The following is a 54,826-nucleotide window of genomic DNA, read 5'->3' as shown; positions in this document are numbered from 1 at the left end:
GACGCTGCTGGACCGCGAGTTACGCCGGCACCGCGCCTCCTCGCTGCCGAAGTACCTCGGCGGCGCGCCGCTGTGCGTGCTGGATCCGCTGGTGCTGGACCGGCACCTCGACCGCTACCGCAAGGGCAGCCGCACACTCACGGCGCTGTGCGAGCACTACGGCGTGGAGCTGGCCGGCGCCCACGAGGCGGGCGCGGACGCGACGGCGGCGCTGCGCCTCGTACGGGCCATCGGGCAGCGCTACGCGGACCGGCTGGGCGAGTTGACCGCGCCGGAGCTGCACGCGCGGCAGGCGGCCTGGCACGGCGCGCAGGCGCGCGGGCTGACGGCGTGGTTCGCGCGTACGGGCTCGGACGAACGCTGCGACCCGGCCTGGCCGTTGCGCGCGAGCGGCCTGGCGACGGTGGTGTGAGGGGTGCGCGGGGAACAGCGAGGGCCGTCCCGCATGATGCGGAACGGCCCTCTCCGGGTGGGCGATACTGGGATCGAACCAGTGACCTCTTCGGTGTGAACGAAGCGCTCTCCCCCTGAGCTAATCGCCCCGGAGCGCCTTGGTGGCGCGGTCAGAACCATACAGGGCGGCGGGGCCGCCGTTCAAACCCGTTGCCGCGGCGGGGCCGGAGAGATCCCGTCGGCGCGACGCGGCCGCGCGGTGACGGCGACGGCGACGTCACCCGGCGTGAGCATCCCCGTGTGCCCCTTACCGGCCATCACCGACGCACCCTCCGCGCGCCTCCGTCACACTGCGCCCGATTCTCGTTACTCTCCGCATCCAGAGAGCCCAAACTATGCGTGCCGGAGAGTTCACCGGAACGGCCCTGCTCCGTGAACCCTCACTAGGCCGTACGAACTACGAAAAACATCGCAAAACAGTCAGAGGGGTTTACAACGCCCCGGTAGGTGGCATGTCGACTTCGCCGACGTGCGAATCCCCGAGCGCACACTGAGCGAAAGGCCCTGGCGCTTATGAACCACACGGTCAGCTGCGAGCTGCACCTGCGCCTCGTTGTGTCGAGCGAGTCTTCCCTGCCTGTCCCCGCAGGTCTGCGGTACGACACCGCGGATCCTTACGCCGTGCACGCCACCTTCCACACGGGCGCAGAAGAGACGGTCGAATGGGTGTTCGCCCGCGATCTGCTCGCCGAAGGGCTCCACCGCCCGACCGGCACCGGCGACGTCCGCGTCTGGCCATCCAGAAGCCACGGCCAGGGCGTCGTCTGCATCGCCCTCAGCTCGCCCGAGGGCGAGGCACTGCTCGAAGCACCCGCGAGGGCGCTGGAGTCCTTCCTGAAGCGCACGGACGCCGCCGTGCCGCCCGGGACGGAGCCACGCCACTTCGACCTCGACACCGAGCTCTCGCACATCCTCGCGGAGAGCTGAGCCCCTACGACCTCACCGTCCGTAGCCGTCAGCCTCGGGGAGACGGCCGGACCCCCCACCGGACAACCGCATCACGGCACCGCCGTCGTTCTACTGTGGGCGACGGCGGTGTCACGTTTTGGCTAGAGTCGGCGTCAGACCGACCAGGGGAACGCGCGGCCCGACCAGGGGAGCGGAACGGTGCTCATCAATCACGACACCCGGTGCGCGCTCGACATCGTCGTGGCGCTTCTGAACACCGACGCCGGGGACGGGGGACAGGAAACGGACGTACTCGTGGACGTGGGGGCGCTCCAGGTGTTCGTCGACGAGCAAGAGATCAGCGGCCTGGAAGCGCTCTGCCGCTCCGATCTGAACGCGGTCCGGGCGGTACGGAGCGACCTCTCGGCCGTCTTCGCCGCCCCGGACGACCGGGCGGCGGCGGAGCGGCTCAACGCGATCGTGGCCGCCGCCGGCACCACGCCGCAGCTCACGGACCACGACGGCTACGAGTGGCACGTGCACTACTTCGCGCCCGGCGCCTCCGTCGCCGAGCACCTGGCCGCGGACGGCGGGATGGCGCTGGCGTTCCTCGTCGTCGCCGGCGAGCGCGAGCGGCTGCGCCGCTGCGAGGCGCCGGACTGCGGCCGGGCCTTCGTCGACTACTCGCGCAACCGCTCCCGCCGCTACTGCTCCAGCCGCACCTGCGGCAACCGGCTGCACGTGGCGGCGTACCGCGCCCGGCAGCGCGAGGCGGCGGCGGGGAACGGGACGGGGAACGGGAACAGCAGGGGGAGCGGGAGCGGCGCGGGGGGCGGGACGGCCGACGCGGCCGGAACCGGGACCGGAACCGGGACCGGGGACGGGAATGCGGCGGCCGGGGCCGCCGGCGGGGCGGCGCTCACCAGCCGATGAGGTCGTAGACCGAAGTGCCGAAGATCAGCACGCCCACAACGGTGAGGAAAAGCATCAACGGCGGCTGGGACAGGGCGAAGAGGCAGCCGCGGGGCTCGGCGGGAGCGGGAGGCCGCGGTGCGGGCGTGTGGTCGTTCATCTCGCGCAGATAATTGCGCAGGCACGCATGCCCAAGTGGGCAACACGCCAGGAAAACCCGGCCTGTTCACGAAGATCGGCCGCGCATGATCAGTTCTTGTCGACAGAGATCGACTTCGCGGCTGCGCAGGGTAGTTCGGCGGGCCCGTAGCGTCAGATTCCGTGCTTCTTCAGGATCGCCTCGATGTCCGAGAAGTCCTCGTCCCCGGAGCCGGCACCCCGCCGCCCCGTCGTCGCCGACGCGGAGCCGCGCGACTTGCCGGCCCGGCCGGCGCCGAGCGCCGGCTGCGACGCCGCGGGCGCTGCCGCCGGGGCGGCCGCGGCGCCCCCGCCGGCCTTGCGCTTGGCGCGCTCGCCGGCGAAGCGCTGGGCGACCCAGAGCACGACGGCGACGGCTAGCACGCCGAAGCCGCCCCAGACGGAGGGCTTGAGGACGAGATCCGTGGCCCAGTCCCCGGTGGCCTTGCCTACCTTGCCGCCGAGCTTGACCAGCCCCGCCATGGCCAGGCCGACGGGCACCAGCGACAGGGCAGCGATCTTCGTCGCCCGCCGGAACCTTCGCCGGTATGCGGTCAACAGCGCGATCGCGAGCCCCGCCGCGGAGAGCGCGGCGCAGACCGTGGTGGTGAACATGCATCCATCGTGCACCGGAACGCGCCGCGATTGCCATGGTGCGGCACGGCATGGGGGACATCTCCGGGTCCGGGTCGTCCGCAGGACCGAGGCGGCGCCACCCCTCGGGGCCTGGAAGACTGACGTCCATGGAGAACGATGTGAACGGTGTGCCCGTCCTGGACGTCTGGTGCGAGCTGCAGTGCCCGGACTGCCGGACGGCGCTCGCCGACCTGCGCACGCTGCGGGAGCGCTACGGGGACCGGCTCGACATCCGGCTGCGCCACTTCCCGCTGGACAAGCACCAGCACGCGATGGCGGGCGCCCAGGCCGCCGAGGAGGCGTTCGCGCAGGAGAAGGGCTGGGAGTACGTCGAGGCCGTGCTGGCGCAGGCGGAGAAGTTCGGCAAGCGGGGCGAGCCGCTGCTGGTCGAGACGGCGCGCGAGCTGGAGCTGAACGCGGCGGAGGTGGAGACCGCCCTCGTGGACGGGCGGCACTTCCTGATCGTGGACACGGATGTCGCGGAGGGCAAGGCGATCGGGGTGACGGGGACGCCGACGTACGTCATCGGGGGCGAGCGCCTGGACGGCGGCAAGAGCCAGGAGGGGCTGCGCGAGCGGATCGAGGAGATCGCGGACCGGCTGCTGGCCGCGGCGGACTGAGGCAGGGCCGGGAGGCGGGGCCAGGGGCCGGGGACGAGGGCCTACGGGCCGGGGGCGCCCCGGGCGCGCGGCCGCGCCGCCGGCCGCGCCGCCGCGGGCCGGCGCCCGGTTCAGATCAGCGGCTTGCGCAGGTGGTACGCCGTGGGCGCGTAGCCCAGGGACTCGTACAGCCGCCGCGCCACCTCGTTCCAGGCGAAGACGTGCAGCCCCAGCGTGGGCAGCCCCGCCGCCAGGCACTCGCGCTCCGCGGCGAGCATCAGCGTCCGGCCGTGTCCCCTCCCCCGGTGCTCGGGAGAGACGGTCACGGCGTAGACGTACCCCCCGGTGGCGATCTGCGGCTTCAGCGCGATCCAGATCGTGCCCACCCCCGCCCCGTCGTGCTCCAGGACGCGCAGCGCCACGTCGGAGGTGGCGGCGCCCGCCGGCAGCAGCGCGTCGTGGGCGGCACCGGCCCGGCTCCGCGCCTCGTCGGGCGGCGTCCCCTGGTCCAGCCAGCGGCGCGCATACGCCTCCACCTCCGCCGTCCGCCAGCCCGGGTACTCCCCCGCCGCCATCGGCCGCACCACGGAGCCGGGCGGCAGCCCGGGCACCACGGCCAGTTCCTTGGCCATCGTCCGGCCCGTCTCGGTGTAGCCGAGCGCCGCGGCCAGCCGCAGGCCGACGGCCGCGCGCGGGTCCAGGCTGAGCAGGATCTCCCGGCAGCCCCAGCCGCGCAGCACCTCCTCGGCCGCCAGCGCCGCCACCGTGCCCCGGCCGCGGCCGCGCTCGGGCTGCTGGATCCGCAGCGTGCGCACCCGCCCGGTGGCGGGGCCGAGGCGCGGGTCGGTGGCCAGCTCGACCTCGCCGACCGGGCGGCCGTTGACGCACACGTCGAACGCGCGCGTACGGCCGCCGCCCGGCTCACGCCGCTCGGCTCCGGCCGGGCGCAGATGGGTCGTCATCGCTTCCCCCTCCTCCTCGGACGCGCGGAGTCTGCCGGTGGCCCGGTGCTGCTACGGGTCGACGTCCGCCGCCGACCGCTCCGCGAACACCTGCATGGCCTTCGCCGTGACCGGACCGAGGGCGCCCGGCAGTTCGCGGCCGTCGAGGTGCCGTACGGCCTGGACGTCGCGCAGCGAGGAGGTCAGGAAGACCTCCTCCACCTCGCTGCCCTCGGCGAGCACCGAGAACGGCAGGTCCGTCTCCCGGGCGCCGGTCCAGTCCAGCACCAACTGCCGGGTGATCCCGGCCAGGCAGCCGGAGGCGAGCGGCGGGGTGTGCAGCTCGCCGCCGAGGACGACGAAGACGTTGGAGCCGGTGCCCTCGCAGAGCAGGTCGCGGGTGTTGGCGAAGAGCGCTTCGCTGGCGCCGCCGTCGTGCGCGCGGGCGAGCGCGACGACGTTCTCCGCGTACGAGGTGGTCTTCAGCCCCGCGACGGCCCCGCGCTCGTTGCGCGTCCAGGGCACGGTGACGGCGTCCGTCTCGTCCGGCCGCGGCTCGGCGGCGGCGAGGGCGACGACCAGGGTGGGACGGCTGTCGTCCGGGTCGCTGCGGTGGGAGGACAGCGGCGCGGCGCCGCCGGTGTACGTGATGCGCAGCCGGCCGTGCGGCACGGGCTCCGCGGCCAGCACCTCGGCACAGGCCCGGCGCACCTCGTCGAGGTCGGGCCCGGGCAGGCCGAGGCCGCGGGCGGAGCGGGCCAGCCGCTCCAGGTGCCGGGTGAGGGCGAAGGCGGTGCCGCCGGTGGCCTTCAGCGTCTCGAAGACGCCGTCCCCCACGGTGATGCCGTGGTCGAACACGGAGACCCGTGCGTCGGCCACCTCGCGCAGCCCGCCGTCGAGCCAGACCTTCATGGGCGTACGGTCCCTTCACTCGTGACTTCCGCTTCCGACGCTACCGCGAGCAGCCGGGCTGCCTTCAATTCGGTCTCCCGCCACTCGCGCTCCGGGTCGGAGCCCCAGGTGATGCCCGCGCCGGTGCCGAAGCGCAGCGCGGGGCCGCAGGACGCGGCCCGGTCGATCCAGAACGTGCGGATGCCGACGGCCAGTTCGCCGGTGCCGCGGTCGGCGTCGACCCAGCCGACGCCGCCGCAGTACGGGCCGCGCGGGGCGGTCTCCAGCTCGTCGATGATCCGCAGCGCGCTGCTCTTCGGCGCGCCGGTGATGGATCCGGCCGGGAAGGTGGCGCCGATCAGCTCCGCCCAGCCGGTGCCCGGGGCCGGCTCGCCGCGGACGGTGGAGACGAGGTGGACGAGGCCGGGGTGCTCCTCGACGGCGCAGAGGGCGGGCACGGTGACGGAGCCGGTGGTGCAGACGCGGCCGAGGTCGTTGCGGACGAGGTCGACGATCATGACGTTCTCGGCGCGGTCCTTGGCGGTCAGGTCGGCGGCGGTGCGGCCGGTGCCCTTGATGGGGCCGGACTCGACGGTGCGGCCGGCCCGGCGCAGGTACAGCTCGGGCGAGGCGGTGGCGACCTCGACGCCGTGCGCGGGCAGCCGGACGACGCCGGCGTACGGGGCGGGGTTGCCGCGGGCGAGGACGGCGGCGAGGGCGTCGACGTCGGCGGCGTCCGGGTCCGGTCCGGGGAGCGGGGCGGTGAGGACGCGGCACAGGTTGACCTGGTAGACGTCGCCGGCGGCGATGCGCTCCCTTATCCGGTGCACCCCGGCCACGTAGCCGGCGCGGTCGAGGGAGGTCGTCCAGCGGGCGGCGCCGGGGCCGCGCCAGCGGTGCGCCCGGGCGGCGGGCGGGTGCGGATCGGGGCGTACGTCGCCGAAGCGCGCGCACACCGTCCGGCCCTCGTACCCGGCGACGACGGCCCACCAGCCCGCGGAGTCGAGCGCGGCCGGGTCGTCGGTCACGTCACGCAGGTCGGCGGCGACGAGACCGCCGAAGCGGGCGAGCGGGGCGAGGCGGGGCACGCCGCGAGTCTATGGCGGCCGGCGGACACCGGGCCCGGGGCGGGTGCGGCCCCGGTACGGGCGCGTCCGCGGCCCGGGACGCGGGCCGGGGCGCGGGCCGGGCGGCGGTCCGGGCGCCCGCGCGAAACCGAATTTGAGCTGGCCCCGGAATCCGCTAAGGTTCATGACTACCGGAAGCGCCTCACCGGCGCCTGCGGAGCACGACCGGCGGACGTAGCTCAGTTGGTAGAGCATCACCTTGCCAAGGTGAGGGTCGCGAGTTCGAATCTCGTCGTCCGCTCGATGGGGGTCTCACGGACCCTCGCTGGTGGAGTGGCCGAGAGGCGAGGCAACGGCCTGCAAAGCCGTCTACACGGGTTCAAATCCCGTCTCCACCTCGGACGATTAGCTCAGCGGGAGAGCGCTTCCCTGACACGGAAGAGGTCACTGGTTCAATCCCAGTATCGTCCACCACCCGACGGCGACCCATGCCCGCGCCCGCCGCGCGCATGGGTCGCCTTCGTCATTGGCGCCCGGCGGCGGCGCACCCGCCCAGGACCTGGCACGAAAGCGATGTGCAGGGATCGGTCATGACAGATAGTGTCAGAATATGAACGACCGTGCTGCCATTGTGTTCCGTGAAATACCCGAAAGTGACATTGACCGGGCTCAGGAGCTGGCCTATCTGGTCTTCCATGAAAAGCCCGAGGACGAACTTCGCAAACGCCATCACGAACTCCTGGCGGGCTGCCTGCGCATCGGCGCGTACGACGCGGACACGCTGGTCGGCATGGTCGCCGCGCTGCCGTTCACGATGGCCGTCCCCGGCGCCGAACTCCCCTGCCCCAGCCTGACGTTCGTCTCCGTCGCGCCGACGCACCGGCGCCGCGGGGTGCTCTCCGGGATGATCGCCGAACTGTTCGCGCGCTGCCCGGCCGAGGGCTGGCCGATGGCGGCGCTGTGGGCCTCGGAGACCGCGATCTACGGGCGCTTCGGCTTCGGCCCCGGCACCTACGGCGCGACCGTCGAGATCGACTCCCGGGAGCCGCTGCGGCTGCGGATCGCCCCCGACGAGCGGCCCCTGCGGCTGGTCGACCCGGCCGTGGCGCCCGCGCTGCTCGGCCCGTACTACGACCGCACCCGCGCCGCGCGCGCCGGCCGGCCCGAGCGCAGCGAGGAGTGGTGGGCCAAGGAGTGGATGGCCGAACAGGACCCGGACGACGAGGACTTCTCCCGGCCGCGCGTCGTCGCCCTCGGTGAGCCCCTCGCCGGCTACGCCGTCTACCGCACGAAGGACGGCGACAGCGACCGCCCGGAGACCTCGGGCCTCGTGCGGCTGGACGAGCTGGAGGCCGACACCCCGGCCGTGGCCGCCGCCCTGTGGCGCTATCTCGCCTCCCTGGACCTGACCGGCACCGTACGCGCCTGGGGCCGCGCGCTCGACGACCCGCTGCTGCTCTTCGCCGCCGACCGCGACCAGGTGCGGGTCACGAGCACCTTCCCCGCGCTGTGGGTGCGGCTCCTCGACGTCGGCGCGGCCCTGCGGCGCCGCTCCTGGGCGACCGCGGCGGACGTCGTGCTGGCGGTGACCGACGGAGCGGTGCCGGCCAACGAGGGCACGTACCGGCTCACCGTCGCGCCCGGCGCCCCGGCCGCGTACGAGAGCACCGACGCGGCGCCGGACCTGACCGTCGACATCCGCGACCTGTCCGCCGCCTACCTCGGCGGCACCACCCTCGCCGCCGCCGTGCGCGCGGGCCTGGCGACCGAGCACACCGCGGGCGCCACCGACGCGCTCGACGCCGCGCTGCGCACGCCGCTGCTGCCGCACACGGTCGAGGAGTTCTAGCCCGGCGCGCCCGAAGAGGCGTACGTCCGGAGGCGGTTGCACGACGGCCGCCCGGGTCCCCCGCGGGACCGGGCGGCCGCTTTTCGTGCCTGCGAAAGGTCTGGACAAACATGCGGGCCCGTGCTGTGGTGTCAGCGCACCGACTGAGAGCGCTCTCAACCATCTGTGTTCCACCCCCACTCGACAGAGGGAACTGCAGAAAGGTCACCAACGTGAGACGCACCTTCGGATTAAGGCTCGGCCTGTCCGCACTCCTGCTCCTCAGCACCTGGGGCGGCGCCGCCGCCCTCGCCCCCGCCGCCGGCGCGGACTCCGCGCAGGAGCTCTCGCCCGGCCTGGCCCGCGCGCTGCAGCGGGACCTGGGCCTCACGGCCGACGAGGCCCGGGAGCGGCTGGCCGACGAACGCCGGGCGGGCGAGACCGAGAAGAAGGCCGAGCGCGCGGCCGGCGCCGCGTACGCCGGCTCCTGGTTCGACGCGGACAGCGGCCGGCTCACCGTCGCCGTCACCGGCGCCCAGCGCGTGGACGCGGTCCGGGCGACGGGCGCCGACGTGCGCGTCGTCGAGCACAGCGCCGCGCGGCTGGACGCGGCGATGAAGCGCCTGGACGCGCTGTCCGCCCCCGCCGGGGTGGCCAGTTGGCGCGTGGACGCGCGCGCCAACAGCGTCCGGGTCGACGTCGTCTCCGGCCACCGCGGGGACGCCGCGGTCCGCACCTTCCTCGAACGTGCCCGCGCCGCCGGCCCCGTCGAGGTCGGGACGGTCGCCCAGGCGCCGAGCACCTTCGCCGCCGGCACCGTCGGCGGGGACCCGTACTACACGGGCAACGTCCGCTGCTCCATCGGCTTCTCGGTGCACGGCGGCTTCGTCACCGCGGGCCACTGCGGCGGCGCGGGCCAGGGAGTCAGCGGCTGGGACCGCTCGTACATCGGCAACTTCCAGGGCTCGTCCTTCCCCGACAACGACTACGCCTGGGTCAGCGTCGGCAGCGGCTGGTGGACCGTCCCCGTGGTCCTCGGCTGGGGCACCGTGCCCGACCAGCTCGTCCGCGGCTCCGCGGAGGCCCCGGTGGGCGCCTCCATCTGCCGCTCCGGCTCCACCACGCGCTGGCACTGCGGCACGCTGCTGGCCAAGAACGAGACGGTCAACTACAGCGGCGGCGCCGTCGTGCACCAGCTCACCAAGACGAGCGTCTGCGCGGAACCCGGCGACTCGGGCGGCTCGTTCATCAGCGGCGACCAGGCGCAGGGCGTCACGTCCGGCGGCTGGGGCAACTGCAGCGGCGGCGGCGAGACCTGGTACCAGCCGGTCAACGAGATCCTCGGCCGCTACGGGCTGAGGCTGCACACCGCGTAGGGCCCGTCGGCGATCCCGCGGCGCCGGCCCGGGAGACCGACGGCGGGTCCGCGCGCGACCACCGCACCCCCGTGGCACCGGCCCCTCGCCGGTGACCGCAGGCCCGTGCCATCCGCCCGCCGGCGGGTGGTACGGGCCGTACGGCAACGCGATGATCATGGACTTGCGATGGCGGTCGGCGCGTGGAAGTATCTAGCCGCAGAAAGCCCGCGCGGTTAGCTCAGCGGGAGAGCGCTTCCCTGACACGGAAGAGGTCACTGGTTCAATCCCAGTACCGCGCACAGCAGAAGGGCCGGAGCGGAAGCTCCGGCCCTTCGCCGTGTGGTCGCGCGTACGGCCCCTGCGGGCGGGGGCCGTACGGCCGCGGTCAGACCGTGGGTCAGGACGAGAACAGCATGCGGGAGAAGCCGCCCTTACGGTGGCCGTAGTGACCGTGGCCGCCGCCGTGGTGGCCACCGCCCCAGCCCGGGGCCTGCTGCGGGTAGCCGCCCTGGGCGGGCGGCGGCGGGGGCGGCGGGGCCTGCTGTGCCCACTGGGCCTCGAGCCGGGTCAGGGTCTCCAGCTCGCCGTAGTCGAGGAAGATCCCCCGGCACCCGCTGCACTGCTCGATCTGCACGCCATTGCGGTTGTACGTCTGCATCGGCGCACGGCACTTGGGACACTGCATGGTCGCCCTCAACTCCTCGAACTCTTCCGCCGCCACGGATGACGGACGGCGGCCATGGCTGCACAGCCTACGATGCGCCGCCCGGCTCCGTCCCGTCCCCCATCGCGGCGATACGCGCGCAGGCGGCGAGCAGGTCGTGGTCGGTGTCGTCCAGGGTCCTTACGCCCGTCGCGGCGTCCACGAGGGCGCGGGCGGCGAGCTGGACGGTGAGGGTACGGGCCGGCACGTCGACCTCGGGCGGCCAGAGGTCGTCGCCGGGGGCGACGGCGGGGCCGCGGGCGGCGCGGTAGCCGGCGAGGAAGGCGGCCCAGTCGGCGGCGGGGATGAGGCCGGTGGCGTAGCCGGCGGCGGGGCGGGCGAGGTCCCAGGCGGGCTCGCCGAGGCCGAGGTCGTCGACGTCGATGAGGTGCCAGGGGCCGTCGGGGGCGGGGTGGCGCACGAGTTGGCCGAGGTGGAGGTCGCCGTGGCAGAGGAGCGAGCGGGGCTGGGCGAGGGGCTCGTCGTCCCGGGCCCAGGCGGGCAGCCGCGCCCAGGCCCGGAGCACGACCGCGGCGGCGGTACGGTCCGGCGCGAGGGCGGGGTGGGGGCCGGCGGCTTGGCCGGCGGGAGCGGGGTCCGGCGCGGGGACGCGCTCCGGTGCGGGCGGTGGCGGCGCGGTCGCCCGGGCACGGTCCCGTGGCGGGCCGGAGTCCGCGGGTGTGCGGGGGGCGGGGGTGGTCAGCGTCGCGCGCAGGGCCGCTGTGGCGCGGGCCGCGTTCGCCGGTCCCGACATCGGCGGCAGGGGGCCCGGCAGCCGGTCCGCCGGTACCGCGTGCAGCCGGGCGATCAGGTGCCCCGCCTCCCGCCACGGCGCGGCCTCCGGGGCGCCGGGCGCCACCGTGACCCCGTACGGCCAGCGGCTCACGTACCGGCCGTCGACGGGTCCTACCAGCCCGCCGAGCGGCGCCAGCAGGATGCCCGCGAGCAGCGGGTGGGCCGCCACCCGCAGCCGGACGGCGAGGGCGGCGGGGTCGAGCCGCGGGGCGTGCGCCTTGAGTACGGTGCCGCCGCTGCGTAGGACGGTCACGTCCGCGCGGTCGACGATCACCGCGGGCTCGCCGGCCCCCCGGCTCAGCTCCGCCAGCCGGTCGACGAGTCGTGCGCGCACCGCCACATCCTAGGCCCCGTACGGCGACGGCCTGCATGAACGTGACAGAACCGGTACCGGCGACCGCGGCGGCGAGGTGCCCGACCGCGGGCTGCGCCGCAGGCGGGCCCCGTCGCGTACGTCCCCGGAAAACGCGTAGCCCGGGCGTCTCCCCAGACGCCCGGGCGTACACGTCCGTCCGCCGCACCCCCGTCCCCACGGGGCTGAGCCGGCTGTCCCCGGCCCGGGCCGCTCTCCCGGGCCTGACGGGGCTAGTGCCCCATCATTCCGGCCACGGACGACGCATGTGTGATGACCGCTTCCCACCCGCCGAAGAGGACGGTGAGCACGATCGCCAGGGGCAGCACCATCGCGAGAGCGACCAGCGGGTGCCTGCGCTCCGACGGCTGTGCGCCGAACGCGGCGAGCGCCCCTGCGACGGCCTTGGGCCGTGCGGTGTGCTCCGCTGTTCTCTCCATGGCTGCCACTCCTGTGTTGGGGCGGCGGGCGTCCGACCTCGGGGGACGAGTGCTGCGCCCGCCGCTTGACGACAACATTAGGGAAATGATCGGCACGGGTCGTCATGCCCGCGTATCGATTGCCTGGCCTCCCGGAGGATGACTGCGGCGCGAAGTCGCTACTCCCATGGGTGGAGACCGCGTACTACGTCCCAGGGTCTTCCCCGAGAGGGACCTCGCCGTCCGTACGCGGCACGGGATGCTCCACCAGGGCGAGCACCCTGGTGGCCATGAACCGCGCCGTGCGCACCACCGAGCCGCTGCGCGTCACCTCGCTCACCTCGACCACGCCCCGGCGCACCGACGTCTCGACCCTCCGGCCGGCGCGCGAGGCCACCACCTGGTACGTCCGCGTCGTGTCCCCGGCGTCCACGACTATCTCCACTCGATCGCCCTTCACCTGTCCCGCATCCCCCTTCGTAGGGGCCGCACTTGGGCCCGGCCATACCTCCAGGATCCCACCTGGGACTGACAATTCGGCCCGCCGCACGGCGCCCTGCCAGCGCGAGCGGCGGTCAAGTCCGTAAGCTGTGCACGGCAGACAGACCGGGCAGCGGGGATGGTTACGGCATGGCGATGATGCGGCTCCGCCGGGAGGATCCGCGTGTCGTCGGCTCGTTCCGGATCCACCGGCGGCTCGGCGCGGGCGGCATGGGCGTGGTCTACCTGGGCTCCGACCGGCGCGGCCAGCGGGTCGCGCTCAAGGTGATCCGGCCGGATCTGGCGGAGGATCAGGAGTTCCGGTCGCGGTTCGCCCGCGAGGTCTCCGCCGCCCGGCGGATCCGCGGCGGCTGTACGGCGCGGCTGGTGGCGGCCGATCTGGACGCGGACCGGCCGTGGTTCGCGACGCAGTACGTACCGGGGCCGTCCCTGCACGACAAGGTCGGCGACGAGGGGCCGCTGATCGCGGCGCGGGTCGCGGCGATCGGCGCGGCGCTCTCCGAGGGCCTGGTCGCCGTGCACGAGGCGGGCGTGGTGCACCGTGACCTGAAGCCGTCGAACATCCTGCTCTCCCCCAAGGGCCCGCGGATCATCGACTTCGGCATCGCCTGGGCGACCGGGGCCTCCACGCTGACGCACGTCGGCACGGCGGTCGGCTCGCCCGGGTTCCTGGCGCCCGAGCAGGTGCGCGGACAGCCGGTGACGCCGGCGAGCGACGTGTTCTCGCTGGGCGCCACGCTCGCGTACGCGACGACGGGCGACTCGCCGTTCGGGCAGGGCAGTTCCGAGGTGATGCTGTACCGGGTGGTGCACGAGGAGCCGCTGCTCGACGGGGTGCCGGACGCGCTGGCGCCGCTGCTGCGCACGTGTCTGGCGAAGACCCCGGACGACCGTCCCTCGACGCTCCAGTTGTCGCTGCGGCTGAAGGAGATCGCGGCCCGCGAGGCGCACGGCGCGGGGCCGGAGACGGCCCCGCCGCGCAGGACCGCCGCGGAGCGTGCCACCCCGGGTCCGACGGCCGCGCACCGGCCGCCGGGGGCGACGGGCGCGGGCCGTCCGGGTCCCGGTACGGGCGCCGCGCAGCGCCCGGGACCGCACGGCGCCGGCCGGCCGGGTGCGCCGCAGCGGCCGGGACCCGCGCAGCGGCCCGGGGCGGCACAGCGGCCGGGGCAGCGCACGGGCGGCGTCGGTGCGCCGCGCAAGCAGGCACCGGCTTCGGAGCGCGGCCGGCAGGGCGCGGACCGCGGCCGGCCGGCGGAGCAGCGTACGCAGGGGTCGCGGAGCGGGCCGCGCGAGGGTGCCGCGTCGGCGCCGCGCAAGCCCGCGCCGCAGCGGAGGCCCGCGCCGGACCGGGCGCGGCTGATGCGGCAGCGGCTGATCGTGTTCGTGACGGTGACGCTGCTGGTCGCGCTCGGTATCGCGGCGGCCCAGGGCTGCCAGGGCCCGCTCTAGTACAACCAGTGGATCACTCGGGGCGCGCCGCCCCGGGGTGATCCACCGCGCCCGCGGCGGCCCCGCGGCGGTTTTCGGCCACGGCCCCGCGGGGGCCGGGTCCGGGCCGGGTTCAGTTCCCGGCGGGGGCCGTCGCCACGGCGTAGAACGCGACCGCCGCGGCGGCGCCGACGTTGAGCGAGTCGACGCCGTTCGACATCGGGATGCGTACCCACCGGTCCGCCGCCCGCAGCGCCCGCGCCGACAACCCCGCGCCCTCCGTGCCCAGCATCAGCGCGGCCCGCGGCAGCCGCCCCGGCGCCGCCTCGGTGATCGGCACCGCCCGCGGGTCCGGGGTGAGGGCGACGAGCGTGAAGCCCGCCTCGCGGACCGTCTCCAGGTCGCGCGGCCAGGAGGCCAGCCGCGCGTACGGGACGTGGAAGACGGCGCCCATGGAGACCTTCACCGACCGCCGGTACAGCGGGTCCGCGCAGTCGGGCGAGAGCAGCACGGCGTCCATGCCGAGGGCGGCGGCGCTGCGGAAGACGGCGCCGACGTTGGTGTGGTCGTTGACGGTCTCCAGCACCGCGACGCGGCGGGCGCGGGCCAGCAGCGCGGCGGCGGCGGGCAGCGGCTTGCGGTGCATGGCGGCGAGCGCCCCGCGGTGCACGTGGTAGCCGGTGACCTGCTCGGCCAGCCCGGGGTCGACGACGTACACCGGGGCCGGCAGCGCGTCGATGACGTCCCGCATCGCGTCGACCCACTTCGCGGAGAGCATCATGGAGCGCGTCTCGTAGCCGGTCTCGATCGCGCGCCGGATGACCTTCTCGCCCTCGGCGATGAACAGCCCCTCCGCCGGCTCGCGGCGGCGGCGCAGCTCGACGTCGGTGAGGCTCGCGTAGTCGGACAGCCGCGGGTCGGCGGGGTCGTCGACGGTGAGGAGTTCTGCCACGGAACGATCCTGCCGTGCCGCGGGCCGGATTCCGACGCCGGGGTACGTGACGTGCGTCGCCCGCGCCGCCCGCCCCTCCGTCAGCCGGGAGACCTGGCGGCCACCTCGCCGACGACGATCACCGCCGGCGGCCGCACCCCTTCCCGCTCCACCGCCGCGGCGGCCGTGGCGAGCGTCGCGTCCACCCGCCGCTGCGCGGACGTCGTGCCCTCCTGCACGATCGCCACCGGCGTCGCGGGGTCCCGCCCCTCGCGTACGAGCGTCTCCGCGATGGCCCCGATCCGCTCCACGGCCATCAGCAGGACCAGCGTGCCGCGCAGCCGGGCGAGCGCCGGCCAGTCCACGAGCGAGCGCTCGTCGTCCGGCGCGACATGGCCGCTGACGACGGTGAACTCGTGTGCCACCCCGCGGTGCGTCACCGGGATCCCGGCGACCGCGGGGACGCCGATCGCGCTGGTGACGCCCGGCACCACGGTGCAGGCCACGCCCGCCCGCGCCAGCGCCTCCGCCTCCTCCATGCCGCGGCCGAAGACGAACGGGTCGCCGCCCTTGAGCCGGACGACGGCCTTGCCCGCCCTGGCGTGCCGGATCAGCGCGTCGTTGATCGCCTGCTGGGCCATGGCCCGGCCGTACGGGATCTTCGCGGCGTCGATGACCTCGACGTGCGGCGGCAGTTCGTCCAGGAGGTCGCGGGGGCCGAGCCGGTCGGCGATGACGACGTCGGCCTCGGCGAGCAGCCGGCGGCCGCGGACGGTGATGAGGTCCGGGTCGCCGGGACCGCCGCCGACGAGGGCGACGCCCGGGGTGCGGGTGCGGTGGTGGGGGGCGCTGAGAGTGCCGTCGCGCAGGCCCTCCACGACGGCGTCGCGGACGGCGGCGGAGCGGCGCGGGTCGCTGCCGGTGAGCACGGCGACGGTGACGCCCTCGCTGCGCCCGGTGGCCGGGGTCCAGGCGGTGGCGGCGGAGGCGTCGTCGCTGCGTACGCACCAGACGCGGCGGCGCTCGGCCTCGGCGGAGGCGGCGGCGTTGGCGGCGGGGTCGCGGGTGGCCACGACCGCATACCAGGCGCCCTCCAGATCCCCCTCCGCGTACGGCCGCCGCTCCCATGTCAGCTCCCCGGCGTCGGCCATCGCCTCCACGGAAGGGGTGGCGGACGGCGAGACGAGCGTGACCCGGGCGCCGGCCGCGAGCAGCGCGGGCAGCCGGCGCTGGGCGACCTGGCCGCCGCCGAGGACGACGACGCGCCGGCCCGCGAGGCGCAGTCCGACGGGGTACGCGAACGCGTCGGAACCGGGGGCGGGGCGGGCGGGGGGACGGGACATGGCGGAGCGGCTCCTCGTACGGTGTGCCGGCCGCTGCGGCGCTGGAGCGGCGGTTCTTCGCGGACTGCGGTCGGGACGGGCGCGGCGCGCGGGGCCGCGACGCCAACCCTAGGGCCTCCGCGGACACCCCGCCGCGGCGGACGCCTGCGCTACGGCCCCGGCGCGCGCCCGCGACGTACCCGGAAAGCCGCCCCGGCGCTGGACGGCGGGTGCCGCACGCCGAGGCGCCCGTGCGGACGCCCCGGTGCGGCGGGTTCAGCCCTTCTCCGTCACGCCCGCCGCGTCGAACGTCGCCACCTCGTGCATCGCCCGCGCCGCGCTCTGCACCAGCGGCAGCGCCAGCAGCGCGCCGGTGCCCTCGCCGAGGCGCAGGTCGAGGTCGATCAGCGGGCGCAGCCCCAGCTTCGTCAGCGCCGCCGTGTGCCCCGGCTCCGGGCTGCGGTGGCCCGCGATGCACGCGGCCAGCGCCTCCGGCGCCACCGCGCGGGCGACCAGCGCCGCCGCTCCCGCGCTCACCCCGTCCAGGACGACGGGCGTGCGCAGCGAGGCCCCGGCGAGGATGTAGCCGACGAGCGCGGCGTGCTCCAGGCCGCCGACCGCGGCCAGCACGCCGATCGGGTCGGACGGGTCGGGGCGGTTGACCTCGATGGCGCGGCGGACGGCGTCGACCTTGCGGTCGTACGTGTCGTCGTCGATGCCGGTGCCGCGGCCGGTCACGTCGGCGGGCTCGGAGTCGGTGAAGACGGCGATGATCGCGGCGGACGCGGTCGTGTTCGCGATGCCCATCTCGCCGGTCAGCAGCGCCTTGTTGCCCGCCGCGACCAGGTCCCGGGCGGTCTCGATGCCGACCTCGACGGCGCGCAGCGCCTCCTCGCGGGTCATCGCGGGGCCCGCGGTCATGTCCGCGGTCCCCTTGCGCACCTTGCGCGGTACGAGGCCCGCGGTGGCGGGCAGTTCCGCCGCCACCCCGGCGTCCACGACGCACACCTCGGCGCCGACCTGGGTGGCGAAGGCGTTGCAGACGGCGCCGCCGCCGAGGAAGTTGGCGACCATCTGCCCGGTGACCTCCTGCGGCCAGGGCGTGACGCCCTGCGCGTGCACGCCGTGGTCGCCGGCGAAGACCGCGACGGCCGCGGGCTCCGGCACCGGCGGCGGGCACTTGCGGGACAGTCCGCAGAGCTGCGCCGAGATGATCTCCAGCATGCCGAGCGAGCCGACCGGCTTCGTCATCCGCTTCTGCCGCTCCCACGCCTCGCCGAGCGCCTTGGCGTCCAGCGGGCGGATGCCCTGCAGCGTCTCGGCGAGCAGGTCGTGCGGGTCGGCGCCGGGCAGCGCGCGGCGGCCGTAGCTCTCCTCGTGGACGACCCAGGACAGCGGGCGGCGCTTGGACCAGCCGGCCTGCACCAGCTCCGGCTCGTCGGGGAACTCGTCGACGTAGCCGATGCAGAGGTACGCCACGACGTCCAGGTGCTCCGGCAGGTCCAGCTCGCGGACCAGCTCGCGCTCGTCGAAGAAGCTGACCCAGCCGACGCCGAGGCCCTCGGCGCGGGCGGCGAGCCAGAGGTTCTCGACGGCGAGCGCGGAGGAGTACGGGGCCATCTGCGGCTGGGTGTGCCGGCCGAGGGTGTGCCGGCCGCCGCGGGTGGGGTCGGCGGTGACGACGATGTTCACCGGGGTGTCCCGGATGGCCTCGACCTTCAGCTCCTTGAACTGCTTCGCGCGGCCCTTGGGCAGGCTCTTCGCGTACGCCTCGCGCTGTCGGGCGGCCAGCTCGTGCATCCGGTGCCGGGTCGCCTCGGAGCGGATGACGACGAAGTCCCAGGGCTGGGAGTGGCCGACGCTGGGGGCGGTGTGGGCGGCCTCCAGGACGCGGAGCAGCACCTCGTGGGGTACGGGGTCGGAGCGGAAGCCGTTGCGGATGTCGCGGCGTTCGCGCATGACGCGGTGGACGGCGGCCCGCTCGGCGTCGGCGAAGCCGGGGGCAGCGGGCTCGTCCGCGGGAGCGGCGGGCGCGTCGGCCGCGGGCGCGTCGGGTGCGGGCGCGTCGGGTGCGGGCGCGTCGGGTGCGGGCGCGTCGGGTGCTTCCGGAACGGAAGCGGCGGCGGCAGCCGGTACGTCGGCCGCGGGTGCGGCGTCGGCGGCGGGCGTCGGGGTGGCCGACGCCTCGTCCGCGGGCGCGGGTTGGGGCGGGGCGGCCTGCGCCGGAACGGAGGCGCCGGGCGCCGCCGCGTTGTCCGCGGCCGCCTGCGCGTCGCCGGCCGCGGGCGCAGCGGCGACCGGCGCGCTCACGGCGGTGCCGCGCCGCCGCCGGCCGCGGATCTGGGTCACGGGGGCAGCGGTGCGCTGCGCGCCGTCGCCCGCGGGCCGGGCCTCGGACGTGGACTCGGCCGTGCCTTCCCCGGCGGCGCCGGAGGGGGCTGCCTGTGCGCCGTTCTGAACCCCCAGGGAAACGCCGCGCCGCCCACCGGCCGCGGCGTGCACGGCGGCCGGGGCGGCTTCGTCGCTCGCCGTCCGCGCGGCGGGGACGGCGGGCTGCCCACCGGGCACCGCCTGGCCGTTCGCCGCCCGCGCCTTGGCACCGTTGACGGGCTGCCCGTTGACCACGGCGTGGAGCACGGCCGCCCCGTCCGCGGGCTGCTGCGCGGCGGCGTCGCCCTGACGATCCTGCGGGGCGGCGGAGTTGCCGCCGGTCTGGGCGTTCGCCTGCGCGGCGGCGGCCGGCTGGTCCGCGGTGGCCTGCTCGGCGGTACGGACCGCGCCGCCGTCCGCGGCCTGGGCCGCGGTGTCGTTGCCGGGTACGGCGTGGAGGACCACCCCGTCCGCGGGCCGGCCCCCGGTGGCGGAGTCGTCCTGACCGCCGGTCGGCACCTGCGAGTTGTCGCCGGTCCGCGGCGCGGTCCCGGGTCCGTCCGAGGCGGCGGCGCCGGGCTGTGCCGCGGCACCGTTGCCGGACTCGACTGCGGGGACGGCGTGCGGCACGGTCCCGTTCGCGGGTTGCGCGGGCTGCGCCTGGCGCGTAGCGGAGCCCTCGGGGCCGCCCGCTGCGGAGACGGCGGGCCCACCGCCCGGTACGGCGTGCGGCGCGGACCCGTTCACGGCGTGACCGCCCGGCGTCTGGGCCGCGGCGATGGCCTCCGGCCCGCCCGACCCGGCGGTACCGGTGGCCGGTTGGCCGTTCTTCCCGGCGGGCACCGCGGGCGCACCCGCGGAGCCGCCGGCCCGCGACTGCCCCTCGGCGGAACCGTCCCGCTCGCTCGACGCGGCAGTGCCGGCGGGCACCGCCGACCCGTCCGCGGCGTGACCGCCCGGCGTCTGGCCTGCGGCCCCGTCGGCGGGCCCGGCGGCATCGGCCGCGGGTTCACCGCCTTCGGTCCGCGGGTCACCCCCGGTCGCCACCGCCGCGTCGGGCTGCCCGTCCGGGGCCGGCTGGTTCGCCTGCGCCGCGGCGGCAGCCGCCTCCGCGGGCTGCGCCGCCGTGCCGTTGACGGGCTGCCGCACGTGGGTCGCGTCCGCGTCCGCGGGCTGCGCCCCGGTGGCACCGTCGGGGCCGTTCGCGGCAGCGCCGTTGGCGGAGATGCCGCGGCCGAGCGACGCGCCCGCGGAGGCCGCCGCCCTGCGGACGGCGGCCTGCGCCGCGTCCACCGGGGCCGGTGCGGGCGCCCCGCCCGCGGTCTGCGCCGCCGCGGCCGGTTCACCGTTCGCGGCCGGCGCGTTCTGCGCGGGCGTCGCGCCGGACGGAGCGGCCGCCGTAGCACCGTCGGGCGCGGGGGCTGACTCCGCGCCGAGGGCCGGGACTTCGCCGCCGACCTCCCGGGGCTGGGCCTGGGCGAGCGTCTCGCCGTTCGCCTGCGACACCGTCGTCCAGCCCGCCGGTGCGGGCGGGATCTCGCCGAGCTGCGGGCCCGGCAGGTGAGTTGCGCCGACCCGGGTGACGTCCAGGTACTCCGGGCCGACCGTCGGCGGCCCCGGCGTACGTACCGGAGGCTGCGGCGCCTGCCCGCCCGCCCCCGCCACCTGCGGCGGTACGGAACCCGCCGCGGTCGGCACCGACTGCCCCGGTGCGGCCGCGGCCCGGTCGGGGGCGAGCCCGTCCGGCGCGCTCCCGCCCTGCCCGGCAGCCTGGTCTACGGAATGCTGCCCAACGGCCGTTGTCTCCTGGCCCGTGCCACCCGGTGCCGGAGCACCCTGGTCCGCCACGGCACCCTGGGCCGCTGCCGGTCCGGCGGGCGCACCCGGCTCGGCGCCCGCGGCGATGCCCGGTTCCGCCGCAGTGTTCTGTTCGGCCTGTTCGGTCCCGTTCGCCTGTTCGGCCTGCACGGGGTCCGCCGCCGCGGCCGCGGCCGGCTGCGGCGTCCCGCCCGTGCCCTGCGCCGGCGAACCGGCGCCCGTACCGGCCGCGTTACCCGTCGCGTTCGCCGCGTCCGCGGCGGCGACCGCCTCCCGGGTGTCCACCGAACCGCTCGCCGGACCGCGGTCCGCGAGCGAGCGCACCACTCCCCCGGCCGGCTCCGGCACCGGCGGGCCCATGTGCAGCGGGCGCCGCTGCGCGCCCGTGGCCGGCTCCGCGCCGCCCGCCGCGGGCGCGCTGTGCGCGCCGGCGGGGGCCGGGACCCCCGGGTCCGTCCAGGCGCCCTGCGCGCCGGGCAGGAACAGGAAGTCGTCGTCGTCCGCCGCGCCCTCGGCCGCCGGGGCGGTGTCGGGGGTCGCGGCGGGGGCGGGGTGGTGGCCTCCGGCGGCGTCGTCCGGCTCCGGCTGGTGCCCCTCCGGGAGCTTGCCGGTGTCAGTCATGCGTCCGTACCCCTCGCCCATCGCTCCAGCTCCTTCTCCGACCGTCCGTCCGGCAGCAGCCCCCCGCGGGACAGACCGGCCGCCCATAGCTAGAACGAGCACACCCCGCCCGGCGGCACGACCACCCGCGGGGTTTACGTTCCCGACAACTGCGACAAGACCCCCGGACATTACCGGCATTCGGCCACGCTGCCCGAACTCCCCCTACGCCCTGAGGGCGTGGGAGGTACCCCCGTGGTCACGGCACAACAGTCGGCCAGCCTACCCGTAATCCGCACGCGAGTCCGGCTGGGGTCGAGCCCCGCGGGTGCCGTCCGGTGCACCGCGGGGAGCACCCGGCGCACGCCTCCCGCGCGCCCGGAGCGCGTCGCGCGCACGCGCGCACCCCGTGGCGCACCCGCGGCTCAGCCCGCGCGGCTGCCCGCGATCAGGAACACGACCGTGCGCTCCCGCTCCCGCCACCCGGCGCCGGAACCCGCGTCCGCGGGGGTCTGCGGGTCCAGGTCGACCGATTGCAGCAGCGAGCACTCCACGGCGTAACCGGCGTCCGCGAGGGCCCGCACGACCTCCTCCGCGCCGTCCCGGGTACGGGCGTGGGCGACGATCCGCTCCGGCCGCCGGGCCGCGCACTCCGCGACGACCGCCGCGCCGCCGCCCCCGACCCGCACGACGTCCGGCTCCGGCAGGTCGTTGAGCACGCCGGGGGCAGTGCCGTGGACGGTCTGCAGCAGCACCCCGAAGCGGCGGGCCGCGGCAGACGCGCGGGCGCAGGCGTCCGGGTCGCGGTCAACGGCGATGACCGCGGCGCCGAAGCGGGCGGCCTCGACCGCGGCCGCGCCGCTGCCGGCGCCGATGTCCCACACCAGGTCGCCCTGCCGGGGCCCGAGCCGGGCGAGTTGGACCGCGCGCAGTTGCGGCGCCTCGCCCTCGTCGGGCGCGGCGCCGTACTCCGCGGGTGCCAGGCTCCAGCCGCGCACCGGGGGCGGGTAGCCCGCGTCGTGGCCGGCGAGCCAGCCGCCGGGCGCGGCGGCGCCCCCCGCACTCGTCGGCCCGGTGCCCGCCCCGATGCCGCCGCCGATGACGAGCGTCACGTTCGGGTCGCGCCACACGTGCTCGGCCACCTTGTCGGACGTGAGCACCGTCACACGCTCGTGCGCCCCGCCCAGTTCCTCGCAGATGACGAACGTCCGGTGGACGTCCCGCAGCAGCAGGGCGAGTTCGGCGGGGCCCGCGCCCGGCGAGGTGAGGACGGCGACCTTGGGGTGCGCCCGGCAGACGTTCACGGCCCGGCGCAGGTTGCGCTCGTGCGCGACGACGACCCGCGCGTCGTCCCACGGCATCCCGGCCCGGGCGAAGGCGGCGGCGACGGACGAGACCGCCGGCAGCACCTCGACCTCCAGGCCGTGTTCAGGGGCGCGCAGGGTGCGTACGACGCCGAAGAAGCCCGGGTCGCCGTCGGCGATGACCACCGCCGTGCCGCGGTGCCGGGCGATCCTGCGGGCCGCGAGGCCCACGCTGCCCAGCCGGATCCGCTCGGCGCCCGGCGGCACCTCGGGCAGGGCGAGGTGGTGCGCCGCCCCGGCCACGAGGCTGGCCGCGCCGAGCGCGCCGAGCGCCGCCTCGGTCAGCGGTGAACCGTCCCACCCGATCACGGTGACCCGGTCCGCCATCGCTCACTCTTCTCCTGGTCGTCGACTGGGGGGTGCGCCGGCCCGCCGGCGCCCGCTCCCGGCCCCGCGAAGGGCACGCCCGTAGCGTACGTGCCGTCCACGCGCAGGCGCGTCGGAGGTCGGGGCCGGAGGAAGGGAGCGTCAGAGCACACTACTCCCGCCGTCCGGATCCAGGTCTTCCGGCAGCAGGCTCCAGACGATGAGGTCGGTGCGGATGTCCGTCCAGCCGCCGTCCTCGGTGCGGGTGCGCGCTATCCAGGCGTTGCGCAGGACGCCCTCGCTGATGCCGCCGAGCTTCTGCGCGACCTGCTGAGCCGCGGTGTTGTCCGCGGCGGTGCGCAGCTCCAGGCGCTCGAACTTCTGCACGTCGAAGAGCCAGCGCGCGACGGCGAGCACCGACTCCGCGGCGTACCCCTCGCCGCGCGCCCAGGGGGCGACGACGTACGAGACCTCCGCGGCCAGCGTGCGCCAGTCGGTCCGTCTCAGGTGGACGACGCCGACGAGCCGCTGGGTCAGGAACTCCGAGACCGCGAAGACGATGCCCCGGCCGCCGGTGCGCTCGGCCGGGGCTACGCGCGTCACCCAGTCGCAGGCGTCGTCCCGGGTGTACGGGTGCGGCGCCTGCGTCCACGCGGTGACGGCCTCGTCGTTCATCATCTCCGTCAGCGCCGGCACGTCCTCCTCGTCGAACGGGCGGAGCACCAGCCGGTCCGTGCTGAGGGAGACGTCCGGGAAGGTGGATGACATGCGCTTCTCCGAGTGCGTGGACCGATGACGAGCTGACTCGGACAGCATGCAGCATCCGGCGGCGGATATGCCACGGCTCAGCCCACGGGACCGAACACCGGTACGGACGAGGGGAACTCCTTCTCCATGAACGCCTTGGTTTCCGGGGAGTTGAGCAGCTCGCCGAGCTTCTCGATCTCCGGGTCGTCCGCGTCGTCCGCCTGCACGGCGAGGATGTTGACGTACGGGTTGCCCTCGGCCTGCTCCAGCGCGATGGCGTCGGAGCGGGGGTCGAGGCCGGAGTCGATGGCGTAGTTGCCGTTGATCACGGCTGCGTCGACGTCCTGGAGCGCCCGCGGCGTCTGGGCCGCTTCGAGCTCCCGGATGTCCAGGCCGCGGTCGTCGGCGATGTCGGCGAGGGTGGCGTTGAGTCCGGTGCCGTCCTTCAGCTCGACGAGACCTTCGGCGTCGAGGAGGTGGAGGGCGCGGCCCATGTTGGTGGTGTCGTTCGGTACGGCGACGGTGTCGCCGCTGCCGATGCCCGAGACGTCGTCCGCCTCCTCGGAGTAGAGGCCGAGCGGTTCGACCAGCACGCCGACGGTCGGGACGATGTCGGTGCCGTTCTTGTCGTTGTAGTCGTCCAGGAACGGGGTGTGCTGGAAGAAGTTGGCGTCGACCTCGCCGTTGGCGACGGCCTCGTTGGGCTTGACATAGTCGGTGAACTCGCGGATGCGCAGGTCGATCCCGGCGTCCGCGGCGAGGTTGTCCTTGACGAAGGTCAGGATCTCGCCGTGCGGCGCGGGGGTCGCGGCCACGGTGACGGTGTTCGCGCCGCCGCCGCCTTCGGAGGTGAGGTTGACGGTGCCCACGGTGAGCGAGCCGACGAGCGCGACGCCGGCGACCGCGGTCACCCCGGCCCGTGCGGGGCGGGAGATGCGCAGGTAGGCGGCGCTGCGGGTGCTGCGGTCGCCGAGGCTGCGGACGAAGAAGTCGCCGATCAACTGGACGGCGTTGACGAGGACGACGAGCAGCACGACGGTGACGAGCATGACGTCGCCCTCGTAGCGCTGGTAGCCGTAGCGGATGGCGACGTCGCCGAGGCCGCCGCCGCCGACGGCGCCGGCCATGGCGGAGTAGCCGACGAGGGCGATGACGGTGGTGGTCAGGCCCGCGACCAGGGACGGCAGCGCCTGCGGCAGCAGCGCCTTGACGACCACGGTCCAGGTGCTGCCGCCCATCGACTGCACCGCCTCGGCGAGCCCGGCGTCGACCTCCCGTACCGCCGTCTCCACCAGCCGGGCGAAGAACGGGATGGCGCTGATCGCCAGGGGCACGATCGCGCCCTTAAGCCCGATGGACGTGCCGACCAGCGCGCGGGTGAACGCGGTCAGCGCCAGCAGCAGGATGATGAACGGCAGCGAGCGGCCGACGTTCACGACGAGCCCGATGACCCGGTTGACGAGGACGTTCTGCAGCGGCCGGCCGCGGTCGGTGAGGACCAGCAGCACGCCCAGCGGGGTGCCGACGACGACGGCGACGAGCGCCGCCCAGCCGACCATGGCCAGCGTCTCCCAGAGCCCGGTCAGCAACTCGGGGCGTATCTCGGTCCAGCTCACTTGGCACTCTCCAGGGCGGGCAGGTCGGCGGCGTCGACGCCGACCGGGTCGATCTGCAGGCCCTGCTCGCGCAGGAAGCCCAGGGGGACGACGTTCGACTCGTACGGACCTGGCAGCTCGATGCGCATCCGGCCGACCTGCCGGCCGCCGACGGTGTCCATGGCGGCGCCGAGGATCGACACGTCGAGGTTGTAGGTGCGGGACAGGTGGGAGATCACCGGGCGGCTCGCAGTGTCGCCGTGGAAGGTGATGTCCACGATGGTGCTCCCGGTGCCGTACGCCTCGCCGCCGACGGGGAAGAGCTGGGCGGCGATCTCGGAGCCGGGGGTGGCCAGCAGCTCGTCGAGGGTGCCGGACTCGGTGATGCGGCCGGAGCGCATCAGCGCGGCGGAGTCGCAGACGGCCTTGACGACGTCCATCTCGTGGGTGATGAGCAGGACGGTCAGGCCGAGTTCGCGGTTGAGTTCGTGCAGCAGCTCCAGGACGGAGCGGGTGGTCTCGGGGTCGAGCGCGGAGGTGGCCTCGTCGGAGAGGAGTACCTGCGGGTCGCCGGCGAGCGCGCGGGCGATGCCGACGCGCTGCTTCTGGCCGCCGGACAACTGCGCGGGGTACGCCGTGGCGCGGTCGGCGAGGCCGACGAGGTCGAGGAGGTCGAGCGCCTTGCGGGCCCGCTCCTGCCCTGACAGGCCGAGGATCTCCAGCGGCAGTTCGACGTTGTCCTGCACGGTGCGGGCACTCAGCAGGTTGAAGTGCTGGAAGATCATGCCGATACGGGTACGGGCGGCGCGCAGCTCGCGGCCGGAGAGGGCCGTGAGGTCCTGGCCCGCGACCGTGACGGTGCCGGAGTCGGGGCGCTCCAGGAGGTTGATGCAGCGGATGAGGGTGGACTTGCCGGCGCCGCTGCGGCCGACGACGCCGAAGACCTCGCCCTCGCGTACGCGCAGGTCGATGCCGTCGAGCGCGGCGGTCTCGCGGCCGCGGGAGCGGTAGACCTTCTTCAGGTCCTTGACTGTGATCACGTGGGTTCCATCGCTCTCGGGTGCCCGGCCGCGGGCGCGGGCGGGCACGGCGCGCCCACGGCGGGGCGCGCTACTCGGGTCTCGGGGGTGGCTCCGGGCGGCGGCACGCACGGGGGCGCGGCGCGGCCTCGGGACCCACGGGCTCGGCTCGGGGCGCGGCCGTGCGGGGCACGGCGGCGGAGCGGCCCGCGGACTCGCTTCGGGGCGCGAGTCTCGTGGCGGGGGCCCTCAGCGGTGCATTCGACACATACAACGAGCACCGGGCGTCATGCTGCTCGCCTCGGTCGCACAGGTGCGGCTGCTCGTCGTGGTCATGCGGATCAGTAAAACAGACGGGCGCCACGGACCGGGACGGTTGTCCGCATTGCGGACAGCCCGGTGCGGAGTGCCGCCCACACCCCCGTACACCCCTGTGACCTGCGCGGATACGGTGCCGGGCGGGGAAGCGGAAGGGGCGGGGAGGGGGCGGCGCTGTGGCCAACGCCACGGCGGCGGGGGCGTGGCCGGAAGCGTACGGACCGTGCCGGGACCCGGCTCTGCGGGCCCGGGACGACGCAGTAAGGTCGAGTCATGTTCCTCCCCTTGACGATCGCGGTCGCGGTTGCCGCGCTCGCACTCGCGGGCTGGTGCGGGTACGCCGCGGTCAAGGATGAGCCCACGAAGGACTGGCACTTCGCCGGCATGGCCGTGGTGACCGTCCTCGCGCTGGCCCAGGTCGTCGTCGGCCTGGTGCAGCTCGGCCGCGGCGAGAAGGCGGACGAGGGCACGGCGGTCTTCGTCGCCTATCTGCTCGCCGCGGGCTTCGCCGTCCCCGCCACCGGCCTGCTGTCGCTGTCGGAGCGCAGCCGCTGGGGCTCGGCGACGGTGGCCGTCGGGGGTTTCGTCCTGGCCGTGCTCCAGGTGCGGCTGCACGACATCTGGGCGGGCTCCGGTGGCTGAGCAGCGGCGGGCGGCCGGGGAGCCGCGCGGGAGCGGGCACGCCGGACTGTCCAGCGGGCCGGGGCGGCTGATCCTCACGCTCTACGGCGTCTTCGCGGTCGGTGCCACCTCGCGGGCGGTCTACCAGCTCAGCACGCAGTTCGACGAGGCGCCGCTCGCGTACGTGCTCTCCGCGCTGGCCGCCGTCGTCTACGTCTTCATCACCGTCGCCCTCGCGCGCGGCGGTGAGACGGCACGGCGGCTCGCGCTGGTGTGCATCACCGCCGAGCTGATCGGCGTGCTGGCGATCGGCACCTGGACGGAGGTGCAGCCGTCCGAATTCCCGGACCAGACCGTGTGGTCCGACTACGGCCGCGGCTACCTCTTCCTGCCCGTGATCCTGCCGGTCATCGGGCTGTGGTGGCTGAGGAAGCAGTCGTCGCGGGCGCGCCCTGCCGGGCCTTCTCCAGAGTGACCAGGCTGAGCCGCGCGCTGACCTTCTCCGTGCCCACCGGCTCGTAGCCGAGCCGCCGGTACAGCCGCAGGTTCGCCTCGTTGCGGTGCCCGGTGAGGAGCTGGAAGCGCTCGACGGGCGCGCCGCCCTCGGCGAGCCGGACCTCCATGGCGAGCAGCAGCCGGGCGCCGAGGCCGTGGCCCTGCATCCGGGGGTGCACGATGAGCCGCCCGATGACGGCGGTGCCGTCGACCTCGACCGTGCCGCGGACGGCGCCGACCACCTCGTCGCCGAGGCGGGCGACGACGGCGGCGCCGCGGTCGAACTCGGCGCGCAGCTCGTCAAGGGTCTCGGTGAGCGGGGGTATGCGGTAGTCCCCGTACAGCGCGGCCTCGGCCTGGTAGCAGAGGTACTGGAGTTTCAGGACTTGCTCGGCGTCGTCGTTCGTCGCCGGCGTAATCGTCACACTCTTGCCCATGCCGCGCCCGCCTCCTCTGTGCACCCGTAGACAGGCCGCAAAACCTGCGGCCTACCGCGTGTTTCCCCGCACTTCACCCGGCGCAACCTCCGCCGTGAGCATTCTGCGCGGCGCGGTCGTGCCGTGGCTACGGACGAGGCCCCGGCATCCCTGTGATATTGCCAACTCGCCTGAGATGTCCGGGTACGGGACGCGTGGTGTGCCCGCCGTCCGCCGCCGGGACGGACCCGGCGGGACAACGGGCGGACGGGGGCCGCCGGTTGCCCGGCGGCCCCCGGGGTCAGCCCTGTGCCAGGAAGGCGTCCCGGGCGAGCAGCCCGGTGTCGGGGTTGTCGGTGAAGATGCCGTCGATGCCCGTCTCGAAGTAGACCTGGAAGGCGCCGAACGCGTCGCCGTAGTGCGTCGTGTCCGTGCCCCTGCGGAAGTCCGCCGGCAGGAAGGTGTTCTCGTTGCGCATCGTGTACGGGTGCAGCACCAGCCCGGCGTCGTGCGCGTCGCGGACGAGGGTCGTGGGCTCCAGCAGCTTGCCGGTGGCGTCCTTCGGGATGATCAGGTCGAGCGTCGGGCCGAGTCCCCTGGCGAAGCCCGCGATCCACGCCAGCCCCTCGGGCGTGACCAGGTCGGCGACGGTGCGCGGGTCCCCGGCCTCGACGAAGTCCCACGGCCGCGAGGACGCCCCGCCGAGCAGCACGACGCCCGGCGAGTCGACGAGCCCGGCCAGCCGCTCGACGCTGGTGGGCTCGAACGACTGGAGGAAGATCGGCGAGTTGCGCTTGTCGCGGCCGTAGCGGCGCACCAGCCGCGCCAGCGGCTCCTCCAGCGCCAGGCCGAGGGAGCGGAAGTACGTGGGGTGCTTGGTCTCGACGTGCAGCCAGACGGACCTGCCGGTGCCGCGCCGCTGCCGCTCCGCCCACTGCAGCACCTCTTCGAAGGTGGGCACCTCCCAGCGGCCGTTGTAGAGGGTGTTGCGCTGCCGGACGGCCGGGATGCGCTCCGTGGCCCGCAGCGTCTTCAGCTCGGCGAGCGTGAAGTCCTCGGTGAACCAGCCGGTGATCTGCGCGCCGTCGACCGTCTTGGTGGTCCTGCGGGCGGCGAACTCCGGGTGGTCCGCGACGTCGGTGGTGCCGCCGATCTCGTTCTCGTGCCGGCAGACGAGGTGGCCGTCCCTGGTCGGCACGAGGTCCTGCTCGATGACGTCCGCGCCCATGTCGAGGGCGAACTGGTACGCGCCGAGGGTGTGCTCGGGCCGGTAGCCGCTGGCCCCGCGGTGCGCGATCACCGCCGGGTTCGGCAGCCTCCCGCCGGGCCCCGACCCGCCGCTGCCGCCGGACCCGCCCGCGGCCCGCGCCGTACCCGGCAGGCCCACCGCGGCCACCGCACTGCCCAGTGCCGCCGCGCCGAGCACCGCCCGTCTGCCGGGCTGCTGCCGCTCCGTACCGCCGTCGCTCATGTCAGCTACCTCTCCGTCGTACCCGCGCCATTGACGGCGCATCGACAAAAGACGGCCCGATGTTAGGCGGCACCGGCACGGGTGCGGGAGACTTGCGGCGGCGTGCTCGTGAAATCGGCGGCAACACTGCGTCCCGGCCGGTTGAAGCCGGGGTGGGAACCGCGCGGTCAGGCGAGTATCGTCGCAGGCGTCACCATCCCGACCGGAGGATCCTTCCTTGTTCCGCATTCTGATCAAGGCGTTTCTCGGCTTGCTCATGCGTGTCCTGTACCGCCCCCGGGTGGAGGGCCACGAGCACATTCCCGGCACGGGCCCGGTCGTCCTCGCCGGCAACCACCTCACGTTCGTCGACTCGATGTTCCTCGGCCTGGTCGTGAAGCGGCCGGTGTTCTTCATCGGCAAGGACGAGTACGTCACGGGCAAGGGCGTCAAGGGCCGGCTGATGGCCTGGTTCTTCACCTCGGTCGGGATGATCCCGGTGGACCGGGACGGCGGCCGCGGCGGCGTCGCGGCGCTGATGACGGGGCGCCGGATCCTGGAAGAGGGCCGGGTCTTCGCCATCTACCCCGAGGGCACCCGCTCCCCCGACGGCCGGCTGTACCGGGCGCGTACGGGCGTGGCGCGGCTGACGCTGATGACCGGCGCGCCGGTGGTGCCGTTCGCGATGGTCGGCACGGAGAAGATCCAGCCGGGCGGCGCGGGCCGGCCGCGGATCGCCCGGTTCACCGTGCGCTTCGCGGAGCCGCTGGACTTCTCCCGCTACGAGGGCATGGACCGCGACCGGTACGTGCTGCGGGCGGTGGCCGACGAGGTGATGAGCGAGGTCATGCGGCTGTCCGGGCAGGAGTACGTCGACGTGTACGCCACGAAGGTGAAGTCGGCGGCCTGAGCCGTACGGTACGAACCGCTTCTCCGCGGCGGCTACTTCTCCAGCAGCTCCACCGGCCCGTCGCCCTCCGCACCGCGCATCTCCGCGGGCAGCTCGTCCGGCGGCCCGCCCGCGCCGCGCGCCCCGGCCGCCGCGCCCGGGTCGGGCAGCCACAGCACGAACGTGCTGCCCGCGCCCACCCGCGAGAACAGCCGCGGCTGCCCGCCGTGCGACTCCACGATCTGCCGCACGATCGCCAGCCCGAGACCCGCGTGCCGGTCCCGGGGCCGGCCCTCCTGGCCCGCGTCGCCGCGCCAGAACCGGTCGAAGACCCGGGCCTGCTCGCCCTCGCCGATGCCGGGGCCCGCGTCCTGCACGGCGATCCACAGCCAGCCCTCCGCACGGCCGGCCGCGACCGTGATGCGGGTGCCGGCGGGCGCGAGGCGTACCGCGTTGGAGAGCAGGTTGCCGACGGCCCGGCGCAGCGCGTACGGGTCGCCGATCAGCACCAGGCCCTCGTCGAGCCGGCGCCGGATCACCAGGCCGCGTTCGGTGGCCAGCGGCGCGAATTCCTCGCACGCCTCGTCCGCCACGGCCGCCAGGTCCACGTCCGCGTCGGCGAACGCCGCGGCCGACCGCCGCGCGGTGGCGAGCAGGTCCTCCACCAGCCGGGTCATCCGCGTCGTCGCCCGGTCGACCACGGCGATGGCCCGCCTGCGCTCCTCCGGCTCCGACTCCTCGACGGAGAGCACCGCGTCGAGGTTGGCCCGGATGATGGCCAGCGGGGTGCGCAGCTCGTGCGAGGCGTCGTCCACGAGCTGGCGCTGCGCGGCGAAGGCGCCGTCGAGCCGGTCGAGCATGGAGTCGACGGTGTCGGCGACCATGCGCAGTTCGTCGCGCGGTCCTTCGAGCCTGATCCGGCGGGAGAGGTCGCTGCCGGCCTGGATCTCCTCGGCGGTGCGGGCGATGGCGCGTACGGGCCGCAGCGCGCGGCCGGAGAGCACCCAGCCGGTACCGAGGCTGGCGACGGCCACACCGCCGAGGACGGCGAAGGAGAAGGTGCGCAGGTTGCCCAGCGTCTCGTAGTTGACGGCGGCCGCGACGTCCTCGGCCTTGACGACGTCGATGTCCCCGACCCGTACGCCGTCGACCCGCTTTTCCGCCCGCAGCTCCTTGCTGACCGGCTGGGCGTGGCCGCTGCGCTGCACCGCGACGTACGCGCCGCCGAGGACGAGCGCGGTCAGGCAGAACACGAGCGCGGAGTAGAGCACGGTGAGCCGGAAGCGGATGGTGTGGACGAACGCCGGGAGCGGCAGCCTGGGCCGCTTCACGGCGTCTCCTCCCGCAGCCGGTAGCCGTGCCGGATGACGGTCTCGATCAGCGGCTCCTCCTGGCCGGTGACCTTGCGGCGCAGCGAGCCGACGGTGACGCGCACGGTGTTGGTGAACGGGTCGGCGTTCTCGTCCCAGACGTGCTCCAGGAGCTCTTCCGCGGAGACGACGCGGCCCGGCCGGGTCATCAGGTAGTGCAGCACGCCGAACTCCTTGGGGGTGAGCCGCAGCGGGCGGCTGCCGCGGTACGCCTCGAACCTGGCGGTGTCCAGCCGCAGTTCGCCGACCTCCACGACGGACGTGCCGCCCTCGTCGCGGCGCAGCAGGGCCCGTATCCGCGCCAGCAGCTCCGGCAGCGCGAACGGCTTGACGAGATAGTCGTCGGCGCCCGCGTCGAGGCCGCGCACCCGGTCGGCGAGGCGGTCGCGGGCGGTGAGCATCAGGATCCGCGGGCCGCCGGGGGCCGCGCGTATCTCCCGGCAGACGGCGAGGCCGTCGCCGTCGGGCAGGGTGAGGTCCAGCAGCACGAGGTCGTACTCGTTGACCCCGAGCTTCTCCAGCGCGCCGTCCACGTCGGCGGCGGTGTCGACCGCGTACCCGGAGCGCACCAGCCCGACCCGGAGCGCGCCCACCAGGTCCTCTTCGTCCTCGACCACGAGTATCCGCATGGCACGAACCTAATCGCCGTCGATGAGGGAGTCCGCCGCCCGGACCGCGTCCTCCACGGGTACGGCGAAGCCGATGCCGATCGAGCCGCTGCTGCCCCGGTCCAGCGAGGCGATGGCGGTGTTGATGCCGACGACCCGGCCCGCGGCGTCGACGAGCGGGCCGCCGGAGTTGCCGGGGTTGATGGAGGCGTCCGTCTGCACCGCCCGCTGCTGGGCGCCGCCGCCGAGGGAGACCTCGCGGTCGACGGCGCTGACGATGCCGGCGGTGACGGTGCCGGACAGGCCCAGCGGCGAGCCGATGGCCAGCACCGAGTCGGCGACGGACAGGTCCGCGGCGCGGCCCATGGGCAGGGCGCGCGGGGCGTACGAGCCCGCCACCTCCAGCACCGCCACGTCCCGGCCGGTGTCGCGGCCCAGCACCTCCGCGTCCACCCGGCGGCCGCTGTGCAGCACCACGGTGGCGTCGGTGGCGGTGCCGACGACGTGGGCGTTGGTGAGGATGCGGCCGCGGTCGTCGAAGACGAAGCCGGAGCCCTGCCGTTCGCCGGCCTGTACGGACACCACGCTGGGCAGCACCCGGGCGGCGACGCTGTCGAGGTCGCCCGGGTTCCGCCCGGCGGCGGCCGGTGGGGGCGCGCCGGCCGCCGCCTCCTCACCGCCCCCGGGGCCGCGTATCCCGCCGGCGGCGAACCCGGCCGCGCCGCCGGCGAGGACTGCGGCGACGACGGCGACGGCCAGGGCTCGGTTCGCCGCGCGGCGGGGCGCCGGGGGCGGGGTCGGTGCGGGCGCCACGGGGACGCGGTACGGGGACGCCGGCGGCACCGGCCCGGCCTGCGGGGGCCCGCCCGCGGGGCGCGGGGCGGCGGCGCCGGGGCGGTCGCCTGCGGTGAACGCGGGGCCGCGGGGCTCGCCGAGGCCGGGACGGGCGTGGGTCACGGTCGTTCTCCTCACGGTAGGCGCGAGAACCACAGCAGGGAGGTGGCCGCGGCCAGCAGCGCGGCGATCAGCGCGGCGGCGACGAACCACTGCCAGATCTCGCGCTCCTCGGTGCGGTAGCCGACGGAGCTGCCGATGTCCTCGTACACGGCCTGCAACTCCTCGCCGGAGGCGGCCTCGTGGAACGCGCCGCCGGTCGCGGTGGCCAGCTCCTCCAGCGCGGGTGCGTCGACCGGCACCGGCACGCTCTGCCCGCCGGCCAGGTCGATGGTGCCGCCCTCGGTGCCGTACGCGATCGTGGACACCGGGATCCCGGCCGCGGCCGCCTCCTCGGCGGCGGCGGGCGTGGCGCGGCCCGTGGTGTTCTGCCCGTCGGAGAGCAGCACGACGTGCGCGGGCGGCGGTTCGCGCCCGGCCTGTTCGTCGAGCGTGCGGATCGCCTCGGCGGAGGAGAACACCGCCTCGCCGATCGCGGTGCCCTGCCGGGTGTCCAGCCGGTCGAGCGCGCGGCGCATGGCCTCGCGGTCGGTGGTCGGCGGGAGCGCGACGGTGGAGGTGCCGCCGAAGGTGACGAGCCCGACGTTGAACCGCTCGGGCAGTTCGGTGACGAACGCCTGGGCGGCGTCCTGCGCGGCGGTGAACCGCGACGGCTGCACGTCGGTGGCCCGCATCGAGGCGGACACGTCCAGCGCGACCATGATGGTCGCCCGCTCCCGCGGCACTTCGGTCTCGGCGGTGGGCCGGGCGAAGCCGACGATGAGCAGCCCGGCCATGGCGCAGAACGCGGTGGCCGGCACGTGGCGGCGCCAGCCGGGGCGGCGGGGCATGACCTTGTCGAGCAGGTCGACGTTGGTGAACCGCACGGCGTAGCGGCTGCGCCGGGCCTGCATGACGACGTACGCGCCGACCAGACCGGCGAGCGGCACGAGCAGCACGAGCCACCCGGGCGAGGCGAGGCTCATACGCGACCTCCGGGGCACCGGCGCGTACGGGACCGGGGTGGACGGGTACGGCCGAGGGCGTACGCACCGAAGGCGGGGCCGGGGCCGGAGAGGTGAGTGCCGGGCGCGGGGTCGCCGGTGTGCCGCCGCGGGCGGAGACCGGGCGCCCTTCGCCGGGTGCCGTACGGACCCGGACCGGGGCCGCGAACCCGGCGCCCGGGTGCGGTGGTTGCCGTGCCGGCGCGGCGATGACTCGCCGGGTGCCTGGTGTCCCCGCGGCCCGGAGGGCGGCGGGGGTACGGGCCCCGCCCGGCCCGGGACGACCGGGCCCCCGGCACCGGGGCCACCGCGGAACCGGGAGCCGGACCGGAGGTCATGCCGCACCGCCTGCGCCTCGGCGCTGTGCCGCCGCGTAGCGGGCGATGTCCCGGACCCAGTCGCGGTCCGTGCGCAGTGGCAGCCGTGCCGCGCCCGCGGCTCGCAGGGCACGGGCGATCGCCGCGCGCTGCTCCGCCGCGGCGGCGGCGTACCGTTCCCGCAGGCGCCTGGAGTACGTGGGGATCTCGCGGCGCCGGCCCGACTCCGGGTCCACGACGGTCAGCAGTCCCACCGGGGGCAGTTGCAGCTCCCGGGGGTCGACGACCTCGACGGCCAGGACCTGGTGCCGCCGGGCCAGGGCCCGCAGCGGCTGCTCCCAGCCCGGTTCGAGGAAGTCGGAGACGACGGCGACCAGTCCGCGGTGGCGCTCCGTGCGCTGCAGCGCGGCCACCGCCTCGGCGAGTGTGTGGGTCTGCGGGCCCGCGGGCGCGCGGGGGCGTTCGAGCGCGGTGCGCAGCACCCGCATCAGGTGCCGCCGCCCGCTGCCGGCGGGAATGCGCTGGATGCCGTCGGGGCGGACGAGCTGGGCGCCGAGGCGGTTGCCCGCGCGCTCGGTGAGGAACGCGACGGCCGCGGCGGCGCCGACGGCGAGGTCGCGCTTCTCCATCCGGCCGGTGCCGAAGTCCATGCTGGCGCTGGCGTCGAGGACGATCCAGGTGGTCAGTTCGCGGTCCGCGAGGGTCATCCGCACGTGCGGCACGGTGGTGCGGGCGGTGGCGTTCCAGTCCATGCGGCGTACGTCGTCGACACCGGGGGCGTACCGGCGGCTCTCGTCCGGCTCGCCGCCGGGGCCGGGGACGAGGGCGGTGTGGTCACCCTGGAGGAGGCCGTCGGGGCGGCGGGTGAAGATGAGCCGCAGGTGCCGGAGCGCCTGTTCCGGGGTGAGTTCGGCAAGCGACGGCGAGCCGGGCACGCCCGGGGCCGTGGCACCCGCCGCTCTGCCTGTCGCGCTCATGCCGCCCTCCCCGCCTTCCGGCCGCTCCCGGCACTCCCGGCGCTCGCGGTCTCTGCCGGGCCGCCGGCCGCCGCGTCCTCCGCCTGGCGCGGCGTGACGCGGGGCTGCGGCGCGGCGGCCAGCACCTCGTCGACGACCGACTCGGGCGTGATGCCGTCGGCGAGCGCGTCGAAGGAGAGCACCAGCCGGTGGGCGATGACCTCGTGGGCGAGTGCCGCGATGTCGCCGGGCAGCACGTACTCGCGCCCGCGCAGCAGCGCCAGCGCCCGCGCCGCCGCCACCAGACCGAGCGTGGCCCGCGGCCCCGCGCCGTACGCGAGCCGCCCGCCGCCCGCGGCGTCGCCGCGGGCGGCGAGTTCGCGGGTGGCGAGGACGAGGCGTACCGCGTACTGCGCGAGGGCGTGGTGGACGAACACCTCGTCGGCGCGGCGCTGGAGGGCCGCGAGGGTGTGCGGCGCGAGCACCCGGCGGGCGGCGGGCGGGTCGACGCTCATCCGGTAGAGGATCGCCAGCTCCTCGTCCTCGGTGGGCGCGGAGACGTCGACCTTGAGCAGGAAGCGGTCGCGCTGGGCCTCGGGCAACTGGTAGACGCCCTCGGACTCGATGGGGTTCTGGGTGGCCAGGACGAGGAACGGCTCGGGCATGGGGATGGTCCGGCCGCCGATGCTGACCTGCCGCTCGGCCATGACTTCGAGCAGCGCGGACTGGACCTTGGCGGGGGCCCGGTTGATCTCGTCGGCGAGCACGAAGTTGGCGGCGACCGGCCCGGGCTCGACGGTGAACGACTCGCTGGAGGGCCGGTAGATGCGGGTGCCGGTGATGTCGGAGGGCACCAGGTCGGGCGTGAACTGGATGCGGTGGAACGTGCCGCCCGACACGGTCGCCAGGCTGGCCGCCGCCAGCGTCTTGGCGACGCCCGGCACGCCCTGGAGCAGGCAGTGCCCGCGGGCCAGCACGGCGGTCAGCAGCCGCTCGACCATCCGGTCCTGGCCGACGATCACCCGCTTGACCTCGAAGAGCGCCTGTTCCAGGAGTGCCGTCCCGGGGCCCGGCGCGGCGGCGGGCCCCGGTCCTGCAGGGGTGGTGGTGGTCACAGGTCGCCCGCGTTCCCGGCGGCGCCCGAGGGCGCCCCGGAACCGCCCTTGTCCGGGCAGTCCTCGTGGGCGGCGCTCCGGGCGCCGGTCTGCTCGCGGTCCTCGTTGACCACGAGCCGAACCTCGGGCTTGTCGTCGCCGCGGTCGAGCGCGGCGGACGCGCCGGTGGCCAGGCCGGCCACGGCGAACACGGCGGCACCGGCGACCGAGAGCCTGCGTATACGACGGGACATCGGGGTCTCCTCCGTCAGACGACTGCGTTACCGCATGTCATCACCGGGAGGCGAAAATCCCCTTAAAGCCCGCCGCACGCGGGGCCCGTCGGACCGGCCGCGTCGAGCGCGGCGCCTACGACCAGGGGGTCGCCGCGCGCCGCTGCCAGTAGTCGGCGGCGGGCTCGGCGAGGGCCGCGAGGCGGTCGTACTGCGCGGGGTCGAGGTCGACCGCCGCAGCGGCGAGGTTGGAGTGCAGTTGCGCGGTGGTGGCGGCGCCGGAGAGCACGACGCCTGCCCACGGCCGGCGCAGCACGGCGGCGAGCGCCACGGCGTCGGGCTCCGCGCCGCACTCGGCGGCGACGGCGCGCAGTTCTGCGGGCGCGTCGGCGCCGGCGAGGCGGCCGTTGGCCAGGCCCTCCTTGACGATCACCGTCAGCCCGGCGTCGTGCGCCTCGGCCAGCGCCTCGCCGACCGCCGGCTCCAGCACGTTGTACGTGCTCTGCACGGTGTCGAAGAGCCGCTCGCCCTCGACGGTGACCTCCAGCGCGGCCCGTACCGCCGCGGCCTGCTCGGGGCCGCTGGTGGAGAAGCCGACCGTGACGCCGTTCGCGGCCAGGGCGGCGAGGCGCCGGTGCAGGTCGGTGTCGGTGAGCGCCGGGCTGTCGGGGGTGAGGGAGTGGATCTGGTAGAGGTCGAGGCGGTCGCCGAGGAGCTCCGCGGACTCCTCACGCTGCCGGTCGTAGGCGTCGACGCCGTGGTCCTTGACCTCGTGCACCTCGGCGTCCGCGCGCCAGTCGCCGACGTACGCGTAGCCCCATTTGCTGCCGACGACCGCGTCCCGGGCGTCCGGGTGCTGCTTCAGCCAGTCGGCGAGGAACTCCTCGGCCCGGCCGTAGGAGCGGGCGGCGTCGAAGTACCGCACACCCTGGGCGTAGGCGGCGTCCAGCAGCTCGTGGGTGCGGGCACGCATCTCCTCGACGCCCCGACCGGCGGGGAGGTCGTCGGCGCGTCCCGTGGTGAGGTACGCGGGGCGGCCCACGGCGGCGAGCCCGAAGCCGATGTGGGCGGCGGGCGTCGTCACTTCGGTCAGTCGGTCGAACGCCATCGCGGGCTCCTACGTCCTCGGTGCGGCTGTCAGGCCCGTCCACCGTAGAAGACGGGCCCCGCCCCCGGCAGCGCCCGACACGGCTTTGTGCCGCGCCGCCACACCGCCGCGTCCGCTGTGCTACGCCGCGGGGCCCGCCTGCCGCGTCGCCGCCGCCCAGCTCACCTGCGCCGCCACGTCCTCCTTGACCTCCGCGAGCTGCACTGCGACCGCCGCCGGTGCGGTGCCGCCGCGGGCGTCGCGCGCGGCGAGCGCGCCGGGGACGGTGAGCACGGTCCGTACCTCGGGCGTCAGATGCGGGGAGACCTTCGCGAACTGCTCGTCGGTGAGCTGGTCGAGCTCGATGCCCTCGGCCTCGCAGACCTTGACGCACTCCCCCGCGCTCTCGTGCGCGACGCGGAACGGCACGCCCTGCTTGACCAGCCACTCGGCGATGTCGGTGGCCAGCGAGAAGCCGGCCGGGGCCAGCTCCTCCAGCCGCTCCCGGTTGACCGTGAGCGTGGCCATCATGCCGGTGAACGCGGGCAGCAGGACCTCAAGGGTGTCGATCGAGTCGAAGACCGGCTCCTTGTCCTCCTGCAGATCGCGGTTGTACGCGAGCGGGAGCGCCTTCAGCGTCGCCATCAGCCCGGTGAGGTTGCCGATCAGCCGGCCCGACTTGCCCCGCGCCAGCTCGGCGATGTCCGGGTTCTTCTTCTGCGGCATGATCGAGCTGCCGGTCGAGAAGGAGTCGTGCAGGGTGACGAAGGAGAATTCCTTCGTGGCCCACAGGATGACCTCTTCCGCGATGCGGGAGATGTCGACGCCGATCATCGCGGTGACGAATGCGAACTCCGCGGCGAAGTCCCGCGCGGCCGTGCCGTCGATGGAGTTGCCGGACGAGCCGCGCTCGAAGCCCAGCTCCGCGGCGACGGCCTCGGGGTCCAGGCCCAGCGAGGAGCCCGCGAGCGCCCCGGACCCGTACGGCGAGACGGCCGTGCGCTCGTCCCACTGCCGCAGCCGCTCGCCGTCCCGGGAGAGCGCCTGGGCGTGCGCGAGCACGTGGTGGGCGAAGAGCACGGGCTGCGCGTGCTGGAGGTGCGTACGACCCGGCATGGCGACGTCCGGGTGCGCCTCGGCGAGGCCGACGAGGGCCTCCTGCAGCTCGGCGAGGAGGCCGCCGAGGGTGCGGGCGTGGTCGCGCAGGTACATCCGGAAGAGGGTGGCGACCTGGTCGTTGCGGGACCGGCCGGCGCGCAGCTTGCCGCCGAGCTCGGGGCCGAGCCGCTCCAGCAGGCCGCGTTCGAGCGCGGTGTGCACGTCCTCGTCGGCGATGGTGGCGGTGAACACCCCGGTCGCGACGTCCGTCTCCAGGTGGTCGAGCCCGGCGAGCATCCGGTTCAGCTCGTCCGCCGTCAGCAGCCCGGCCCCGGCCAGCACCCGCGCGTGCGCGCGCGAGCCGGCGATGTCGTACGGGGCGAGCCGCATGTCGAAGTGGACGGACGCGGACAGCCGCTCCAGCGCCGCGGCGGGGCCGTCGGCGAACCGGCCGCCCCAGAGCTTCACGTCCTGCGGCGCCGTGCCCTCGGTGCCGTCGCTCACCGGGCGAGGTCCCGCCCGGCCGCGATCTTCGAGGAGAGGCCGAAGATCTCGATGAAGCCCTTGGACATCGACTGGTCGAAGGTGTCGCCCGTGTCGTACGTCGCGAGGTTGAAGTCGTAGAGCGAGGCGGGCGAGCGCCGGCCGGTGACGACGGCCCTGCCGCCGTGCAGCGTCATCCGGATCTCGCCGGTGACGTGCTCGTTCGCCTCCTGGATGAATCCGTCCAGGGCCCGCTTGAGCGGCGAGAACCACAGGCCGTCGTAGACCAGCTCGCCCCAGCGCTGCTCGACCTGCCGCTTGTAGCGCGCCAGCTCCCGCTCGACGGTGACGTTCTCCAGCTCCTGGTGGGCGGTGATCAGCGCGATGGCGCCGGGCGCCTCGTAGACCTCGCGGGACTTGATGCCCACGAGCCGGTCCTCGACCATGTCGATCCGGCCCACGCCCTGCGCCCCGGCCCGCTCGTTGAGCTGCTGGATGGCCTGCAGCACGGTGACGGGGCGGCCGTCGAGCGCCACGGGCACGCCGCGCTCGAAGGTGATGACGACCTCGTCGGCCTCGCGGGCCACGGCGGGGTTCTGGGTGTACTCGTAGACGTCCTCGATCGGGGCGTTCCAGATGTCCTCCAGGAAGCCGGTCTCGACGGCCCGGCCGAAGACGTTCTGGTCGATGGAGTACGGCGACTTCTTGGTGGTCGCGATGGGCAGGCCCTTCTCCTCGCAGAAGGCGATGGCCTTGTCCCGGGTCATGGCGTAGTCCCGGACGGGGGCGATGCACTTCAGGCCCGGGGCCAGGGAGGAGATGCCGGCCTCGAAGCGGACCTGGTCGTTGCCCTTGCCGGTGCAGCCGTGGGCGACGGTGCCGGCGCCGTGCTTCTGGGCCGCGGCGACGAGGTGCTTGACGATGGTGGGCCGGGAGAGCGCGGAGACCAGCGGGTAGCGGTCCATGTACAGGGCGTTGGCCTTGATCGCCGGGAGGCAGTACTCGTCGGCGAACTCGTCCCTGGCGTCCGCGACCTCGGCCTCCACGGCGCCGCAGGCCAGCGCGCGCTTGCGGATCACGTCGAGGTCCTCGCCGCCCTGGCCGACGTCCACGGCGACGGCGATGACCTCGGCACCCGTCTCCGCGGCGATCCAGCCGATGGCGACGGAGGTGTCCAGGCCGCCCGAGTAGGCGAGTACGACGCGCTCGGTCACGGGAGTCTCCTTAGGATGCATACGCTGACCGGAATAAGTATGCAGCACTCCGTATGGTTCGTCAAAACGCCGCGCGCACGACGGGCCGCCCGGCCGGAGCAGCGCGCCTCCGGCCGGGCGGTACGGGCCTGAGCAGCCGGCTAGCCGATGCCGGTGACCGCGACCATCAGCGGCAGCCCCAGGATGATCAGGATGACCCCGAGGACGTCGAAGCCCGCGCCGGAGCGGATCATCGTGGTGATCGGCACGACGCCGGAGCCGTAGGCGATGGCGTTCTGCGGCGTCGAGACCGGCAGCATGAAGCCGAAGGACGCGGCGAAGGTCGCGGCCAGCGCCGGGACGAACGGATCGACCCCGGCGGCCATCGCGATCGGGATGACGATGGGCACCACCACGGCCGCGGAGGCCGTGTTGCTCGTCGTCTCGGAGACGATCACCGCCAGCACGGCCGCGAAGATCGTGATGGTGAAGACGCTGGAGAAGCCGAGCAGGTCGTTGGACTCCTTGCCGATGGTCTCGGCCAGGCCGGTGTCGGCGAGCAGCGAGCCGAAGATGATGCCGGTGCCGAAGAGCAGGATCGTGCCCCAGTCGATGCGGGCCGCGTCGCTCCAGTTGAGGGTGGCCTCGCGGCGCGCCCAGTTCGTCGGCAGGATGAACAGCAGCGCGGCGCCGAGCACGGCCACGATGCCCTCGTCGAGCCGGTCGCTGACGGTGGTGTACGCGGACGCCTCGGTGCCCACGGCGAGCGCGACGATGCCCGGGGTGATCCACAGCGCCACGGTGATGCCGAAGGCGATCAGCGTGTTCCACTCCGCCCGCGAGAACTTGCCGAGCGCGGCGCGCTGTTCGCGTACGTACTCCTCCACGCCCTCGATCCGCCGGATCTCCGGCTTGTTGAGCAGCAGCAGGACGATGACGAGGATCACGAACATGCAGGCGCACAGCGGCAGCGCGGTGGCCGTCCACTCGGCGAAGGAGATCTTCTCGCCGGTGGCCTCCTCGATGAGGCCGCGGCCGATGAGGTTCGGCGGGCTGCCGACCGGGGTGAGCAGGCCCCCGACGCTGGCGCCGTACGCGAGCATGAGTACCAGCGCGGCACCGATGCGCAGCCGCGTGGGGTCGAAGTCCTGCTCCACCAGGCCGCGGTCCTGGAGCATCTTGGCGATCACGGTGAGGATGCCGAGCGCGGTGGGCAGCAGCATCGCCACCGTCGCGGTGTTGGAGACGAACGCGGACAGCAGGCAGGTGATCACGCCGAAGGCGGCGATCAGCCGGAACGTCGAGCGGCCCACGCCCGGCAGGCCCAGGATCCAGAACGCGAACCGGCGGGCCACGCCGTGCTTGAGCATGGCCTGGGCGAGGATGAACGCGCCGATGAAGGTGAAGATCGTGGAGGAGCCGAAGGGCGCCAGCGCGTCGTCCGGCGGCACCACGCCGAGGACGACGATCGCGCCGACGCCGATGAGCCCGCCCACCGGGATCGGCACCGGCTCGGTGACCCACAGCACGATGACGCCGAGCAGGATGCCGCCCAGCGTCTGCTGGCTCGGCGCCATGTCCAGCGGGAGCGCGAGAAAGATGATGGCGACCAGCGGGGCCAGCCAGAACCCGGTGGTCCGCCGCCCCCGTTCGAACTTCTCCTCCTGCGGCGAGAGTTTCTGCTCGCCGAGGCTGCGGTATGTCGCATGGCCGAGCAGTGCCTGCTCGACGTCGGTCTTGGCACGTGGCGCCGTGGCGTCGGACTTCATCGTCCCCTCCGGATAACCGTGCGGCCTGGCTTACATTCAGGACTGCTCCGTAAGGTGGGGCACAACTCGGCTGAGGGGAAGGGGTCATGACAACACATCGGATCGCGGTCATCCCCGGGGACGGCATCGGGCAGGAGGTCACGCCCGCCGCGCTGGAGGTGCTGGACGCCGTCGGGCGGCGGCACGGGGTGGAGTTCGCGTACACACACCTCGACTGGTCCTGTGCCCGCTACCAGCGCGAAGGCGCGATGATGCCGGAGGACGGCATCGAGCGGCTGCGCGCGTACGACGCGGTGTTCCTGGGCGCGGTGGGCGCGCCGGGGGTGCCGGACCACATCTCGCTGTGGGGACTGCTCATCCCCATCCGCCGGGCCTTCCGGCAGTACGTGAACCTCCGGCCCGTGCGGGTCTTCGAGGGCATGGAGAGCCCGCTGCGGTCCGCGGGCCCCGGCGACGTCGACCTGGTCGTGGTGCGCGAGAACACCGAGGGCGAGTACAGCGAGATCGGCGGCCGGCTGCACCGCGGCTTCCCGGAGGAGATGGCCGTGCAGGAGGCGGTCTTCACCCGGGCCGGCGTCACCCGCGTCCTCGACTACGCCTTCGGCCTCGCCGGCCGCCGCACCGGCCGGCTCACCTCGGCGACCAAGTCCAACGGCATCGTGCACACCATGCCGTTCTGGGACGAGCTGGTACGCGAACGGGCCGCGGAGCACCCGAAGGTGGCGTGGGACCAGGAGCACATCGACGCGCTGTGCGCCAAGGTCGTCCTCGACCCCGGGAGGTTCGACGTGATCGTCGCCTCCAACCTCTTCGGCGACATCCTCAGCGACCTCACCGCGGCCGTCGCCGGCTCCATCGGCATCGCCCCGTCGGCGAACCTCAACCCCGAGGGCACGTACCCCTCGATGTTCGAGCCGGTGCACGGGTCCGCGCCGGACATCGCGGGCCGCGGGATCGCCGATCCGATCGGCGCCATCTGGTCGGCGGCGCTGATGCTCGACCACCTGGGCCACGAGCGGGCCGGCGCGGAGGTGGTCGACGCCATCGCCGCGACGCTCGCCGCCACCGACGTCCGCACCCCGGACCTGGGCGGCTCGGCGAGCACGGAGGAGTTCACCCGTACCGTGATCACCCGGCTCTGACGCCGGGCGGCACGGAGGCACGGAGGCACGGCCGAGTGCGGCGCGCGGTCTCGCACGGCGAAACTCCGTGCGCCGCGGCCGTACCGCGCCGCACACTCGGCGCATGGGGAAAACGTACGAACGCATCGACGGCCGGCTGCGCGCCTTCATCGAGGCGCAGCACATGTTCTTCACGGCGACCGCGCCGCTGGCGGCGGACGGCACGGTGAACCTCTCGCCGAAGGGGCTGACGGGCTCGTTCGCCGTCCTCGACGAGCGCACCGTGGCCTACCTCGACTTCGCCGGCAGCAACGCCGAGACCATCGCGCACCTGCGGGAGAACGGCAGGATCACGCTGATGTGGTGCGCTTTCGAGGGTCCGCCGAACATCGTGCGGGTGCACGGCAGCGGTGAGCCCGTCTTCCGCGACGACCCCCGCTTCCCCGCCCTGCTCGGGCACTTCCCCGCCGTCGACCCGTCCCGGCACGGGCTGCGGGCGGTCGTCGTCGTGACCGCCGAACTGATTCGCGACACCTGCGGCTACGCTGTGCCTTTCATGACCTACGAAGCCGACCGCGACCTGCACGGCCGGCGCTTCGCGCGGGAGGACGACGCCGGGCTGGACGCGTACTTCCGCAAGAAGGAGCACGTCGCGGCCAGCATCGACGGGCTGCCCGGGCTTCCGCTGCCGCTGCCACCCACCCCGTGACGGAGAAAAGAGCCGCACCGATGCTGAGCACACCCCTGGCCGAAGGCGCGGAACTGACCACGCTGGAGCCGTGGCAGGCCGCGGAGCTCACCGCGTTCACCGACCGGAACCGCGCGCACCTGGAGCCGTGGCTGCCCTGGGCGCACGACGTCACCGACGAGGCGGGCGCCCGCCGCTTCCTCCAGGCGTACGCCGACAAGCAGGCCCGCGACGCGGGCCGGATGTTCGCCATCCGGCTGGACGGCGCACTGGTCGGCGGCATGATCTACCGGCTCTTCGACACCGCGGAGGGCTCCTGCGAGCTGGGCGCCTGGCTGGCGCCCGAGGCGCAGGGGCGCGGGCTGGTCACGGAGGCGTCCCGGCGGATGATCGAGTGGGCGGTGGACGTCCGCGGCCTGTCCCGGGTGGAGTGGCTGGTCGACCCGGCGAACAAGGCCAGCATCGCGGTCGCCAGGCGGCTGGGCATGAGCCACGAGGGCACGCTGCGCAGCCTGTTCGAGATGGCGGGCAAGCGGCGGGACCTGGAGGTCTGGTCGCTGCTGAGCGACGAGTGGCGGGCGGCGCGGGGCAGTTGATCCCGCCCTGCGCCGCCGTGGTTCAGCGGCGGTGCAGGACGTGGTCGACGACCTGCCGGATCTCGGCGGCGGTCAGCGGCTCGTCCCGTAGCAGCGACTGCAGGCTGAGCCCGTCGAGCGCGGCGGAGAACGCGGTGATGGCGACCGGATCGCCGGTGAACCGGCCGGCGATCTCGGCCAGCAGGTCGTGCCACCTGCCCAGCACGGGGCGCAGCTCGGGGTTGCGGGCGGCGTAGAGGTACAGGTCGAACTCCGCGGCGCAGCGCGCGCCGTGCTCGTCCAGATACGCGGCCAGGTACCGGCTCAGATCCGCGGTGTCGTACGACTCGGGCAGCGCACCGGCGAGCGCGGTCGCGTAGGCGTCGACGCTGTCACTGAGCGCCGCGGCCAGCAGGTCCGCGACGGCCGGGAAGTGGTAGGTGGCCACCGACTTGGGCACGCCCGCCTCGGCGGCGACGGCCCGGTGCGTCACGGCGGCGACGCCGCCGCGGCCGATGACGCGGACCGTGGCGGCGAGCAGCAGCCGCCGCCGCTCCTGCCCGCGCTGCACGCGCCCGTCGGCGGCGCCGGTCTCAGTGCGCACCGCCGGCCTCCAGCGCGACGACGCCTGCGGCGACCAGGACGAGCCCGCCGATCTGGACGCCGGTGAGGCCGTCGCCGAGGAAGGCGGCGCCGATGAGCGCCACGAGGGCCACGCCGGCGGCGGCCCAGATGCCGTAGGCGATGCCGATGGACATGCCGCGTTTGAGCACCAGGCTGAGGAGGGTGAAGGCGGTCAGGTAGCCGACGACCACGACGATCGACGGGAGGATCTTCGAGAAGCCCTCGGACAGCCGGAGGGAGACGGTTGCCGTCACCTCGCTGAGGATGGCACCGATCAGCAGCACGTAGGTCATGGTCGGCCCTTCTCGTCCCGGGAAAACTAGCTGGACATCTGTCCAGGTTTCCGAGTGTACGGGAGCGGTGGCGGGTGGCCGGGAGGGGGGTGTTCCCCAGCCCCGCCCCTCCCCGAAACCGGGGCGGCGCCCCGGACCCCCGCCGGGGCTGCGCCCCACACCCCGCACCTGAGCCGCGAACACCACCGGGAACCCACCCGGGGCGAGGCCCCGGGCCCTGATGCCTTACGGCACGCGCAACGGAGGGCTGCGCCCCCGTCCCCCGCACCGTCGGGGGCTGCGCCCCGCACCCCCACGACGGCCTACGCCCCGAACCTCGCTGCCCCACGCCTCCGATGCGGACACGCCGGGGCTCCGCCCTGACCGCCGAAGGCCCCGCTACCCGCGCGTCCCGCGCGGACAGGCCGCGGAGACGCCGCCCCGGACCTCACTATCCGCGCCCCCGCCGCGGACGGCTTCGACGACCCCACACCCGCACCCAAACCCTGGCCGCGCCCCCGCATCCCGCCACCAGCGCCGACCACCCAGGGAGCCGCCCTCCGCAACCGCCGCGGGGCTACGGCCCCAGCCCGCTACTCGCACCAGTGCGCACAAGCCTCAGGCGCTCCACCCCGCACCCCCTCCAGGCCGCGCGCCCAGCGCCCCGCCAGCCGCAGGGGTCACCGTTCGCGTTCGGCGAGTTTCAGGAGGTGGTCGGCCAGGGACTGGCCGCCCGAGGGGTCGCGGCTGATCACCATCAGGGTGTCGTCCCCCGCGATCGTGCCGAGGATCGGCGTCAGTTCCGCCGCGTCGATCGCCGAGGCGAGGAACTGCGCCGCGCCCGGCGGCGTGCGGAGCACCACGATGTTCGCCGACGCCTCCGCGGAGATGAGCAGTTCGCCGGCGAGCCGCGCCATCCGCTCCTCCTTCGCCGACTCGCCCAGCGGCACCTGCGGGGTGCGGAAGCCGCCCTCCGAGGGGACCGCGTAGATCAGCTCGCCGCCCGTGTTGCGGATCTTGACCGCGCCCAGCTCGTCCAGGTCCCGGGAGAGCGTCGCCTGCGTCACCGTCAGGCCGTCGTCGGCGAGGAGCTTGGCCAGTTGGCTCTGCGAGCGGACCGGCTGCCGGTTCAGGATGTCGACGATCCTGCGGTGGCGTGCCGTGCGCGTGTGCGGCACGGCGGGACCGTTGTGCTCCTCGGACATGTCACTCTCCGGCTCGTCGGGGCTAGGCTGCGGGACCCGCCGCGTCGAGCACGGCCGGCAGCGCGGCAAGCAGGGCATCCGCCTCCGCCTCGCCGAGGATCAGCGGCGGGGCGAGCCGGATCACGTCCGGTGCCACCGCGTTGACCAGGAATCCCGCTGCCTGGGCCGTCTGTTGCACCTGCGGCGCGACGGCCTCGGTGAGCACCATACCGAGCAGCAGGCCCGCGCCTCGCACATGGTCGACCAGCGGGTGCCCGAGTCGGCCGATTCCGTCCCGCAGCCGCTCCCCCACCCGCTTGACCTGCGCCAGCAGCCCGTCCGCCGCGATCACGTCCAGCACCGCCAGCGCGGCGGCGCAGGCGACCGGGTTGCCGCCGAAGGTGGAGCCGTGCCTTCCGGGGGTGAAGAGGTCCGCGGCGGGCCCGAAGGCCAGCGTGGCGCCGATCGGCAGACCGCCGCCGAGGCCCTTGGCGAGGGTGACGACGTCCGCCTCCACGCCCTGCGCCTGCGCGGCGAACCAGTGGCCCGTACGCCCGATACCCGTCTGCACCTCGTCCAGCACCAGCAGCGCGCCGGCGTCCCTGGTGATCTCCCGGGCGGCGGCCAGATAGCCGTCCGGCGGTACGACGACGCCGTTCTCGCCCTGCACCGGCTCGACGATCACGAGCGCGGTCTCCCCGGTCACCGCGGCGCGCAGCGCCTCCGCGTCCCCGTACGGCACGTGCGTGACCTCGCCCGGCAGCGGGCCGAAGCCCTCCTGCTTGCCGGGCTGCCCGGTCAGCGCCAGGGCGCCCATGGTGCGGCCGTGGAAGCCGCCCTCGGTGCCCACCATGTGCGTACGGCCCGTCAGCCGGCCGATCTTGAACGCGGCCTCCACCGCCTCGGCGCCGGAGTTGGCGAAGAACACCCGGCCCGGCCGGCCGGCGAGTTCGAGGAGCCGCTCGGCGAGCGCCACCGGGGGCTCGGCGACGTACAGGTTGGAGACGTGGCCGAGCGTGGCGATCTGCCTGGAGACGGCCTCGACGACGGCCGGGTGGGCGGTGCCGAGGGAGGTGACGGCGATGCCGCCGACGAAGTCGAGGTACTCCCTGCCGTCGGCGTCCCACAGCTTGGCGCCCGCGCCGCGGACGAGGGGCAGGCGGGGGGTGCCGTAGTTGTCCATCAGCGCGCCCTGCCAGCGCTCCGTCAGCTCCGCGTTGCCGCTCGTGCCACCGCTCGTGCCGCCGCTCATGTCGCAGACCCTTCCGCGTCCGGCACGACCATCGTGCCGATGCCCTCGTCCGTGAAGATCTCCAGCAGGATGGAGTGCGGCACCCGGCCGTCGATGACCCGCGCGGTGGTCACGCCGTGGCGCACCGCGTACAGGCAGCCCTCCATCTTCGGGACCATGCCGCTGGCCAGGTCGGGCAGCAGCCGCTCCAGCTCGCCGGCGGTGAGCCGGCTGATGACCTCGTCGCTGTCCGGCCAGTTCTCGTACAGGCCCTCGACGTCGGTGAGGACCATCAGGGTCTCCGCGCCGAGCGCGGCGGCCAGCGCGGCGGCGGCGGTGTCGGCGTTGACGTTGAAGACCTCGCCGGCCGCGTCGGACTCGTCCGCGGAGCGGGCGACGGAGGAGACGACCGGGATGCGGCCGTCCGCGAGCAGCGCCTCTATCGCGCCGGTGTCGATGTCGGTGACCTCGCCGACCCGGCCGATGTCGACCGGCTCGCCGTCGACCAGCGGGCGGTGCCGGGTGGCGGTGATGGTGTGCGCGTCCTCGCCGGTCAGGCCGACGGCGAAGGGGCCGTGCTCGTTGAGCAGCCCGACCAGCTCGCGCTGCACCTGCCCGGCGAGCACCATCCGTACGACGGCCATGGCCTCCGGCGTCGTCACCCGCAGCCCGGCGCGGAACTCGCTGGCCAGGCCGTGCCGGTCGAGCTGCGCGCTGATCTGCGGGCCGCCGCCGTGCACGACGACGGGGCGCAGACCGGCGTGCCGCAGGAAGACGACGTCCTGGGCGAAGGCGCGCTTGAGGTCGTCGTCGACCATGGCGTTGCCGCCGAACTTGACCACCACGACCTTGCCGTGGTGCCGGGTGAGCCAGGGCAGCGCCTCGATGAGGGTGCGGGCCTTGGGCAGGGCGGTGTGTTTGCGGGTGGGGGTGGCCGGTGCCGCTGCGGGCGCGGAGGTCGTCGTCATGAGCTGTACGCGCTGTTCTCGTGGACGTAGTCGGCGGTCAGGTCGTTGGTCCAGATCACGGCTTCCGCGCCGCCCGCCGCGAGGTCCGCCACGACGTGGACCTCGCGGTAGCGCATGTCGACCAGGTCGCGGTCCTCGCCGAACGAGCCGTTCTTGCACACCCACACGCCGTTGATGGCGACGTTCAGCCGGTCCGGCTCGAAGGCGGCGGAGGTGGTGCCGATCGCGGCCAGCACCCGGCCCCAGTTGGGGTCCTCGCCGTGGATGGCGCACTTGAGGAGGTTGTTGCGGGCGATGGAGCGGCCGACCTCCACGGCGTCGTCCTCGCTGGCGGCGCCCACGACCTCGACCTTGATCTCCTTGCTGGCGCCCTCGGCGTCGGCGATGAGCTGCCGGCCGAGGCTGTCGCAGACGGCCCGTACCGCCTCGGCGAACTCCGCCTGCGCGGGCCGGACCCCGCTGGCGCCGGAGGCCAGCAGCAGCACGGTGTCGTTGGTGGACATGGCGCCGTCGGAGTCGACGCGGTCGAAGGTGGTACGGGTCGCAGCGCGCAGCGCGGCGTCGAGATCGGCGGCGGGCACGTCGGCGTCGGTGGTGAGGACCACGAGCATGGTCGCCAGCCCGGGCGCAAGCATGCCGGCGCCCTTGGCCATGCCGCCCACGGTCCAGGCCGCGTCGTCGTCCCCGGCGGCCGTGACGACCGCGGTCTTGTGCACGCTGTCGGTGGTCTTGATGGCGATGGCGGCCTTCTCGCCGCCGTGCGCGGACAGCTCCGCCGCGGCCAGGCCCACGCCGGGCAGCAGCTTGTCCATCGGCAGCAGCGTGCCGATCAGCCCGGTGGAGGCCACGGCGACCTCCGCGGCGCTGTGGCCGAGCACCTCGGCGACGCGCTCGGCGGTGGCGTGGGTGTCCTGGAAGCCGCGGGGTCCGGTGCAGGCGTTGGCGCCGCCGGAGTTGAGGATCACCGCGGACACCTCGCCGCCCTGGACCACCTGCTCGGACCAGACGACCGGGGCGGCCTTGACGCGGTTGGCGGTGAAGACGCCGGCGGCGGCGCGGCGCGGCCCCTCGTTGACCACGAGGGCGAGGTCCGGGTTGCCGTTCTGCTTGATCCCGGCGGCGATGCCCGCCGCCGTGAACCCTTTGGCTGCCGTGACGCTCAAGGTGCCACTCCTGTCGTAGAAAGCCCCAGCTCCTCGGGGAGTCCGAGGGCGATGTTCATGCTCTGCACCGCGCCGCCTGCGGTGCCCTTGGTGAGGTTGTCGATGGCGCTGACCGCGATGATGCGCCGGGCGCTCTCGTCGTACGCGACTTGGAGCAGCGCGGTGTTGGAGCCGGTGACGGCGCCGGTGGCGGGCCACTGCCCGGGCGGCAGCAGGCGGACGAACGGCTCGCCCTGGTACGCCTTCTCGTACGCGGCGCGCACCGCCTCCGCCGTGGTGCCGGGGCGGGCCCGCGCCGTGCTGGTGGCGAGGATGCCGCGGGGCATCGGGGCGAGGGTCGGGGTGAAGGAGACCGTGACCGGCTCGCCCGCGACGGAGCTGAGGTTCTGGCCGATCTCCGGCGTGTGCCGGTGCCCGCCGCCGACGCCGTACGGGCTCATGGAGCCCATCACCTCGCTGGCCAGCAGGTGCGGCTTGAGCGCCTTGCCGGCGCCGGAGGTGCCGGAGGCGACGACGACGACGGCCTCCGGCTCGGCGAGCCCGGCGGCGTAGGCGGGGAAGAGGCCGAGGGAGACGGCGGTCGGGTAGCACCCGGGCACCGCGATGCGCCGGACCCCGTGGAGCGCCTCGCGGTGCCCGGGCAGCTCGGGCAGCCCGTACGGCCAGGTGCCGGCGTGCGGCGTGCCGTAGAACCGCTCCCAGTCGGCGGCGTCGGCGAGCCGGTGGTCGGCGCCGCAGTCGACGACGAGCACGTCGTCGCCGAGCTCGGCGGCGACGGCGGCGGACTGCCCGTGCGGCAGGGCGAGGAACACGACGTCGTGCCCGGCGAGCACCCCGGGCGCGGTCTCGGCCAGCTCCCGGCCGGCGAGGGGCGCGAGGTGCGGCTGTATGTCGCCGAGGAGACGTCCGGCGTTGGCGTGGGCGGTGAGAACGCCGATATCGACCCCGGGATGTCCCAGCAACACCCGCAGCAGCTCCCCGCCCACATACCCGCTCGCCCCGGCCACTGCCACCCGCACGGTCATCCGCTCCTCCTCGTCCAGCATGACTATACGGACGACAGCAGAGCTATGCAAAGACTATCCGCCGCGCCCCGGGCAGGGACGGGGGTGAGCGGGCATGACCGGCAGCGTTCCGCGCCCCCTGCGGGGCGTGGTGGGTCAGGCTTGGGGTTTCGGGGGGACTTCCGGGACCGGGAGGAGCAGGGCGCCGAAGGCGGTTGCCGGGACTGCCGGGTGGTGGGGGGTTACCGGGGGGACGCGGGTGTAGGGGTCGTTCTGGGCGGGGCGGGGGTCCTTCTCGCCCTTGTTCGGCCACAGCGCCATCGCCCGCTCCGCCTGCGCCGTGATCGTCAGCGACGGGTTCACGCCGAGGTTCGCCGAGACCGCCGAGCCGTCCACCACCGAGATCCCCGGGTGGCCGTACAGCCGGTGGTACGGGTCGATGACGCCGTGCTCCGCGTCCTCACCGATGGGGCAGCCGCCCAGGAAGTGCGCCGTCAGCGGGGTGCCCATCAGCTCGCCGAGGTTCGTGCCCGGCTGCCCGCCGATCTGCTCCGCGAGCAGCCGCGCCGCCTCCGCCCCCTCCGGGAGGTGCACCGGGTTCGGCGCCCCGTGGCCCTGCCGGGCCGTGAGCAGGCCCTTCCCGAGGCCCTTGTCCTTGAGGTACGTGGTCAGCGAATTGTCGTGGGTCTGCATGACGAGCCCGATGATCGTCCGCTCGGACCACCGGTACGTCGTGGCCGTCCGCGCCACCAGCACCGGGTGCCGCAGATACGCCCCCAGCACCCGCAGCGCCTTGGGCAGCTTCCCGGCGGGCTTGAACTGCGGGACGCACAGCAGCGCCATCGCGTTGGAGCCCTTGCCGTAGCGCACGTTCTCGATGTGCGTCGTGTCGTTGGGGTGGATCGAGGAGGTGATGGCCACGCCCTTGGTGAAGTCCAGCTCGCCCGTGCCGCGCTTCTTGCGGTACGTCCGCGGGAAGGTCACCGCGCCGACCAGGGCCTCGGAGTTGGTGCGGGTCAGCTCGCCGAGGCACGGGGAGAGCCCGGGCAGCCGGCCGCTGCTCTTCATGCGGTGCAGCAGGGTCTGGGTGCCGTACGTGCCCGCCGCGACCACCACGTGGTCGCAGCGCAGTACCTCCCGCTTGCCGCGGCGGCGCTTGTTCGTCGCCACCGTGGTCACCTCGTAGCCGCCGCCGGCGGCCTCGTGCACGTCGACGACGGTGGTCAGCGGGTGGATGACGGCGCCGCGCCGCTCGGCGAGGTAGAGGTAGTTCTCCGTCAGGGTGTTCTTCGCGCCGTAACGGCAGCCGGTCATGCACGAGCCGCACTGCAGGCACGCGGCGCGCTCCGGGCCCGCGCCGCCGAAGTACGGGTCGGGCACGGTCTCGCCGGGGGCCGCCGTGGTCTCGCCGCCGGCGTCGCGCCCGTCGCCGTAGAAGACGCCGACGGGGGTGAGCCGGTAGGAGTCGCCCGCGCCCATGCGCTCGGCGGCGGTCTTGAGGTACGTGTCCGCCTCGGTGGTCGTGGGGTTCTCCCGGACGCCGAGCATCCGCTTCGCCTGGTCGTAGTACGGGGCCAACTCCTCCTGCCAGTCGGTGATGTGGCCCCACTGCCGGTCCCGGAAGAAGGCGGGCGGCGGCACGTAGAGGGTGTTGGCGTAGTTGAGGGAGCCGCCGCCCACGCCGGCGCCGGCGAGCACCATGACGTTGCTGAGCAGGTGGATGCGCTGGATGCCGTAGAGGCCGAGGGCGGGGGCCCACAGGTAGTCGCGCAGCCGCCAGGAGTTCTTGGGCAGTTGCTCGCGGGCGAATCTGCGGCCGGCCTCCAGCACGCCGACCTTGTAGCCCTTCTCGGTCAGGCGCAGGGCGGCCACCGAGCCGCCGAAGCCGGAACCGATCACGATCACGTCGTACGAGCTCATCGCGTCTCGCTCCTCGCACCCGGTGCTGCGGTACCTACCAGGCAGTAGACTTACCTACCCGTAGGGAGTTGGCAATGGCCCCGACATCATCCGCCCGCCGCGCCCCGCAGTCCACTCGCCCCGGCGCTCAGGCCCAACTGTCGACGTGCAAGCTCCACCGCCCGGGACGGCCCGTCAGGCTGATCGCCGAGAGCGGCATCACGTCGATGTGCCAGTACGAGGCGGGCGGCGCCTTCAGCGCGTAGACCAGCGCGGCGCGGATGACCGAGGGCTCGGTGACGGCGAGCACGTGGGTGCCGTCGTCCACCGGGCGGGTGTCCAGCCAGCCCCCTATCCGCTGGATGAAGGCGATCAGCGGCTCGCCGCCGTGCGGGGCGGCGTGCGGATCCGCGAGCCAGGCATCCACGTCGCGCGGCTCGGTCATCATCACCTCCTCCAGCGTGCGCCCCCGCCACCGGCCCATGTCGCAGTCGCGCAGCGCGAGTTGGGCCAGCGGCGCGAGGCCGAGCACCCGGCCGGTCTCGCGGGAGCGCTGCGTGGGCGAGCAGTACCGCAACTCGGCGGCGGCCAGCGGGGAGAACACCGGAACGGCGCGCTCGGCCGCCACCCAGCCGGCCGCGTCCAGCGGCCGGTCGTCGTCGAAGCGCTCCGCGAGCCGCGAGGAGTTGCGGGCCGCGGCGAGCAGCGTGAGACGAACGTTCATGCGGCGATGGTAGGAGCGCCGTCAGGCTCTGCCCAGAGCCATCCACTGGGTAGGATCCGCCAGCGGCTCGAAGCCGAACCTCGCGTAGACCCCGTGGGCGTCGCCGGTCGCCAGCAGGACGCGGCGCAGCCGGTAGGGCGCGAGGTGGTCGCGGACGGCGGCGACCAGGCCGCTGCCGACGCCTGCGCCGCGGGCTTCGCGGGCCACGTAGACGTCGCAGAGCCAGGCGAAGGTGGCGCGGTCGGTGACGACGCGGGCGTACGCGACCTGCCCGCCCGCGCCGCGGGGGGCACCGCCGGCGGCTGCCGCCTCCGGGGCGTAGACGCCGAAGTTCAGGGAGTGGGCGATCGCGGTGTCCTGCTGCGCGCGGCTGCGGCCGAGCGCCCAGTAGGCGTCGGTGGACAGCCAGCGGTGGACGAGCGCGCGGTCGAGCCGGGCGGGGTCGGTGGAGACCTCGTACGGGGCGGGTACGTGAGCCATGGGCAGAGCCTGGCACGCAGTGCATGGCCCGTACACCGGAATTCTCCGGGAGCCAAGCGCGGCGCGCGACCCTAAACTGGCGGTCACGGACCCCATCATTTGGGGACGAGCCGGACAGGAGGTCGACCCCATGCAGGCTGAAGTGGGCGACAAGCTGTGTGTGCACGGCCGCGTCGTCGGTCAGGAGGACCGGACGGCGGAGATCCTCGAAGTCATCGGCGCAGCCGGCGCACCGCCCTACCGGGTGCGGTTCGAGGACGACGGCCACGAGGCGCTGGTGTCACCCGGCCCGGACTCCGTGGTCCGGCATCTGGACGAGGAGTCCGGGCAGGGCTGACGTCCCCGGCCGCGGGTGGCGGTGCGGCCGGGACGGCGGGGGCCGCCGGGCGCGCCGTCAGCAGCGCGGCGGCCTGGCCGGCTCGCCGTAGTGGTCGGCGACGAGCCTGCTGACCGCGCCCAGCGGGTCCTGGGGCAGCAGTTTCGCGGAGAAGTACATGTTGCCCTGGACCTCCGGGTAGCCCTGGCAGAACGTCAGG

General features: G+C 74.6%; 52 protein-coding genes, 5 tRNA genes and 3 pseudogenes (2 of these 60 cut by a window edge). 18 read left to right on the top strand and 42 right to left on the bottom strand.

Annotation, left to right across the window (positions count from 1 at the left end; translation table 11 throughout):
* Positions 1–412: the 3' portion of a 3'-5' exonuclease gene (locus CXR04_RS30955; protein ID WP_101425506.1), read on the top strand. 317 nt of this gene lie to the left of the window's left edge; the window shows 412 of its 729 coding nt (coding positions 318–729); the start codon falls outside the window, past its left edge; it ends in the stop codon at positions 410–412.
* Positions 413–470: 58 nt separating this feature from the next.
* Here CXR04_RS30955 and CXR04_RS30950 read toward each other — a convergent pair.
* Positions 471–542, bottom strand: a tRNA-Val gene (locus tag CXR04_RS30950).
* A gap of 424 nt (positions 543–966) precedes the next feature.
* Between CXR04_RS30950 and CXR04_RS30945 the strand changes: the two genes are divergently transcribed.
* Both CXR04_RS30945 and CXR04_RS30940 read left to right on the top strand, forming a co-directional pair.
* A complete protein-coding gene (locus CXR04_RS30945) occupies positions 967–1,380 on the top strand; it encodes an SsgA family sporulation/cell division regulator (RefSeq protein ID WP_018836768.1) in 414 nt (137 codons plus the stop codon).
* A 180-nt stretch (positions 1,381–1,560) separates the two neighbouring features.
* A pseudogene (locus CXR04_RS30940) lies at positions 1,561–2,118 on the top strand (CGNR zinc finger domain-containing protein); the annotation flags it as partial.
* A gap of 142 nt (positions 2,119–2,260) precedes the next feature.
* Here CXR04_RS30940 and CXR04_RS35375 read toward each other — a convergent pair.
* Together CXR04_RS35375 and CXR04_RS30935 are read right to left on the bottom strand one after the other, a co-directional pair.
* A complete protein-coding gene (locus tag CXR04_RS35375; RefSeq protein WP_199850565.1) occupies positions 2,261–2,413 on the bottom strand; it encodes a hypothetical protein in 153 nt (50 codons plus the stop codon).
* Positions 2,414–2,565: 152 nt separating this feature from the next.
* Entirely contained in the window at positions 2,566–3,045 is a 480-nt protein-coding gene (locus CXR04_RS30935) for a hypothetical protein (RefSeq protein ID WP_101425504.1), read from the bottom strand.
* 128 nt (positions 3,046–3,173) lie between these two features.
* Here CXR04_RS30935 and CXR04_RS30930 point away from each other — a divergent pair, with 128 nt between their 5' ends.
* Positions 3,174–3,686, top strand: coding sequence for a DsbA family protein (locus CXR04_RS30930; protein WP_101425503.1), 513 nt, complete (start codon positions 3,174–3,176; stop codon positions 3,684–3,686).
* A gap of 110 nt (positions 3,687–3,796) precedes the next feature.
* On the opposite strand, the gene CXR04_RS30925 is transcribed toward CXR04_RS30930, so the two are convergent.
* The 3 genes from CXR04_RS30925 to CXR04_RS30915 are packed head-to-tail and all read right to left on the bottom strand — an operon-like array spanning position 3,797 to position 6,585.
* Complete coding sequence (locus tag CXR04_RS30925; protein WP_101425502.1) at positions 3,797–4,627, bottom strand: GNAT family N-acetyltransferase; 831 nt, start codon at positions 4,625–4,627, stop codon at positions 3,797–3,799.
* 51 nt (positions 4,628–4,678) lie between these two features.
* Positions 4,679–5,518 (bottom strand): aminotransferase class IV, encoded by an 840-nt coding sequence (locus tag CXR04_RS30920; protein WP_101425501.1) that lies wholly within the window; start codon positions 5,516–5,518, stop codon positions 4,679–4,681.
* Positions 5,515–6,585, bottom strand: coding sequence for a chorismate-binding protein (locus CXR04_RS30915; protein ID WP_101425500.1), 1,071 nt, complete (start codon positions 6,583–6,585; stop codon positions 5,515–5,517). Before CXR04_RS30915 ends, CXR04_RS30920 begins: the two co-directional genes overlap by 4 nt.
* 207 nt (positions 6,586–6,792) lie before the next feature.
* On the opposite strand from CXR04_RS30915, the gene CXR04_RS30910 reads away from it, so the two are divergent.
* The 6 genes from CXR04_RS30910 (at position 6,793) to CXR04_RS30885 (ending at position 10,049) form a co-directional block, all read left to right on the top strand.
* Positions 6,793–6,865 (top strand) — tRNA-Gly (locus CXR04_RS30910).
* A gap of 26 nt (positions 6,866–6,891) precedes the next feature.
* A tRNA-Cys gene (locus tag CXR04_RS30905) sits at positions 6,892–6,962 on the top strand.
* Position 6,963: 1 nt separating this feature from the next.
* Positions 6,964–7,038, top strand: a tRNA-Val gene (locus CXR04_RS30900).
* 157 nt (positions 7,039–7,195) lie between these two features.
* Positions 7,196–8,413 (top strand): GNAT family N-acetyltransferase, encoded by a 1,218-nt coding sequence (locus tag CXR04_RS30895; protein ID WP_101425499.1) that lies wholly within the window; start codon positions 7,196–7,198, stop codon positions 8,411–8,413.
* 212 nt (positions 8,414–8,625) lie between these two features.
* Positions 8,626–9,768, top strand: a complete 1,143-nt coding sequence (locus CXR04_RS30890; protein ID WP_101425498.1) for a S1 family peptidase — start codon at positions 8,626–8,628, stop codon at positions 9,766–9,768.
* 209 nt (positions 9,769–9,977) lie between these two features.
* Positions 9,978–10,049 (top strand) — tRNA-Val (locus tag CXR04_RS30885).
* A gap of 98 nt (positions 10,050–10,147) precedes the next feature.
* Here CXR04_RS30885 and CXR04_RS30880 read toward each other — a convergent pair.
* The 4 genes from CXR04_RS30880 to CXR04_RS30865 form a co-directional block, all read right to left on the bottom strand.
* On the bottom strand, positions 10,148–10,435 hold the full coding sequence (locus tag CXR04_RS30880; RefSeq protein WP_047014752.1) for a TFIIB-type zinc ribbon-containing protein: 288 nt from the start codon (positions 10,433–10,435) through the stop codon (positions 10,148–10,150).
* Positions 10,436–10,502: 67 nt separating this feature from the next.
* Positions 10,503–11,582: a phosphotransferase gene (locus tag CXR04_RS30875; protein WP_101425497.1), complete on the bottom strand. Its 1,080-nt coding sequence runs from the start codon at positions 11,580–11,582 to the stop codon at positions 10,503–10,505.
* Positions 11,583–11,833: 251 nt separating this feature from the next.
* Positions 11,834–12,040 (bottom strand): hypothetical protein, encoded by a 207-nt coding sequence (locus CXR04_RS30870; RefSeq protein WP_047014754.1) that lies wholly within the window; start codon positions 12,038–12,040, stop codon positions 11,834–11,836.
* 184 nt (positions 12,041–12,224) lie between these two features.
* Entirely contained in the window at positions 12,225–12,479 is a 255-nt protein-coding gene (locus CXR04_RS30865) for a hypothetical protein (protein ID WP_047014755.1), read from the bottom strand.
* A 170-nt stretch (positions 12,480–12,649) separates the two neighbouring features.
* Here CXR04_RS30865 and CXR04_RS30860 point away from each other — a divergent pair, with 170 nt between their 5' ends.
* Positions 12,650–13,972, top strand: a complete 1,323-nt coding sequence (locus CXR04_RS30860) for a serine/threonine-protein kinase (RefSeq protein WP_101425496.1) — start codon at positions 12,650–12,652, stop codon at positions 13,970–13,972.
* 112 nt (positions 13,973–14,084) lie between these two features.
* Here the strand turns inward: CXR04_RS30860 and CXR04_RS30855 are convergent, their stop codons facing one another.
* From CXR04_RS30855 to CXR04_RS30825, 8 genes and pseudogenes are all read right to left on the bottom strand, one after another.
* Positions 14,085–14,903 (bottom strand): TrmH family RNA methyltransferase, encoded by an 819-nt coding sequence (locus tag CXR04_RS30855; protein WP_101425495.1) that lies wholly within the window; start codon positions 14,901–14,903, stop codon positions 14,085–14,087.
* A gap of 80 nt (positions 14,904–14,983) precedes the next feature.
* Positions 14,984–16,225 carry a uroporphyrinogen-III C-methyltransferase gene (gene cobA / locus CXR04_RS30850; RefSeq protein WP_101425494.1) on the bottom strand — a complete coding sequence of 414 codons (1,242 nt, stop codon included), beginning with the start codon at positions 16,223–16,225 and terminating at the stop codon, positions 14,984–14,986.
* Between the two features lie 255 nt (positions 16,226–16,480).
* The gene (gene cobT / locus CXR04_RS30845) at positions 16,481–21,013 is read right to left on the bottom strand and encodes a nicotinate-nucleotide--dimethylbenzimidazole phosphoribosyltransferase (protein ID WP_101426693.1); all 4,533 of its coding nucleotides are present in this window, start codon (positions 21,011–21,013) and stop codon (positions 16,481–16,483) included.
* Between the two features lie 404 nt (positions 21,014–21,417).
* Entirely contained in the window at positions 21,418–22,683 is a 1,266-nt protein-coding gene (gene cbiE, locus CXR04_RS30840; RefSeq protein WP_101425493.1) for a precorrin-6y C5,15-methyltransferase (decarboxylating) subunit CbiE, read from the bottom strand.
* 141 nt (positions 22,684–22,824) lie between these two features.
* The gene (locus tag CXR04_RS30835) at positions 22,825–23,430 is read right to left on the bottom strand and encodes a GNAT family N-acetyltransferase (RefSeq protein ID WP_101425492.1); all 606 of its coding nucleotides are present in this window, start codon (positions 23,428–23,430) and stop codon (positions 22,825–22,827) included.
* A 77-nt stretch (positions 23,431–23,507) separates the two neighbouring features.
* Positions 23,508–24,170: pseudogene (locus CXR04_RS36730) on the bottom strand (MetQ/NlpA family ABC transporter substrate-binding protein); the annotation flags it as partial.
* A gap of 135 nt (positions 24,171–24,305) precedes the next feature.
* Positions 24,306–25,025 (bottom strand): annotated as a pseudogene (locus CXR04_RS36725) (methionine ABC transporter permease); the annotation flags it as partial.
* Positions 25,022–26,044, bottom strand: a complete 1,023-nt coding sequence (locus tag CXR04_RS30825) for a methionine ABC transporter ATP-binding protein (protein ID WP_101425490.1) — start codon at positions 26,042–26,044, stop codon at positions 25,022–25,024. The gene CXR04_RS30825 and the pseudogene CXR04_RS36725, both read right to left, overlap by 4 nt.
* A gap of 570 nt (positions 26,045–26,614) precedes the next feature.
* Between CXR04_RS30825 and CXR04_RS30820 the strand changes: the two genes are divergently transcribed.
* Both CXR04_RS30820 and CXR04_RS30815 read left to right on the top strand, forming a co-directional pair.
* Positions 26,615–26,983: a hypothetical protein gene (locus CXR04_RS30820; protein ID WP_101425489.1), complete on the top strand. Its 369-nt coding sequence runs from the start codon at positions 26,615–26,617 to the stop codon at positions 26,981–26,983.
* Positions 26,976–27,437: a hypothetical protein gene (locus CXR04_RS30815; protein WP_101425488.1), complete on the top strand. Its 462-nt coding sequence runs from the start codon at positions 26,976–26,978 to the stop codon at positions 27,435–27,437. Before CXR04_RS30820 ends, CXR04_RS30815 begins: the two co-directional genes overlap by 8 nt.
* Here the strand turns inward: CXR04_RS30815 and CXR04_RS30810 are convergent.
* Positions 27,370–27,894 carry a GNAT family N-acetyltransferase gene (locus tag CXR04_RS30810; protein WP_101425487.1) on the bottom strand — a complete coding sequence of 175 codons (525 nt, stop codon included), beginning with the start codon at positions 27,892–27,894 and terminating at the stop codon, positions 27,370–27,372. The two genes, CXR04_RS30815 and CXR04_RS30810, sit on opposite strands and share 68 nt — an antisense overlap.
* Before the next feature lie 280 nt (positions 27,895–28,174).
* Positions 28,175–29,344 (bottom strand): glycerophosphodiester phosphodiesterase, encoded by a 1,170-nt coding sequence (locus CXR04_RS30800; RefSeq protein WP_101425486.1) that lies wholly within the window; start codon positions 29,342–29,344, stop codon positions 28,175–28,177.
* 217 nt (positions 29,345–29,561) lie between these two features.
* Between CXR04_RS30800 and CXR04_RS30795 the strand changes: the two genes are divergently transcribed.
* Positions 29,562–30,233: a lysophospholipid acyltransferase family protein gene (locus tag CXR04_RS30795; protein ID WP_101425485.1), complete on the top strand. Its 672-nt coding sequence runs from the start codon at positions 29,562–29,564 to the stop codon at positions 30,231–30,233.
* Positions 30,234–30,265: 32 nt separating this feature from the next.
* On the opposite strand, the gene CXR04_RS30790 is transcribed toward CXR04_RS30795, so the two are convergent.
* The 11 genes from CXR04_RS30790 to CXR04_RS30740 all read right to left on the bottom strand — a co-directional run bounded on the left by CXR04_RS30790 (position 30,266) and on the right by CXR04_RS30740 (position 42,357).
* Positions 30,266–31,543: a sensor histidine kinase gene (locus CXR04_RS30790; RefSeq protein WP_101425484.1), complete on the bottom strand. Its 1,278-nt coding sequence runs from the start codon at positions 31,541–31,543 to the stop codon at positions 30,266–30,268.
* Entirely contained in the window at positions 31,540–32,211 is a 672-nt protein-coding gene (locus tag CXR04_RS30785) for a response regulator transcription factor (protein ID WP_199850563.1), read from the bottom strand. The genes CXR04_RS30790 and CXR04_RS30785 overlap by 4 nt, the downstream gene beginning before the upstream one ends.
* 9 nt (positions 32,212–32,220) lie before the next feature.
* Positions 32,221–33,147: a S1C family serine protease gene (locus CXR04_RS30780; RefSeq protein WP_101425483.1), complete on the bottom strand. Its 927-nt coding sequence runs from the start codon at positions 33,145–33,147 to the stop codon at positions 32,221–32,223.
* 11 nt (positions 33,148–33,158) lie between these two features.
* Positions 33,159–34,109, bottom strand: a complete 951-nt coding sequence (locus tag CXR04_RS30775; protein WP_101425482.1) for a VWA domain-containing protein — start codon at positions 34,107–34,109, stop codon at positions 33,159–33,161.
* Positions 34,110–34,461: 352 nt separating this feature from the next.
* Positions 34,462–35,421, bottom strand: a complete 960-nt coding sequence (locus CXR04_RS30770; RefSeq protein ID WP_101425481.1) for a DUF58 domain-containing protein — start codon at positions 35,419–35,421, stop codon at positions 34,462–34,464.
* Positions 35,418–36,515: an AAA family ATPase gene (locus CXR04_RS30765; protein ID WP_101425480.1), complete on the bottom strand. Its 1,098-nt coding sequence runs from the start codon at positions 36,513–36,515 to the stop codon at positions 35,418–35,420. The genes CXR04_RS30770 and CXR04_RS30765 overlap by 4 nt, the downstream gene beginning before the upstream one ends.
* Positions 36,512–36,748, bottom strand: coding sequence for a hypothetical protein (locus CXR04_RS30760; protein WP_101425479.1), 237 nt, complete (start codon positions 36,746–36,748; stop codon positions 36,512–36,514). Before CXR04_RS30760 ends, CXR04_RS30765 begins: the two co-directional genes overlap by 4 nt.
* 115 nt (positions 36,749–36,863) lie before the next feature.
* Positions 36,864–37,835: an aldo/keto reductase gene (locus CXR04_RS30755; RefSeq protein WP_101425478.1), complete on the bottom strand. Its 972-nt coding sequence runs from the start codon at positions 37,833–37,835 to the stop codon at positions 36,864–36,866.
* A gap of 120 nt (positions 37,836–37,955) precedes the next feature.
* Positions 37,956–39,416 carry an argininosuccinate lyase gene (gene argH / locus CXR04_RS30750; RefSeq protein ID WP_101425477.1) on the bottom strand — a complete coding sequence of 487 codons (1,461 nt, stop codon included), beginning with the start codon at positions 39,414–39,416 and terminating at the stop codon, positions 37,956–37,958.
* Positions 39,413–40,609 (bottom strand): argininosuccinate synthase, encoded by a 1,197-nt coding sequence (locus CXR04_RS30745; protein ID WP_101425476.1) that lies wholly within the window; start codon positions 40,607–40,609, stop codon positions 39,413–39,415. Before CXR04_RS30745 ends, argH begins: the two co-directional genes overlap by 4 nt.
* Before the next feature lie 140 nt (positions 40,610–40,749).
* Positions 40,750–42,357, bottom strand: a complete 1,608-nt coding sequence (locus tag CXR04_RS30740; protein ID WP_101425475.1) for an SLC13 family permease — start codon at positions 42,355–42,357, stop codon at positions 40,750–40,752.
* An 86-nt stretch (positions 42,358–42,443) separates the two neighbouring features.
* Between CXR04_RS30740 and CXR04_RS30735 the strand changes: the two genes are divergently transcribed.
* The 3 genes from CXR04_RS30735 to CXR04_RS30725 all read left to right on the top strand — a co-directional run bounded on the left by CXR04_RS30735 (position 42,444) and on the right by CXR04_RS30725 (position 44,762).
* Entirely contained in the window at positions 42,444–43,499 is a 1,056-nt protein-coding gene (locus tag CXR04_RS30735; RefSeq protein ID WP_101425474.1) for a tartrate dehydrogenase, read from the top strand.
* A gap of 103 nt (positions 43,500–43,602) precedes the next feature.
* The gene (locus tag CXR04_RS30730) at positions 43,603–44,187 is read left to right on the top strand and encodes a pyridoxamine 5'-phosphate oxidase family protein (protein ID WP_101425473.1); all 585 of its coding nucleotides are present in this window, start codon (positions 43,603–43,605) and stop codon (positions 44,185–44,187) included.
* Positions 44,188–44,207: 20 nt separating this feature from the next.
* Positions 44,208–44,762 carry a GNAT family N-acetyltransferase gene (locus CXR04_RS30725; RefSeq protein WP_101425472.1) on the top strand — a complete coding sequence of 185 codons (555 nt, stop codon included), beginning with the start codon at positions 44,208–44,210 and terminating at the stop codon, positions 44,760–44,762.
* 22 nt (positions 44,763–44,784) lie between these two features.
* On the opposite strand, the gene CXR04_RS30720 is transcribed toward CXR04_RS30725, so the two are convergent.
* From CXR04_RS30720 to CXR04_RS30675, 10 genes are all read right to left on the bottom strand, one after another.
* The gene (locus CXR04_RS30720) at positions 44,785–45,345 is read right to left on the bottom strand and encodes a TetR/AcrR family transcriptional regulator (RefSeq protein ID WP_101425471.1); all 561 of its coding nucleotides are present in this window, start codon (positions 45,343–45,345) and stop codon (positions 44,785–44,787) included.
* A complete protein-coding gene (locus CXR04_RS30715; RefSeq protein ID WP_101425470.1) occupies positions 45,335–45,658 on the bottom strand; it encodes a DMT family transporter in 324 nt (107 codons plus the stop codon). The genes CXR04_RS30720 and CXR04_RS30715 overlap by 11 nt, the downstream gene beginning before the upstream one ends.
* A 659-nt stretch (positions 45,659–46,317) precedes the next feature.
* Positions 46,318–46,842: an arginine repressor gene (locus CXR04_RS30710; protein ID WP_101425469.1), complete on the bottom strand. Its 525-nt coding sequence runs from the start codon at positions 46,840–46,842 to the stop codon at positions 46,318–46,320.
* A gap of 22 nt (positions 46,843–46,864) precedes the next feature.
* Positions 46,865–48,073, bottom strand: a complete 1,209-nt coding sequence (locus tag CXR04_RS30705; protein ID WP_101425468.1) for an acetylornithine transaminase — start codon at positions 48,071–48,073, stop codon at positions 46,865–46,867.
* Entirely contained in the window at positions 48,070–49,020 is a 951-nt protein-coding gene (gene argB, locus CXR04_RS30700) for an acetylglutamate kinase (RefSeq protein WP_101425467.1), read from the bottom strand. The genes CXR04_RS30705 and argB overlap by 4 nt, the downstream gene beginning before the upstream one ends.
* Positions 49,017–50,183, bottom strand: a complete 1,167-nt coding sequence (argJ, locus tag CXR04_RS30695; RefSeq protein WP_101425466.1) for a bifunctional glutamate N-acetyltransferase/amino-acid acetyltransferase ArgJ — start codon at positions 50,181–50,183, stop codon at positions 49,017–49,019. Before argJ ends, argB begins: the two co-directional genes overlap by 4 nt.
* Positions 50,180–51,208: an N-acetyl-gamma-glutamyl-phosphate reductase gene (gene argC, locus CXR04_RS30690; protein WP_101425465.1), complete on the bottom strand. Its 1,029-nt coding sequence runs from the start codon at positions 51,206–51,208 to the stop codon at positions 50,180–50,182. Before argC ends, argJ begins: the two co-directional genes overlap by 4 nt.
* 135 nt (positions 51,209–51,343) lie before the next feature.
* Positions 51,344–53,107 carry a GMC oxidoreductase gene (locus tag CXR04_RS30685; RefSeq protein ID WP_101425464.1) on the bottom strand — a complete coding sequence of 588 codons (1,764 nt, stop codon included), beginning with the start codon at positions 53,105–53,107 and terminating at the stop codon, positions 51,344–51,346.
* 127 nt (positions 53,108–53,234) lie between these two features.
* Positions 53,235–53,810, bottom strand: a complete 576-nt coding sequence (locus tag CXR04_RS30680) for a histidine phosphatase family protein (RefSeq protein WP_101425463.1) — start codon at positions 53,808–53,810, stop codon at positions 53,235–53,237.
* A 21-nt stretch (positions 53,811–53,831) separates the two neighbouring features.
* Positions 53,832–54,290, bottom strand: coding sequence for a GNAT family N-acetyltransferase (locus tag CXR04_RS30675; protein ID WP_101425462.1), 459 nt, complete (start codon positions 54,288–54,290; stop codon positions 53,832–53,834).
* 130 nt (positions 54,291–54,420) lie between these two features.
* Between CXR04_RS30675 and CXR04_RS30670 the strand changes: the two genes are divergently transcribed.
* Complete coding sequence (locus CXR04_RS30670; protein WP_101425461.1) at positions 54,421–54,627, top strand: DUF1918 domain-containing protein; 207 nt, start codon at positions 54,421–54,423, stop codon at positions 54,625–54,627.
* Positions 54,628–54,684: 57 nt separating this feature from the next.
* On the opposite strand, the gene CXR04_RS30665 is transcribed toward CXR04_RS30670, so the two are convergent.
* Positions 54,685–54,826, bottom strand: partial view of a glycoside hydrolase family 10 protein gene (locus tag CXR04_RS30665; RefSeq protein WP_442802423.1) — the final stretch only. The gene runs 1,136 nt beyond the window's last position; 142 of the gene's 1,278 nt are visible here — the last part of the coding sequence; its start codon lies off the right edge, out of view — the gene reads right to left on this strand; the stop codon is at positions 54,685–54,687.

The organism is Streptomyces sp. CMB-StM0423, assembly GCF_002847285.1.
GTDB lineage: Bacteria > Actinomycetota > Actinomycetes > Streptomycetales > Streptomycetaceae > Streptomyces.
The sequence above is the reverse complement of the archived record's forward strand: the minus strand, read 5'-3'. Positions and strand labels throughout refer to the sequence as shown.

What these genes read in the sequence shown, in the direction of transcription:
- CXR04_RS30775 (WP_101425482.1), bottom strand. Translation starts at nt 34,109, where the DNA reads ATGAGCCTCGCCTCGCCCGGGTGGCTCGTGCTGCTCGTGCCGCTCGCC.
- cobT (WP_101426693.1), bottom strand. Translation starts at nt 21,013, where the DNA reads ATGACTGACACCGGCAAGCTCCCGGAGGGGCACCAGCCGGAGCCGGAC.
- CXR04_RS30820 (WP_101425489.1), top strand. Translation starts at nt 26,615, where the DNA reads ATGTTCCTCCCCTTGACGATCGCGGTCGCGGTTGCCGCGCTCGCACTC.
- argB (WP_101425467.1), bottom strand. Translation starts at nt 49,020, where the DNA reads ATGACGACGACCTCCGCGCCCGCAGCGGCACCGGCCACCCCCACCCGC.
- CXR04_RS30670 (WP_101425461.1), top strand. Translation starts at nt 54,421, where the DNA reads ATGCAGGCTGAAGTGGGCGACAAGCTGTGTGTGCACGGCCGCGTCGTC.
- CXR04_RS30920 (WP_101425501.1), bottom strand. Translation starts at nt 5,518, where the DNA reads ATGAAGGTCTGGCTCGACGGCGGGCTGCGCGAGGTGGCCGACGCACGG.
- CXR04_RS30925 (WP_101425502.1), bottom strand. Translation starts at nt 4,627, where the DNA reads ATGACGACCCATCTGCGCCCGGCCGGAGCCGAGCGGCGTGAGCCGGGC.
- CXR04_RS30860 (WP_101425496.1), top strand. Translation starts at nt 12,650, where the DNA reads ATGGCGATGATGCGGCTCCGCCGGGAGGATCCGCGTGTCGTCGGCTCG.
- CXR04_RS30800 (WP_101425486.1), bottom strand. Translation starts at nt 29,344, where the DNA reads ATGAGCGACGGCGGTACGGAGCGGCAGCAGCCCGGCAGACGGGCGGTG.
- CXR04_RS30810 (WP_101425487.1), bottom strand. Translation starts at nt 27,894, where the DNA reads ATGGGCAAGAGTGTGACGATTACGCCGGCGACGAACGACGACGCCGAG.
- CXR04_RS30725 (WP_101425472.1), top strand. Translation starts at nt 44,208, where the DNA reads ATGCTGAGCACACCCCTGGCCGAAGGCGCGGAACTGACCACGCTGGAG.
- CXR04_RS30705 (WP_101425468.1), bottom strand. Translation starts at nt 48,073, where the DNA reads ATGAGCGGCGGCACGAGCGGTGGCACGAGCGGCAACGCGGAGCTGACG.
- CXR04_RS30835 (WP_101425492.1), bottom strand. Translation starts at nt 23,430, where the DNA reads ATGTCATCCACCTTCCCGGACGTCTCCCTCAGCACGGACCGGCTGGTG.
- CXR04_RS30675 (WP_101425462.1), bottom strand. Translation starts at nt 54,290, where the DNA reads ATGGCTCACGTACCCGCCCCGTACGAGGTCTCCACCGACCCCGCCCGG.
- CXR04_RS30785 (WP_199850563.1), bottom strand. Translation starts at nt 32,211, where the DNA reads ATGCGGATACTCGTGGTCGAGGACGAAGAGGACCTGGTGGGCGCGCTC.
- CXR04_RS30685 (WP_101425464.1), bottom strand. Translation starts at nt 53,107, where the DNA reads ATGAGCTCGTACGACGTGATCGTGATCGGTTCCGGCTTCGGCGGCTCG.
- CXR04_RS30870 (WP_047014754.1), bottom strand. Translation starts at nt 12,040, where the DNA reads ATGGAGAGAACAGCGGAGCACACCGCACGGCCCAAGGCCGTCGCAGGG.
- cbiE (WP_101425493.1), bottom strand. Translation starts at nt 22,683, where the DNA reads ATGGCGGACCGGGTCACCGTGATCGGGTGGGACGGTTCACCGCTGACC.
- CXR04_RS35375 (WP_199850565.1), bottom strand. Translation starts at nt 2,413, where the DNA reads ATGAACGACCACACGCCCGCACCGCGGCCTCCCGCTCCCGCCGAGCCC.
- CXR04_RS30935 (WP_101425504.1), bottom strand. Translation starts at nt 3,045, where the DNA reads ATGTTCACCACCACGGTCTGCGCCGCGCTCTCCGCGGCGGGGCTCGCG.
- CXR04_RS30715 (WP_101425470.1), bottom strand. Translation starts at nt 45,658, where the DNA reads ATGACCTACGTGCTGCTGATCGGTGCCATCCTCAGCGAGGTGACGGCA.
- CXR04_RS30680 (WP_101425463.1), bottom strand. Translation starts at nt 53,810, where the DNA reads ATGAACGTTCGTCTCACGCTGCTCGCCGCGGCCCGCAACTCCTCGCGG.
- CXR04_RS30945 (WP_018836768.1), top strand. Translation starts at nt 967, where the DNA reads ATGAACCACACGGTCAGCTGCGAGCTGCACCTGCGCCTCGTTGTGTCG.
- cobA (WP_101425494.1), bottom strand. Translation starts at nt 16,225, where the DNA reads ATGTCCCGTCCCCCCGCCCGCCCCGCCCCCGGTTCCGACGCGTTCGCG.
- CXR04_RS30760 (WP_101425479.1), bottom strand. Translation starts at nt 36,748, where the DNA reads ATGTCCCGTCGTATACGCAGGCTCTCGGTCGCCGGTGCCGCCGTGTTC.
- CXR04_RS30880 (WP_047014752.1), bottom strand. Translation starts at nt 10,435, where the DNA reads ATGCAGTGTCCCAAGTGCCGTGCGCCGATGCAGACGTACAACCGCAAT.
- CXR04_RS30735 (WP_101425474.1), top strand. Translation starts at nt 42,444, where the DNA reads ATGACAACACATCGGATCGCGGTCATCCCCGGGGACGGCATCGGGCAG.
- CXR04_RS30755 (WP_101425478.1), bottom strand. Translation starts at nt 37,835, where the DNA reads ATGGCGTTCGACCGACTGACCGAAGTGACGACGCCCGCCGCCCACATC.
- argC (WP_101425465.1), bottom strand. Translation starts at nt 51,208, where the DNA reads ATGACCGTGCGGGTGGCAGTGGCCGGGGCGAGCGGGTATGTGGGCGGG.
- CXR04_RS30730 (WP_101425473.1), top strand. Translation starts at nt 43,603, where the DNA reads ATGGGGAAAACGTACGAACGCATCGACGGCCGGCTGCGCGCCTTCATC.
- CXR04_RS30930 (WP_101425503.1), top strand. Translation starts at nt 3,174, where the DNA reads ATGGAGAACGATGTGAACGGTGTGCCCGTCCTGGACGTCTGGTGCGAG.
- CXR04_RS30740 (WP_101425475.1), bottom strand. Translation starts at nt 42,357, where the DNA reads ATGAAGTCCGACGCCACGGCGCCACGTGCCAAGACCGACGTCGAGCAG.
- CXR04_RS30770 (WP_101425481.1), bottom strand. Translation starts at nt 35,421, where the DNA reads ATGAGCGCGACAGGCAGAGCGGCGGGTGCCACGGCCCCGGGCGTGCCC.
- CXR04_RS30710 (WP_101425469.1), bottom strand. Translation starts at nt 46,842, where the DNA reads ATGTCCGAGGAGCACAACGGTCCCGCCGTGCCGCACACGCGCACGGCA.